The organism is Pseudomonas maioricensis (assembly GCF_022790535.1).
GTDB classification, from domain to species: domain Bacteria; phylum Pseudomonadota; class Gammaproteobacteria; order Pseudomonadales; family Pseudomonadaceae; genus Aquipseudomonas; species Aquipseudomonas maioricensis.
In genome coordinates this window covers 267,972-324,416 of sequence record NZ_LOHG01000005.1, presented here as the reverse complement: position 1 = coordinate 324,416, position 56,445 = coordinate 267,972, and the positions used below count along the sequence as shown (strand labels likewise).

The 56,445-nt window shown below is 57.8% G+C and carries 55 protein-coding genes; 22 read left to right on the top strand and 33 right to left on the bottom strand.

What is annotated here, in order from left to right:
• Nucleotides 1-273 precede the first annotated feature (273 nt).
• The 6 genes from AUC61_RS10900 (at nt 274) to AUC61_RS10875 (ending at nt 3,817) form a co-directional block, all read left to right on the top strand.
• Nucleotides 274-726: an HIT family protein gene (locus tag AUC61_RS10900; RefSeq protein WP_243245999.1), complete on the top strand. Its 453-nt coding sequence runs from the start codon at nt 274-276 to the stop codon at nt 724-726.
• A gap of 58 nt (nt 727-784) precedes the next feature.
• A complete protein-coding gene (locus tag AUC61_RS10895) occupies nt 785-1,087 on the top strand; it encodes a hypothetical protein (protein ID WP_243245998.1) in 303 nt (100 codons plus the stop codon).
• Between the two features lie 196 nt (nt 1,088-1,283).
• Nucleotides 1,284-1,526 (top strand): hypothetical protein, encoded by a 243-nt coding sequence (locus AUC61_RS10890; protein ID WP_243246059.1) that lies wholly within the window; start codon nt 1,284-1,286, stop codon nt 1,524-1,526.
• A gap of 119 nt (nt 1,527-1,645) precedes the next feature.
• Entirely contained in the window at nt 1,646-2,572 is a 927-nt protein-coding gene (locus AUC61_RS10885) for a Gfo/Idh/MocA family protein (RefSeq protein ID WP_243245996.1), read from the top strand.
• A gap of 231 nt (nt 2,573-2,803) precedes the next feature.
• Entirely contained in the window at nt 2,804-3,262 is a 459-nt protein-coding gene (locus AUC61_RS10880; protein ID WP_243245995.1) for a GNAT family N-acetyltransferase, read from the top strand.
• Between the two features lie 69 nt (nt 3,263-3,331).
• A complete protein-coding gene (locus tag AUC61_RS10875; protein ID WP_243245993.1) occupies nt 3,332-3,817 on the top strand; it encodes a P-loop nucleotide/nucleoside kinase family protein in 486 nt (161 codons plus the stop codon).
• A gap of 91 nt (nt 3,818-3,908) precedes the next feature.
• Here the strand turns inward: AUC61_RS10875 and AUC61_RS10870 are convergent, their stop codons facing one another.
• Nucleotides 3,909-4,370 (bottom strand): GNAT family N-acetyltransferase, encoded by a 462-nt coding sequence (locus AUC61_RS10870; RefSeq protein WP_243245991.1) that lies wholly within the window; start codon nt 4,368-4,370, stop codon nt 3,909-3,911.
• A gap of 469 nt (nt 4,371-4,839) precedes the next feature.
• Here AUC61_RS10870 and AUC61_RS10865 point away from each other — a divergent pair, with 469 nt between their 5' ends.
• Nucleotides 4,840-5,628: an SDR family NAD(P)-dependent oxidoreductase gene (locus tag AUC61_RS10865; RefSeq protein WP_243245989.1), complete on the top strand. Its 789-nt coding sequence runs from the start codon at nt 4,840-4,842 to the stop codon at nt 5,626-5,628.
• A gap of 294 nt (nt 5,629-5,922) precedes the next feature.
• Entirely contained in the window at nt 5,923-6,423 is a 501-nt protein-coding gene (locus AUC61_RS10860) for a GNAT family N-acetyltransferase (RefSeq protein ID WP_243245987.1), read from the top strand.
• Nucleotides 6,424-6,473: 50 nt separating this feature from the next.
• Here AUC61_RS10860 and AUC61_RS10855 read toward each other — a convergent pair whose 3' ends face one another.
• The 3 genes from AUC61_RS10855 to AUC61_RS10845 form a co-directional block, all read right to left on the bottom strand.
• Nucleotides 6,474-6,962 (bottom strand): cyclophilin-like fold protein, encoded by a 489-nt coding sequence (locus AUC61_RS10855; RefSeq protein ID WP_243245985.1) that lies wholly within the window; start codon nt 6,960-6,962, stop codon nt 6,474-6,476.
• Nucleotides 6,963-7,011: 49 nt separating this feature from the next.
• Nucleotides 7,012-8,160 (bottom strand): MFS transporter, encoded by a 1,149-nt coding sequence (locus tag AUC61_RS10850; RefSeq protein ID WP_243246058.1) that lies wholly within the window; start codon nt 8,158-8,160, stop codon nt 7,012-7,014.
• Nucleotides 8,161-8,312: 152 nt separating this feature from the next.
• Entirely contained in the window at nt 8,313-9,335 is a 1,023-nt protein-coding gene (locus AUC61_RS10845) for an alpha/beta hydrolase (RefSeq protein WP_243245984.1), read from the bottom strand.
• A 229-nt stretch (nt 9,336-9,564) separates the two neighbouring features.
• On the opposite strand from AUC61_RS10845, the gene AUC61_RS10840 reads away from it, so the two are divergent.
• Nucleotides 9,565-10,512: an AraC family transcriptional regulator gene (locus AUC61_RS10840; RefSeq protein WP_243245982.1), complete on the top strand. Its 948-nt coding sequence runs from the start codon at nt 9,565-9,567 to the stop codon at nt 10,510-10,512.
• Between the two features lie 91 nt (nt 10,513-10,603).
• Here AUC61_RS10840 and AUC61_RS10835 read toward each other — a convergent pair whose 3' ends face one another.
• Nucleotides 10,604-11,107, bottom strand: a complete 504-nt coding sequence (locus AUC61_RS10835) for an SPOR domain-containing protein (RefSeq protein ID WP_243245980.1) — start codon at nt 11,105-11,107, stop codon at nt 10,604-10,606.
• A 297-nt stretch (nt 11,108-11,404) separates the two neighbouring features.
• On the opposite strand from AUC61_RS10835, the gene AUC61_RS10830 reads away from it, so the two are divergent.
• On the top strand, nt 11,405-12,112 hold the full coding sequence (locus AUC61_RS10830) for a tRNA (adenine(22)-N(1))-methyltransferase (RefSeq protein ID WP_279290981.1): 708 nt from the start codon (nt 11,405-11,407) through the stop codon (nt 12,110-12,112).
• A gap of 454 nt (nt 12,113-12,566) precedes the next feature.
• Here AUC61_RS10830 and AUC61_RS10825 read toward each other — a convergent pair whose 3' ends face one another.
• Nucleotides 12,567-13,118 (bottom strand): hypothetical protein, encoded by a 552-nt coding sequence (locus AUC61_RS10825; protein WP_243245979.1) that lies wholly within the window; start codon nt 13,116-13,118, stop codon nt 12,567-12,569.
• Between the two features lie 291 nt (nt 13,119-13,409).
• Here AUC61_RS10825 and AUC61_RS10820 point away from each other — a divergent pair, with 291 nt between their 5' ends.
• From AUC61_RS10820 to AUC61_RS10810, 3 genes are all read left to right on the top strand, one after another.
• The gene (locus AUC61_RS10820) at nt 13,410-15,101 is read left to right on the top strand and encodes an Hsp70 family protein (RefSeq protein ID WP_243245977.1); all 1,692 of its coding nucleotides are present in this window, start codon (nt 13,410-13,412) and stop codon (nt 15,099-15,101) included.
• Between the two features lie 6 nt (nt 15,102-15,107).
• Nucleotides 15,108-16,499: a J domain-containing protein gene (locus AUC61_RS10815; protein ID WP_243245975.1), complete on the top strand. Its 1,392-nt coding sequence runs from the start codon at nt 15,108-15,110 to the stop codon at nt 16,497-16,499.
• A 101-nt stretch (nt 16,500-16,600) separates the two neighbouring features.
• Nucleotides 16,601-17,227, top strand: coding sequence for a glutathione S-transferase family protein (locus AUC61_RS10810; RefSeq protein WP_243245973.1), 627 nt, complete (start codon nt 16,601-16,603; stop codon nt 17,225-17,227).
• Nucleotides 17,228-17,323: 96 nt separating this feature from the next.
• Here AUC61_RS10810 and AUC61_RS10805 read toward each other — a convergent pair whose 3' ends face one another.
• The 4 genes from AUC61_RS10805 to AUC61_RS10790 form a co-directional block, all read right to left on the bottom strand.
• Complete coding sequence (locus AUC61_RS10805; RefSeq protein WP_243245972.1) at nt 17,324-17,482, bottom strand: DUF2986 domain-containing protein; 159 nt, start codon at nt 17,480-17,482, stop codon at nt 17,324-17,326.
• 148 nt (nt 17,483-17,630) lie between these two features.
• Nucleotides 17,631-18,632, bottom strand: coding sequence for an NAD(P)H-quinone oxidoreductase (locus tag AUC61_RS10800; RefSeq protein WP_243245971.1), 1,002 nt, complete (start codon nt 18,630-18,632; stop codon nt 17,631-17,633).
• Nucleotides 18,629-18,967 (bottom strand): carboxymuconolactone decarboxylase family protein, encoded by a 339-nt coding sequence (locus AUC61_RS10795; protein WP_243245969.1) that lies wholly within the window; start codon nt 18,965-18,967, stop codon nt 18,629-18,631. Before AUC61_RS10795 ends, AUC61_RS10800 begins: the two co-directional genes overlap by 4 nt.
• 11 nt (nt 18,968-18,978) lie before the next feature.
• Nucleotides 18,979-20,415, bottom strand: a complete 1,437-nt coding sequence (locus tag AUC61_RS10790; protein WP_243245967.1) for an NAD-dependent succinate-semialdehyde dehydrogenase — start codon at nt 20,413-20,415, stop codon at nt 18,979-18,981.
• A gap of 262 nt (nt 20,416-20,677) precedes the next feature.
• Between AUC61_RS10790 and AUC61_RS10785 the strand changes: the two genes are divergently transcribed.
• Entirely contained in the window at nt 20,678-21,607 is a 930-nt protein-coding gene (locus tag AUC61_RS10785) for a LysR family transcriptional regulator (protein WP_243245966.1), read from the top strand.
• A 210-nt stretch (nt 21,608-21,817) separates the two neighbouring features.
• On the opposite strand, the gene AUC61_RS10780 is transcribed toward AUC61_RS10785, so the two are convergent.
• From AUC61_RS10780 to AUC61_RS10735, 10 genes are all read right to left on the bottom strand, one after another.
• Nucleotides 21,818-22,255: an SRPBCC family protein gene (locus AUC61_RS10780; RefSeq protein WP_243245965.1), complete on the bottom strand. Its 438-nt coding sequence runs from the start codon at nt 22,253-22,255 to the stop codon at nt 21,818-21,820.
• Between the two features lie 29 nt (nt 22,256-22,284).
• Entirely contained in the window at nt 22,285-22,932 is a 648-nt protein-coding gene (locus AUC61_RS10775) for an SDR family oxidoreductase (protein WP_243245963.1), read from the bottom strand.
• A 60-nt stretch (nt 22,933-22,992) separates the two neighbouring features.
• Complete coding sequence (locus AUC61_RS10770; RefSeq protein ID WP_243245961.1) at nt 22,993-23,379, bottom strand: nuclear transport factor 2 family protein; 387 nt, start codon at nt 23,377-23,379, stop codon at nt 22,993-22,995.
• A 63-nt stretch (nt 23,380-23,442) separates the two neighbouring features.
• Nucleotides 23,443-24,186, bottom strand: coding sequence for an SDR family oxidoreductase (locus tag AUC61_RS10765; RefSeq protein WP_243245959.1), 744 nt, complete (start codon nt 24,184-24,186; stop codon nt 23,443-23,445).
• Nucleotides 24,187-24,275: 89 nt separating this feature from the next.
• Nucleotides 24,276-25,379 carry an alkene reductase gene (locus AUC61_RS10760; RefSeq protein WP_243245957.1) on the bottom strand — a complete coding sequence of 368 codons (1,104 nt, stop codon included), beginning with the start codon at nt 25,377-25,379 and terminating at the stop codon, nt 24,276-24,278.
• Between the two features lie 73 nt (nt 25,380-25,452).
• The gene (locus tag AUC61_RS10755; RefSeq protein ID WP_243245956.1) at nt 25,453-26,034 is read right to left on the bottom strand and encodes a TetR/AcrR family transcriptional regulator; all 582 of its coding nucleotides are present in this window, start codon (nt 26,032-26,034) and stop codon (nt 25,453-25,455) included.
• A 165-nt stretch (nt 26,035-26,199) separates the two neighbouring features.
• Nucleotides 26,200-27,633, bottom strand: coding sequence for an aldehyde dehydrogenase (gene aldA / locus AUC61_RS10750; protein ID WP_243245954.1), 1,434 nt, complete (start codon nt 27,631-27,633; stop codon nt 26,200-26,202).
• Between the two features lie 17 nt (nt 27,634-27,650).
• The gene (locus AUC61_RS10745; protein ID WP_243245952.1) at nt 27,651-28,451 is read right to left on the bottom strand and encodes an HpcH/HpaI aldolase family protein; all 801 of its coding nucleotides are present in this window, start codon (nt 28,449-28,451) and stop codon (nt 27,651-27,653) included.
• A 44-nt stretch (nt 28,452-28,495) separates the two neighbouring features.
• Nucleotides 28,496-29,680 carry an L-rhamnonate dehydratase gene (gene rhmD, locus AUC61_RS10740; RefSeq protein WP_122664796.1) on the bottom strand — a complete coding sequence of 395 codons (1,185 nt, stop codon included), beginning with the start codon at nt 29,678-29,680 and terminating at the stop codon, nt 28,496-28,498.
• A gap of 17 nt (nt 29,681-29,697) precedes the next feature.
• A complete protein-coding gene (locus AUC61_RS10735) occupies nt 29,698-30,996 on the bottom strand; it encodes an MFS transporter (protein ID WP_243245950.1) in 1,299 nt (432 codons plus the stop codon).
• Nucleotides 30,997-31,277: 281 nt separating this feature from the next.
• Between AUC61_RS10735 and AUC61_RS10730 the strand changes: the two genes are divergently transcribed.
• Together AUC61_RS10730 and yfcF are read left to right on the top strand one after the other, a co-directional pair.
• The gene (locus tag AUC61_RS10730) at nt 31,278-32,222 is read left to right on the top strand and encodes a LysR family transcriptional regulator (RefSeq protein WP_122664795.1); all 945 of its coding nucleotides are present in this window, start codon (nt 31,278-31,280) and stop codon (nt 32,220-32,222) included.
• A 298-nt stretch (nt 32,223-32,520) separates the two neighbouring features.
• The gene (yfcF, locus tag AUC61_RS10725; RefSeq protein WP_243245948.1) at nt 32,521-33,147 is read left to right on the top strand and encodes a glutathione transferase; all 627 of its coding nucleotides are present in this window, start codon (nt 32,521-32,523) and stop codon (nt 33,145-33,147) included.
• Between the two features lie 112 nt (nt 33,148-33,259).
• On the opposite strand, the gene AUC61_RS10720 is transcribed toward yfcF, so the two are convergent.
• The 4 genes from AUC61_RS10720 to AUC61_RS10705 form a co-directional block, all read right to left on the bottom strand.
• On the bottom strand, nt 33,260-35,440 hold the full coding sequence (locus AUC61_RS10720) for a TonB-dependent siderophore receptor (protein ID WP_243245947.1): 2,181 nt from the start codon (nt 35,438-35,440) through the stop codon (nt 33,260-33,262).
• 220 nt (nt 35,441-35,660) lie between these two features.
• A complete protein-coding gene (locus tag AUC61_RS10715) occupies nt 35,661-36,209 on the bottom strand; it encodes a GNAT family N-acetyltransferase (RefSeq protein ID WP_243245945.1) in 549 nt (182 codons plus the stop codon).
• A gap of 113 nt (nt 36,210-36,322) precedes the next feature.
• Nucleotides 36,323-37,228 carry a hypothetical protein gene (locus AUC61_RS10710; protein ID WP_243246056.1) on the bottom strand — a complete coding sequence of 302 codons (906 nt, stop codon included), beginning with the start codon at nt 37,226-37,228 and terminating at the stop codon, nt 36,323-36,325.
• The gene (locus tag AUC61_RS10705; protein ID WP_243245943.1) at nt 37,228-37,920 is read right to left on the bottom strand and encodes a hypothetical protein; all 693 of its coding nucleotides are present in this window, start codon (nt 37,918-37,920) and stop codon (nt 37,228-37,230) included. Before AUC61_RS10705 ends, AUC61_RS10710 begins: the two co-directional genes overlap by 1 nt.
• Nucleotides 37,921-38,306: 386 nt before the next feature.
• On the opposite strand from AUC61_RS10705, the gene AUC61_RS10700 reads away from it, so the two are divergent.
• On the top strand, nt 38,307-38,735 hold the full coding sequence (locus tag AUC61_RS10700; protein WP_243245940.1) for a DUF2231 domain-containing protein: 429 nt from the start codon (nt 38,307-38,309) through the stop codon (nt 38,733-38,735).
• The gene (locus tag AUC61_RS10695; RefSeq protein ID WP_243245938.1) at nt 38,732-40,024 is read left to right on the top strand and encodes a PQQ-dependent sugar dehydrogenase; all 1,293 of its coding nucleotides are present in this window, start codon (nt 38,732-38,734) and stop codon (nt 40,022-40,024) included. Before AUC61_RS10700 ends, AUC61_RS10695 begins: the two co-directional genes overlap by 4 nt.
• Before the next feature lie 262 nt (nt 40,025-40,286).
• Here the strand turns inward: AUC61_RS10695 and AUC61_RS10690 are convergent, their stop codons facing one another.
• From AUC61_RS10690 to AUC61_RS10665, 6 genes are all read right to left on the bottom strand, one after another.
• Complete coding sequence (locus AUC61_RS10690; protein ID WP_243245937.1) at nt 40,287-42,707, bottom strand: TonB-dependent siderophore receptor; 2,421 nt, start codon at nt 42,705-42,707, stop codon at nt 40,287-40,289.
• 241 nt (nt 42,708-42,948) lie between these two features.
• Nucleotides 42,949-43,914: a FecR family protein gene (locus AUC61_RS10685; RefSeq protein ID WP_243245935.1), complete on the bottom strand. Its 966-nt coding sequence runs from the start codon at nt 43,912-43,914 to the stop codon at nt 42,949-42,951.
• A 112-nt stretch (nt 43,915-44,026) separates the two neighbouring features.
• A complete protein-coding gene (locus tag AUC61_RS10680) occupies nt 44,027-44,524 on the bottom strand; it encodes an RNA polymerase sigma factor (protein ID WP_122664786.1) in 498 nt (165 codons plus the stop codon).
• Between the two features lie 100 nt (nt 44,525-44,624).
• Complete coding sequence (locus AUC61_RS10675) at nt 44,625-47,600, bottom strand: PAS domain-containing hybrid sensor histidine kinase/response regulator (RefSeq protein ID WP_243245934.1); 2,976 nt, start codon at nt 47,598-47,600, stop codon at nt 44,625-44,627.
• A gap of 360 nt (nt 47,601-47,960) precedes the next feature.
• Nucleotides 47,961-48,296: a hypothetical protein gene (locus AUC61_RS10670; protein ID WP_122664785.1), complete on the bottom strand. Its 336-nt coding sequence runs from the start codon at nt 48,294-48,296 to the stop codon at nt 47,961-47,963.
• Nucleotides 48,297-48,453: 157 nt separating this feature from the next.
• Entirely contained in the window at nt 48,454-49,632 is a 1,179-nt protein-coding gene (locus tag AUC61_RS10665; RefSeq protein ID WP_243245932.1) for a GGDEF domain-containing protein, read from the bottom strand.
• A gap of 221 nt (nt 49,633-49,853) precedes the next feature.
• Between AUC61_RS10665 and AUC61_RS10660 the strand changes: the two genes are divergently transcribed.
• Entirely contained in the window at nt 49,854-50,063 is a 210-nt protein-coding gene (locus AUC61_RS10660; RefSeq protein WP_243245930.1) for a hypervirulence associated TUDOR domain-containing protein, read from the top strand.
• A 299-nt stretch (nt 50,064-50,362) separates the two neighbouring features.
• Here AUC61_RS10660 and AUC61_RS10655 read toward each other — a convergent pair whose 3' ends face one another.
• From AUC61_RS10655 to AUC61_RS10645, 3 genes are all read right to left on the bottom strand, one after another.
• A complete protein-coding gene (locus tag AUC61_RS10655; protein WP_243245929.1) occupies nt 50,363-51,037 on the bottom strand; it encodes an NADPH-dependent F420 reductase in 675 nt (224 codons plus the stop codon).
• Between the two features lie 98 nt (nt 51,038-51,135).
• A complete protein-coding gene (locus tag AUC61_RS10650; RefSeq protein WP_243245927.1) occupies nt 51,136-52,314 on the bottom strand; it encodes an MFS transporter in 1,179 nt (392 codons plus the stop codon).
• A gap of 113 nt (nt 52,315-52,427) precedes the next feature.
• A complete protein-coding gene (locus AUC61_RS10645) occupies nt 52,428-53,306 on the bottom strand; it encodes an EthD domain-containing protein (protein ID WP_243245925.1) in 879 nt (292 codons plus the stop codon).
• Between the two features lie 199 nt (nt 53,307-53,505).
• Between AUC61_RS10645 and AUC61_RS10640 the strand changes: the two genes are divergently transcribed.
• The 3 genes from AUC61_RS10640 (at nt 53,506) to AUC61_RS10630 (ending at nt 56,219) form a co-directional block, all read left to right on the top strand.
• Nucleotides 53,506-54,042 carry a DinB family protein gene (locus AUC61_RS10640; protein ID WP_243245924.1) on the top strand — a complete coding sequence of 179 codons (537 nt, stop codon included), beginning with the start codon at nt 53,506-53,508 and terminating at the stop codon, nt 54,040-54,042.
• 133 nt (nt 54,043-54,175) lie between these two features.
• Nucleotides 54,176-54,793: a hypothetical protein gene (locus AUC61_RS10635; protein ID WP_243245922.1), complete on the top strand. Its 618-nt coding sequence runs from the start codon at nt 54,176-54,178 to the stop codon at nt 54,791-54,793.
• 379 nt (nt 54,794-55,172) lie between these two features.
• Nucleotides 55,173-56,219 (top strand): GGDEF domain-containing protein, encoded by a 1,047-nt coding sequence (locus AUC61_RS10630; RefSeq protein WP_243245920.1) that lies wholly within the window; start codon nt 55,173-55,175, stop codon nt 56,217-56,219.
• The last annotated feature ends 226 nt before the right edge of the window (nt 56,220-56,445 follow it).

Below are 56,445 nucleotides of genomic sequence, written 5' to 3'. Positions count from 1 at the left end.
CATAGTCATTTCACGATCTCCAATTTACAGGCAATAAAAAAGGCGCCATGGGCGCCTTGGTTCGGTTCATTGAATCTTCAGAACAAGCAGGTTGAATTCTGATGAATCGATGAGCATGAGCAACCGCGGCACCTTGAGCGAGGTCCGTGATGGTGATGTCGGTTGCATGCAATAAACTTGGTCATGGCCAATCCTTGCACAGAAACGGGAGTGCCGACAAGGCAGTGCATTGATGGCAAACCTAAGACCAGAACTAAGGGAATATTGGTACAGATGACTGAGTGGGACATTTTCGAAACCGGGCACTGGCGGATCAGCCATCGGCGTGATGCTCGTTATAGCGGCTACCTGATGGTCAGTTCGGTGGCTCCTGCCACGGACTTCATGGACCTCAGCGATCAGGCGCTGACTTCGCTCGGGGGTGTATTGCGCGAGACCGAGCAACTTCTTTTTCGTGCCTACAAGCCCTGGAAAGTCATCGTTTACAAGCTGGGTTTATCTGCGGGTTTCAACCTGCATTTTCATGTTGTTCCCGTTACACAGGCGTTGTTGGCGCAAGTCGCGAGCCATGCGGATTATGCAGATGAGCCTGACGGCAACGATGCGATTCTTTTTTTGAGTCGCATGTATTGCGAGCGACCATTGAATGAAGAAGAGCGCGAAACTCAGCAAAAGGCGGTGATGAATCTCCGAGAGCTGCTGGCCACAAACAGTAGCCAGGCATAGGCACTTAAGTGCGCTTGAAAGCCACCGATAATCATCACCTGCACAGTGAGTAAACGGAGTGTCTGTGATCCCGGGATATCGCGTCCGCATCTATTGTTTCATCGCTGCCTTGTTCTGCCTGAGCGGCGCCTGGTGGGCAGGGGAGCGCCTGTATGACGCCCTGACGCTCTGGCAGTTCGATGCACTTACAGGGCCGCGTCGGCAATCGGTTAAAGAACACCTGGTGTTCGATGATCATCCGGCACGTTTCCTGTGGTATCTGTTGGAAACCCTAGCAGGCTTCATCTTCTTCAGCGGCGCGGGACTTGCGATGACCTGGGGCGTATTAAGAGGGCGCAAGGCTTTCAAACGGTGGCATTAGAAGTTTTAGTCAGGTACTGCTGAGCCTGTTCGGCAGTATTTCGCGGTCTGCATTCACCGCTATCCTGGTATTCCAGATGATCCGGGTCATCGTTCTTCGCGGGCAAGCCTCGCTCCTGCAAAAATATCTGCGCGCCGAGAAAATGAAGCGACGCGATACTTCATATAAGCTGCGTTATTACCAAAGAGGTCATTTGATGTCTGACGATCCGCTATGCCTTGTATTCGTACCCGCTCTTGTGGCGGTCCTGCGCGCAGCAGAGACTCACAAAGGTTCGCCGCTCACAGAGGCGGAGGTGTTCGACATTCGCGACCGTGCAACGTGCATTGCCCTTTCTCTCAGCAGCGCATTTGAGATGGAAACAGCACGTGGCTATCCCGACATCGTCGCGGAGGATTGTTGGAACCAATGGCAGGCGATACGGCTGGAATTGGACTGAATGCTCACGCTTTCATAAACCACTGATTAGTCAGGTAAGCGTCGACGTCTGACCAGAACTGCGGCCATAATCGAGTCATTACGCTTCCCAGAATAAATACAAAAACTCAGGAGTCATCGATGCAACCAATCCGTCTCGGTCTGGTGGGTTACGGCAAGATCGCCCAGGATCAACACGTGCCAGCCATTAATGCCAACCCGGCTTTTCAACTGGTGGCGGTGGCTACGCAAGGACAGCCCTGTGCCGGGGTCGAGAATTTCAAATCCCTTGATGAACTGCTCGAAAAGGGCCCGCAGGTCGACGCCATTGCATTCTGTACGCCACCGCAAGGGCGATTCGCGCTGGTGCAACAAGCGCTCGCAGCGGGTAAGCATGTGTTGGTCGAGAAGCCGCCGTGTGCCACGTTGGGTGAGGCCATGGCCTTGGTGAGTCAGGTTGAGCAGCAAGGCGTCAGCGGCCTGTTCGCCTGGCATTCGCGTTACGCGCCGGGTATCGAAGCAGCTCGTGACTGGCTGGCTACCCGCACCCTGCAAAGCGTACAGATCGACTGGAAGGAAGACGTGCGCAAATGGCACCCCGGCCAGGCGTGGATCTGGCAGCCAGGTGGATTAGGTGTTTTCGATCCGGGCATCAATGCGCTGTCGATCGCGACCCATTTGTTGCCGTTGCCGCTGTTCGTTGCGTCGGCTGACTTGCGGGTCCCGAGTAATTGCCAGTCGCCTATCGCCGCCTCGATCAAAATGTCTGATGCGCGCCATCTTGATGTTTGCGCGGAGTTTGATTTCGATCACGGCCATGATGAGCTCTGGAGCATCGAAATTCGCTGCGCTGAAGGTGTTTTGCGGCTCGACAATGGCGGCGCACTGTTGAGTATTGATGGCGTGCCCCAGACAGTTTCCGAAGAGGGTGAATACGCTGCGGTCTATCGACACTTTCAGCAGTTGATTGCGAGCAAAACCAGCGACCTTGACCTGCAACCGCTGAGGCTGGTTGCGGACAGTTTCTTCGTCGGCAGCCGGGCATTGGTTGAGCCGTTTTATGATTGAGCGTGACGTTATCTGAAGGGCCAAAACCTTCGGCTCACTGCATCTCCCGATTGAACCCTGTCCTGGAGCTCACCGAGGTTACGAGGCCAGCGATTGCGGTTTGTCTGACACACCGCGATCGCTAGCCTCGTAACCTCGGTGAACTCCTACAGGTCCGATACCCGTAGATCAATGACGTCCCTATGACTGGCTCGCCAAGCGTCATGGAAAACCAGCCAAAAGGAATTCAACATGCATCGCCTGATCTGGCTGCGTGATGAGATGCAACACAGCAATACCTTCGCACAGTGGCTGCATCAACAGTTCGCATACGAATATATCGGTCAGTCCCTGGCCGACTGGCAGCATGAGTTTGCCGAAGGACAGTCGAGCGGTGACTGGCAATGCCTGATCGCTGTCGAGGATGAGCAGTTATTGGGTGGCGCAGCACTTGCCACAAACGACCTCGCCGAGCGCCCGGAGTTGGGACCGTGGCTCGCGTGCGTTTTCATTGCCCCGCATGCGCGGCAGCGAGGCTTGGCAGAGCAACTGATCGAAGGCATCTGCATTGAAGCGAAGAGGGGTGGCACCTCACGCATTTACCTGCACACCCATGATCGCCATGAGTATTACGCGAAGCGCGGGTGGCAGGTGTTGGAATGCTTTGAGGCCTGGGGTAAGGCGCAATGGCTGATGACGCGGGATCTTTGATCGCTGCCGGCCATTGCCCGTTCGGTCTTCGGCGGGCAGTATCACGGTTTGACAAAAGGACGCGTCGCCATGCACACACCCAAACTTCACCTCATGTGCGGCAAGATCGCATCCGGCAAATCAACGCTCGCCAAAGCATTGGCCGTCGAGCATTCGGCGATTTTGCTCAGTGAGGATCACTGGCTCTCAAAGCTCTACCCCGGCGAGATCAACTCAGTCGCCGACTACGTGCGATCTGCACACCGGATACGCGATGTATTAGGCCCACTGGTCATCAATCTGCTGAAGTCAGACGTTGATGTGGTTCTGGACTTTCCGGGCAATACCCGCGCTGATCGTGAGTGGCTACTCAGCCTGTCGGAGGGCGCGAAGGTCAGGCACTGTTTGCACTATCTGGAACTGGACGATGATGTTTGCCGTGCCAGACTTCACGCCCGAAACGAGCGCGCCCAGCACGACTTTGCAGCCACTGACGCCGAGTTTGATTTGATCACCCGTTATTTCCAGGCTCCCACAATAGAAGAAGGCCTGGATATTCTGGTCCACCGTCCTTAGTTCGGGGGGCTGCGTAATCTGTTTTTACCGCAGACGAAAAGCACATTCAGCATTTAATAAAACTCGTCAGGTTTAACGACTCATGGGGCTGTTATAGGTCTGCGCCGTTGGCATTTCGAAGAAGCTGCACATGCGTGGCGTGATCGTCGTCCAATGGCTGAAAACCACAGCGCAGGTAAAATGCAGCCGCATCCGGGTGATCGGTGGACAGGCGCACCATGCGGAAATGCTCAGTCGCGTATACCACAAGCTGATTGACCAACCGCTTTCCGATGTTCTGATTTCTTGCTTCACGGGCGATGTACACCCTGCGTAGCCTACCGATGTCCTCACCAGCAAACGGGTCCCGCGTCAGGCCACCAATGCCCACAAGACGGTCTTCCAGATACGCCGCCATCAGGCATTCACCCTGCACCTCAAACCGGTTCGCACCGGTTTGCCACTCCTCAATCAAGCGGGTGAGAAACCTGAAACCCTCTGCGGTCGCTTGTTTTTCCAGTGCCTGAATCTGTGGAGGCAGTGCGGTGATCAGCTGAATGTCCACGTGGTTCACTCGATGTTCTCGTTTTGACAGAGGCTCCGCCTTGCCAGAAATACCAGTACAGGTTGCAAGCGGCAATGGTCGGGGAATTTGCCGACGGGGCACCCATTTTACGGAAATCGAAGCTAGTCATCCTTCAATTGATCCGCAAGAAACTCGACCATAGCCCTCACTCGACGACTGGGGCTGCTGGTTGCCGTTACCGCGTGCCAGCCAATAGCCGGGCGTCGCGCAGATGATTCGCTGGCTTCTGGTCAGCGCACGGGAGACTAGACTGGAATCGGGCAAAGGACCGTTGCGCAGGGCGACAGCGAGGCGCAGTAGGTCAAAACTATCCAATGGCTGCACGTCTCAAAAAAAACAGGTGAGCACAGGACGTTAATTCGAGTTTCTCGAAAGGTCATCTTGAGTTTGACCTGATTATCGGTAGCGGAAAAAGGGTTCAGCGTAGATCTCATTCACTTGAAGAGGAGTTTCAGCAATGAAAATCGACTTTACTGGCCGCAATGTCCTGGTAACCGGATCAACCAGTGGCATCGGCTTTGCTGCCGCTAAAGGTTTCCTTGAAGCCGGGGCGCGGGTGGTTATCAATGGCCGAAGTGAGGCCAGTGTGCAGGCGGCTTTGCAGCGGTTGGGACCTCTGGCTGCCAATGCTGTGGGGTTTGCGGCTGACCTGAGTCTCGATGAAGCCTGTCAGCAGCTGGTGGCTGAACATCCGGACTTCGATGTTGTGGTCAACAATCTGGGTATTTTCAATCCGCAGGATTTCTTCGAAACCCCCGACAGTGAGTGGCAGCGTTTCTTCGAGACCAATGTCATGTCAGGGGTGCGTGTCTCCAGGGCCTATGCGCCCGGTATGGTGGCGCGCAAGTGGGGCCGTATCGTGTTCGTCTCTTCGGAGTCGGCCCTGAACATCCCCGCTGACATGATTCACTACGGCTTCAGTAAAACTGCGCAGCTCGCGGTATCGCGGGGTCTGGCCAAACGTCTGGCGGGCACTGGCGTAACGGTCAACTCCGTGTTGCCAGGCCCGACGCTTTCGGAAGGCGTAGCTGAAATGCTCAAAGCGACGGTCGAGAGCTCGGGCGAAAGTCTGGAGAAGGTCGCGGCAGATTTTGTCGTCGCCCATCGTGGCTCCTCGATCCTGCGGCGTGCTTCCAGTGTGGAAGAAGTGGCCAACATGATCATCTACGTCAGTTCCGAACAGGCCTCGGCAACCACCGGCGCAGCATTGCGCGTGGACGGTGGGGTCGTCGACAGCATTGCCTGACGGCTGACGCAGGTCGTGGATGTAACGCCCTCTCGCGAACAAGTTCGCTCCTACCGGCAGTGCGCATACGCTCTTGCCGCAAAAGCCGGTAGGACCGAATTTATTCGGGAGGTTGGTGTTTCAGTCAGTCCATAAGCCATGGATCTACCGCCCTTCAGGTGTCAGGTGCTGGTTCGGCTGCTAGCAGCTGGATCACCGTAGCTATCGGCTATTCTTAGTGACGACAGGCACCTGTGTGCATCACGGCTTGCCGGATAATCCCGGCGTCGGTGCACCACTAGCGGAATAGTTAAAATGACAACCCATGAACCCTCTATAGGCAGGGCCGACGAGTCTGATCTGGACGGCATTCTGGAGCTTCAGGCTGCGAATCAGATCACCCGGGGTGGTTCGCTTTCGGCCAGCCTGCCACGCTCGCGAGTGCAGGCGATGATGAATGAAATGCCACTGATCGTTGCGCGCCGTGACGGGCACATTACCGGCTTTCTGATGACCACCACCCGAGCGATGAATGCTGATCTGCCGATAGTGAAGGCCATGTTCGCCGCCTATCAGGGCACACCTGACGCCTATGTCTATGGCCCGATCTGCGTCGGAGAGCAAGAGCGTGGCAAGGGGCTGGCGCAGAAGATGTTTACCGATCTCCGGCGCCTTGAGGCAGGGCGCGAGGGCATTCTTTTCATACGTCAGGACAATGAACCTTCATTGCGGGCGCATTTGAAAATGGGCATGAAGGAGGTTGCTCGGTTTTCATTCAACGGGTTTGAGTACGCTGTCTTTTCTTATATTGGCTAGCCTTTGCCCATGACAGGAAGACCCCGGCTTGCAGTGCCGAGCGGTGATGCTTATTGCCTCGAGAACACCACCCTGACATTGCTTCGACCAAGCACTTTAGCCAGATCCTCAACCCCCTCAACCCGGCCAATACGAGTGTACGAGTAGGGCGAGTCAAACGTCAGGTAGAAGAGCACCAGAGTGTCCGAACCGTACAGCATGAGATCGCCGTTATGGATCACGCCAGGGCGGAACGGCACGGTGGGCAGTTTTTGTGCGAGGGTGACGTGTTTCTCGTTGCCATTCAGGTCCGGCATGTTCAGGGTGAGCGGCAATCTGGCGGCCAGCGCGCGGGCGGTGTCGTTGTCAGCCAGGGTGACAGCGAACTGGCGATCGCCAACAGTCATCCCTATGCGTAGCCCAGTTGCGGGTGTGGCTGTGGTCTTTGTATCCGCGATGGCTGAGACAGGGGTTGCCTCGGCGCTGAGCATCAGAAGACCCAGTACCAGGCGCGCAGCGCGCTGACGTAAATGCAGTAAATAGCCATGTGACCTGATCATGAATGTCTCCGTGTCGGGACGTGCCCGGAAGATCGACTGAGTTTGCGAGTCAGCTCGCGGTATCGGCCGTAGCAAGCGATTGACCGGTCGCGGCCCGCGCCGCCAGCAGCGCAAGTACGGCTGCAATCACCAGCAACGCCGCGCTTAATTCAAAGGTTGCCCGGTAGCCACTGAAGTCGAATACAAAGCCGCCGACAGTCGCGCCCAATGCGATTGCCAGCTGGATGATGGCGACCATCAGTCCGCCGCCGGCTTCTGCGTCTTCGGGCAGGGTTTTTGCCAGCCATGTCCACCAACCAACGGGGGCCGCAGTTGCGACCAATCCCCAGAGGCCGAGCAGTACCGCAGTTGTCAGTGCTGAGCTACCGAACGAAACGAGGGCCAGTGCAATCGCCGCCATCAACACGGGAATGACAATCAGTGTTCGATGCAGGCCGGTTTTCAGGAATATCTCGATCAGGAAAGTACCTGCCAAACCGGCCAGGCCCAGAATAAGCAGCATCAGTGAAAGCATGGAAACGCTGACATGCGTGACGGCCTCAAGAAACGGACGCAGGTACGTGAACAGCATGAACTGGCCCATGAAAAACACGCTGACGGCCACCATGCCGAGTGCGACGGGCGTGTTTTTCATCAGATGAAAGACGTTGCTGCTGCCCGCGCGGCCCGTGGGCTTCATCGTCGGCAAGCTGAACAACAGCCATGCAGAGGCGAGCAGAGCAACCGGAACCACACAGAAAAAAGCCCCGCGCCAGCCGATCAACGCACCGAGGTAGCTCCCGAGAGGTGCTGCTATGACCGTGGCTAGAGCATTGCCGCCATTGACGATTGCCATCGCACGCGTCACCTGGTCTTCCGGCACCAGACGCATGGCCGTTGCTGCTGACAGGGACCAGAAGCCACCGATGGCGACGCCGATCAACGCCCGTCCAGCCATGAACAGGGTGTAGTTGGGCGCGAACGCCACTACGGTACCGGAGACGATCATCAGCAGCGTGAGCGAGAGCAATAACAGCTTTCGGTCAACCCGTGCCGCCACGGCTGGAATCAGCAGGCTGGTGAACAGGGCGAACAGTCCGGAGACGGAGATGCCCTGACCAGCTTGCCCTTCGGTAATGTGCAAATCGGCAGCTATTGGCGTCAGCAGACTGACCGGCATGAATTCCGAGGCGACCAGTGCAAAGGCGGCGAGTGACATCGCGAGCACAGCGCTCCACGAGTGCTGGTTGCTCTGAGTGGGGAAGTGAGATTTATCGGTCATTGAATGATGTGTCCTGTAGAGCCTGAAGCGTCGCGGCATCGGCATCAATACCGCGAAAGAAGCTGGTGCCAGTCACGGCACCAACCGGGCTACTTCAGGTTGTTTTGGAAGAACGTGGTCAGCTTGGCAAACGGGATAAGGTTGACCCGATCGTAGAGGTCAACGTGTCCTGCACCTGGAATGATGACCAGTTCTTTAGGCTCAGCCGCACGCTTGAAGGCGTCTTCACTGAACTCACGTGAGTGCGCCTCGGAGCCAGTGATGAACAGCATGGGGCGTGGCGAGATGGTCTCGATATCGTTGAACGGGTAGAAGTTCATGAACTTCACGTTGCTGGTCAGCGTTGGCATGGTTGTGGTTTGTGGCGACGCAACGGCTGGAGTGACCTCGCCACGCTGCGTACGGTAGAAGTCATAAAACTCATCGCCGATGGCATTGCCGGTCAGTTTGAGTGGGGTGCCTCCGGTGTAGCGAACCGCGCCTTCCTGAAACTCTGCGACACGTTGATCGGCAGCCTCGCGAATGATCTGTTGACGTTGCTCTGCAGTGACGGAGTGTCTGAGGCCGTTACGGTTGGCCGCTCCCATGTCGTACATGCTGACGGTGGCGATGGCCTTGAGGCGCGGATCAATCTTCGCTGCGCTGATAACAAAGCTGCCACTGCCGCAAATACCAATAACGCCGATGCGCTCCCGGTCAACAATCGGCCGGGTGGAGAGGAAATCCACAGCTGCACTGAAGTCTTCCGCATAGATCTCTGGCGCTACCGCATTGCGAGGCATGCCTTCACTTTCGCCCCAGAACGATAGATCCAGCGAGAGCGTGACAAAGCCTTGCTCCGCCATTCTGGTGGCATACAGGTTTGCACTCTGTTCCTTCACCGCGCCCATGGGGTGACCCACGATGATTGCGGAGTGTTTGGCTTTTGCATCAAGGCCTTTGGGGGTGAACAGATTTCCTGCGACTTTCATTCCGTACTGATTCTTGAAAATGACCTTTTCGGTGGTCACTTTTTCGCTTGTGTAAAAGTTATCCGCGCCGTTGGTCATATTGGCTCCTATCGAGGAAAACGAGGCAACAGCCAGCCCTAACGCAAGCAAGATACGTTTCACTTGGTATTCCCTTCTTGATGAGTGGCTAATTGCGGGCGCTATCAATGCTTGCGCCAGGCAATCGGAGTGGGGCAGTACTACCTATTGTCGGGGATCATTTTCCCGGTATGACCGGACGCTCTGTAGCGCATTCCAATGACTTACTTGCCTGATCCTCTGAGTCTTGCTCTTTAGGCAGGACGCCCGGACGACAGCGGGGTAGAGTTCAGTGAAGAGGCGCGAGACGAACATGGCGATCAAACAAAACACTGCCGCTCAACATTCATCGGCACAAGAAAGGCTGGCGCAGGTCATTGGCGAGCGGATTTCCACTCCGGGTGATTTCGGCATGCCCATCGAAGGTCTTGGCTTTTTCAGGCGCGAACATCCTTCGTCGCCCGTGGTGTGCATGGTCGAGCCGAGCATCATTCTGGTTGCCAGTGGCGAAAAGCAGTTGTGGGTAGGCGGCCAGGGCTATCCCTATGACACGACCCGCTTTCTGATTACCTCACTGGACTTGCCTGCCAACTCTGAAGTGTTGGCGGCAAGCCCTGAACAGCCGTGTCTCGGGCTGACGTTGAAGCTGGATGTGCGCATGCTGGCTGAGTTAGCCACGCAGAGCGGTCTGTCGCCGGTTCGTGATCGATCCGTCGGGGCGGGCGTCGGTATCGGCTCTGTCACCGACGCATTATTAGCGTCGTTCGAACGCCTGCTGGCATTGCTTGAGGAACCCCAAGCCATTCCGGTTCTTGCACCGCTGATCAAGCGCGAAATCCACTATCGGCTATTGATGAGCGACCAGGCGAACAGGCTGCGACAAATCACTGCTGTCGACGGTCAGGGTTATCGAATAGCCAAAGCCATCGACTGGCTGAAGCTGAATTACGCCAGCGCGTTGCGGGTCGACGAACTGGCTGCCCGTGTGCAAATGAGTGCAGCCACTTTTCATCACCATTTCCGGCAGCTCACAGCGATGAGTCCTTTGCAGTATCAGAAGTGGCTGCGATTGAATGAGGCGCGACGTTTGATGCTCAACGAACACAAGGACGTCTCCAGCGCCGCATTCAAGGTCGGCTACGAAAGCCCGTCCCAGTTCAGTCGCGAATACAGCCGCCTGTTCGGCGTACCGCCCAAGCGGGATATTTCCGGGTTGAGAGGGCAGGGTGGGGGTGTTGATTTGCGGGAGAGCGGGACTTGAGGGCAGCTTTTTCCTGCTTTGACAGGCGTGCTGCAGTTTTGCATCAAGCCCATGCATACAAACGAGTTGATGCATGAGGTAGGGCGAGGGTTCACCTGTTTACCGATCGCCATGTAACGAGCCCGTCCAGACCGTGGCTGGACTTGAGATATTTGAGCATGTTCTGCGCCTCGGCTTTTTCTTCAAAAGGACCCGCGAAAACGTGCGGAGCTTCATCAAGGATTGTGGGTATGTCGACCAACCTCATCCTGGCAACCAAACGTTCAAACTCCTCATCGGTATCAGCGGTGATGCGTGCTACCCAGCCACTGCGGTCTTTCAAGGCAATAGGCTCCACTTGCGCTTTACAGTGCTTGCACCGTGCTGCTGCTGCTTTGATTGCCTGGCGGCAGGCAGGGCAGGGGCGCAGGTCTTCATGAACCAGAGCATCAACACCTGTTTTTGCCAGGCGAGGCATCAACAACAGGGCAATCAGAGCTGCAACGGGGAAGAAAAGCCCGATCACAAACCATCTTGGCCCTGAGCGCCCGCGAATACTCGCCACGTAAGCGGTCACGACTGTGATGATGAGCCAGAGAGGGAGTGGTACGCCCATCGCGAATTCCTTATTTGAATGTTGTAGCGCTGGCGCTGCTGAAGGGCTTATCGCCGGATTCTACACGCCGTTCTCCATCAAGCGCTGGATCTGTAGGAGCTGCCGAAGGCTGCGATCGCGATGTGTCAGGGGTAACTGATCGCAGCCTTCGGCAGCTCCTACAGAAAATGCATCAGGCCGACGTGCATGACAATCTGCGCCATGCTCGCTTTAAAGTTGATCTGCACAACATTGCTCGCCAGAATCGCGCCCCTGTCCGACCAAGCGTGTCGGGTGTGCAGTGAATAGGGGCGGCGGTTGAACGAACAGACATTGTCCATGCGCCTTGAGCGCGTGGCAGCGCAGGTACCGGCCGGTGCACGGCTGGCCGATATCGGCTCGGACCACGGCTACCTGCCAGTGGCATTGTTGCGCCGAGGATTGATTGCAGCGGCGGTGGCGGGCGAAGTGGCTGATACGCCGTTTAGTGCGGCCCAACGCACCGTGCGCGAAAACGATTTCGATCAGCAGATCACCGTGCGTCTGGCCGATGGGCTGGCAGCAATCAAGCCAGAGGACCTGGTCACAGCAATCAGCATCTGTGGCATGGGCGGAGAAACCATCCGCGACATCCTCGAAAGTGGTCAGTCGCATTTGAGTGGCCGGGAGCGCTTGATCCTGCAGCCCAACGGCGGGGAGCAACCGTTGCGCCTATGGCTGATGGAGCATGACTACCGGATCCTCTATGAAGAGGTCCTGCGAGAAAATCGTTTCGATTACGAAATCATCGTTGCCGAGCGCCTCGGGCCGGTGATCTACACCGCTGAGGAGCTGTACTTTGGTCCGTTACAGATGCAGGAGCGCAGTCCGGCATTCCTGCTCAAGTGGCATCGGTTGTTGCGTTACAAGCAGAAGACGTTGAAGCACTTCGAACGCGCTCGTCAGGCGTTGCCGGAGGAGAAGCTGGAAGACGCCACCCGGCAGGTTCGGTGGATTGCTGAATTGCTGGCTGCTACTGGAGCATGACGCGGTGAATATTCGGGCGACTGGTTTTATCTGGGAATACGCGTCGTAGGACCGGCTTCAGCCGGGAAGAGGCCGGTACAGACACTTGATGTCTCCCTGTCGGAAGACCGTCTTCCCGGCTAAAGCCGGTCCCACTACAACGCGCCAGTATCGGGCCCGCATCAAAACCTGTGAGAGCTGAGCTTGCTCGTGAGGAGGCTGTCGAGTCATCACCGCCTCACGTCATATCCTCCTAGGTCTTCAGGCGTTTCGCTTTAGTTTTGCGACCGAACTCGAAGACATCACCAGACGCTTCTGGCACAAGGGGCACGCTGGGGGAAGCGGGCTTGGTCTGGCCATCGTCGATGCCATTGTCATCAGCAGTCAGGGGGAGTTGTCGTTCGCCAATCTGGTGGATGGGTTTGAGGCGGTCTTGAAACTTCCTCTGGCCGAGACGTCAGCGGACAGTTTTCAATCAGTGCCCACCCTCTAAAGATCTCCGGGCAATTGCCTGAAGCATGCGGCGACGAATCATGCCGCTCACTGGCCGTATCGCGTACCAATAAGGCGTGAAACGTCTGAGCGCCTGACGATCAACACAATGCACCCGCGTGTGTGTCGTCATCCGGGTTAGCCCTGACTCCAGGCGCTGACAAGTAAAGTTGATCGCGAGCTTGACGCTGCCCGGTTCACAAAAGTGTTGAAAGGCTTCTCCATCAGCCAAATAGGCCTGGCCGTAGTCAGCCTGCCAGAACTTTCCTGCCAGTCCGTAGACGACTTCTGTGTCGCCATCGCGATGCAGCAGGGTGAAGTTGTCCATGCCAAAATTCGCCTTGTCGTTTGCTGCCGAGCGCTGGAATAACCGCATGGGCAGCTCGCGTAACTGAATGGCGTAATGAAAGAACCGGTCATCTTCAGGTCGGTATTGAACGGCTTCAGTCATCAGCCGGGCCGGGCAGGCTGCGGTTTCCAGCCAGTGGGTTTCACTGAACTGGTAGTCAGGCAGGTAACGATCAATAAGATGCATCCGTACTCCTTATTGCAGGATTGTTCCGGTCGGCGGGGCGATAGATCAGGCCATTCTTCCAGATGTGCGTCTGGATCATCCTGCCTTGCCGACGTGTTGTGCAATCACGATCTGCTTCAGGGATCTCATGTTGATCCCGATACTCTGAACGCTTCATTCGTGAGTCTAAAGCTACTGCCCTCGCTGCCGATAACACCGGCCATATACGTGCGCCGTCGCTATAACGGCAATGACTGAATTTGCGACCAAAGCGTTGTGCTTGAAGGTCGCGTCATTTAAGGAAGAGTGACTGTGATCATTGGTATCGACCTGGGCACCACCAATAGCCTCGTGGCCGCTTGGGATGGCGAGCAGGCCCGGATACTTCCCAATGCCCTGGGCAACTTCCTGACCCCCAGCGTGGTTGGCCTCGACGACCATGGTCAGCTGGTGGTCGGTGATATCGCTCGTGAGCGTTTGCATACCCATCCCAAGCTGACCGCGTCGCTGTTCAAGCGCTACATGGGCAGTGCCCGTGAAACCAGTCTCGGCGGTCGCGCCTATCGCGCGGAAGAGCTTTCTGCAATGTTGCTGCGCAGCCTCAAGGCTGACGCCGAACGTGCTCTGGGTGAGCCAGTCCACGAAGCGGTCATCAGCGTGCCCGCGTATTTCAGCGATGCTCAGCGCAAGGCCACGCGGATCGCTGGCGAACTGGCGGGGCTGAAGATTGAAAAGCTGGTCAACGAACCCACCGCCGCAGCGTTGGCTTATGGCCTTCAGCAGCGAAATGAAGCGACCTTTCTGGTATTCGACCTTGGCGGGGGCACCTTTGACGTGTCCATCCTTGAGCTGTTCGAAGGCGTCATGGAGGTTCGTGCCAGTGCGGGGGACAACTTCCTCGGCGGCGAAGATTTCGATGATCTGCTCGTGCAGCACTTCATCGCCAAAATCGGCGCCTCTGACCTGCCAGACACAACCCTGCCGGCGATAGCCCAGCGGTTGCGGCGCGAGGCACAGCGTATTCGTCACTCGTTGGGGCAAGCGCAGGTTGCGCATTTTACCCTGCGTGAGCAGACACGCGAGTGGAGCCTTGAGCTGACGCAGAGCGACCTCGCTGAGATTGTCCGTCCATTACTGGATCGTTTACGCGCCCCGATCGAGCGCGCGTTGCGCGATGCCCGAATCAAGGTCGCGGACCTCGACGAAATATTGCTGGTGGGTGGCACAACGCGAATGCCGTTGGTGCGCAAACTGGTCGCGGCACTGTTCGGACGAATCCCGGCGATGCAGCTCAACCCGGACGAGGTGGTCGCGCAGGGCGCGGCGATTCAGGCTGCGCTGGTGGCACGCCATGAATCTCTGGAAGAAGTGGTGCTGACCGATGTATGCCCCTATACGTTGGGGATCGAGACTTCGGTGCAGGTCGGTGCCGGTTATCAAAGCGGTCACTACCTGCCAATCATCGAGCGCAATACCGTGGTGCCGGTCAGCCGTTCCCGCTCGGTGTCCACCCTCAGTGATAATCAGAAAGTGGTCAATCTGTTGATCTACCAGGGCGAAAGCCGCCTGGTGAGCAACAATATTTTCCTTGGCGAGCTGGAAATTCCGGTGCCGCCGCGCAAGGCCGGTGAAGTCAGCCTGGACGTACGTTTTACCTACGACAACAATGGCTTGCTCGAAGCGCAGGTCCATTTGCCAATCAATGGCGAAACCCTGCGTCTGGTGATCGAGAACAACCCTGGCGTATTGGCTCCTGAAGAAATCGCCCGGCGTCTGACGGCTCTTGAGGCGCTGAAAGTGCATCCGCGTGATCAGCAGGTCAATACCCTGCTGCTCGCCCGACTGGATCGCTTGTATCAGGAAAGCCTCGGTGACGGTCGTCTGCACATTGCCGCCCTGGCGAACCATTTCCAGCAAATGCTCGACACACAAGACGAACGCCAGATACGCGAAGCTCGTAGCGATATTACCCAGCGCCTGGTCCATTTCGAGCGAGAGGTTTAAGCCGTCATGAGCCACTGGCAATTGCTCGATCTGACTCCGGATGCAGACGAACGCAGCATCAAGCGCGCCTATGCGCGGCTGCTCAAAACCCATCGGCCAGATGAAGATCCCGAAGCGTTCCAGCGCCTGCGTGAAGCCTATGAAAGCTCCCTGGCTGAAGCTCGCTGGCGTGCGCAGGCCGATGACGAGGTTATCGAAGAGCCTGCGCTGGTAACGATTGAAGACACGGCTGCGCAGTCGACGCTGCAAGCTGACGTCCCTGCGTTAGTAATGACTTTTGAGCGTGTTGAGGTACTCGACGACGTCAGCCCGCCAGACCCTTCTCTGGAGCAGATACAGCAGTGGCTGGACGAGGGTAAAGAGCGGCAGGTCCTGGATGCGCTGCGCATCTGGCTGGCGAGCGACTGGCTATTGCCTTTCGAGCGCCGCCAGCAGTTCGAGCAGCGCGTACTGGATTGGCTTGAGTCCGCCCCTGAATGGTCGCCAGCCTTCTTCGATGCCGTGTGTCAGGCAATGCACTGGGACGAAGCCCAAGGCAGTATCCCTTGCGATTACTGGCGCTGGGACCGACTGATTTACAGATGTGAGTCGCGGGCGATGGAAGAAACCATACGCAGCGAACTGGCCAGATATGACGCCGACAAACTCCATGGGCAGGCCGCTGCCTTGCTGCTCAAACCCATGAGCGATCATCGCCGACGTAGCATGGCCGACTATTTCACCAGCCTCGACTGGCAACGCTTTACTCAGCTTGCGCAGAGCATCGAGTATCAGAACCCTGATATACCTCGCAGGCTGGGGCTGCAACCGCTTGAGAATTGGCGGGACTGGTTGCCACCCTCCAGCTATCGAAGCATTTACATTTTCTTGTGGTTGGCGCTTTCTGCTGTCCTCATAGCTTCGGCGCTGCTTGGGCCAGGTAAGACTGGTCAACTGGGCTCGATCATTTTTCTGCCAGTGTTTGTGCCGGTGGTGATGTGGATCGGCATGAAGGCGTATCACGTGTGGGCCATGGTGGCCGTGGCATTGGGGAAGGTGGATGTAATCATCAGCCGGGAACTCATCCCGCATCGCTGGTACCGACAAGGTGCCGGACTGTTGTTGTTCCGGCATATTGTGCCCTGTCTGGCGCCTGCGGCGCTGGCCTGGGTATGGTCTGCCAGTACTACGGCGTTAATACCGATGGGCCCGATGTTGGTGTTATTAGGCACGCTTTACTTCACCGATGAAGCGCTGAGCGGTGGCCAGGTTTCGCTTGGGGCTCGGGCCTTGGCGGCAATCAAACGCAAAGCTGGACGGCTGCCGTGGCATCTGCTGCAGCGCGAAAGCCTGATCGCCATCTTTGCTGTCTTAGGGACGGCTGGCTTCGTCTATTTCCGCATGAAGAACCTGCTTTAACAGGCCGGCCCGTTCTCAGTGCGTATTCCTGCGCAAAGCCACAACTATCTCAGCCGGGCGTAGTCTGTTCATAGACCTTACTCTCGCCCGGCGGAGCTTTCATGATCATTGTTCATCACCTCAACAACTCGCGCTCCCAGCGCATTCTCTGGCTGCTTGAAGAACTCGGCCTGCCTTATGAGATCAAGCGCTACGAGCGCGACCCAAAAACCAATCTGGCGCCCCCAGAGCTCAAGGCGATCAATGCGCTGGGCAAGTCCCCGGTCATTGAAGATGGCCCGCACGTGGTGATCGAGTCCGGCGCGATTGTCGATTACCTGATTCGTCGCCATGGCGATGGTCGCCTGCAACCGGACCCTGCCACGGCCACCTACGATGAATATGTGCAATGGCTGCACTTTGCCGAAGGCTCGGCCATGCTGCCGCTGATGCTCAACCTGTACGTTGGGCGGCTGGGGGAGGCGGGTGCGCCGTTGCATCCTCGTATCGAATCCGAGCTGGCGAATTATCTGGGCTATCTGAATGAGGCCTTGGTGCTGACGCCGTTTCTGGTGGGCGACGAGCTAACTGGCGCGGATGTCCAGATGAGTTTCATCGGCGAGTTCGCCAAGGCTCAGGGCATGTTGCAGCCTTACCCGAATGTTGCCGCGTGGGTGCAACGCTTTCAGGACAGACCCGCGTATCGCAAGGCGCTGGAGCAGGGTGGGGAGTATGCGTTTGCCAAGTGACCGCCGGACAAATTCGGCGATTGCTTAGCGTAGAGGCTCGCTGGCGCTACGTTGCTTGATCGCGTAGCGTTCAGGGCCGATTGAAGCGAGCCAGGATCAGCTCTCGGAAGGCGTAGTAGAGTCCTGAGCGGTCTCGGCGTCCATTTTCAACCGGTCAGCTTTACTGATGTATTTAGGCTTTTTCGGGGCCAGCTTGGCGTTGGCCTTTTTGGCTTTGGCCTTGAATAGCTGCTGTAGTTTTTTCTGGCGGTTCATGTTTTCTGCTCGGCGAGTCAATGCTGGGTGGTGCGGGTTCGAAATTCTAAACCAGATCCCGGTCGAGCGCTTTGAGTCGATTGCTTTGTCGATGACAGGCATAGTCGGATGCCCCGGATTTTGCGGGCATCCGAATCAGTTTCCTGACTTAGAGCAAGTCTTCAGGCTGCATCGTCAGGATGATCTTGCCCACGTTTTCGGCTGACTCCATCCGGCGATGTGCATCCGCCGCACGTGACAGCGCGAAGGTGCTGTCCACCACCGGCTCCAGGCTGCCAGCGCCTTCAAACCGCTCAAGCCAGTGCTCGCGAAAGCGTTTGATCATGTCGTGCTTCTCCGGTTGGGTGCGGGATTTCATCACCGTGCCGATGATTTGCAGGTGGCGGTAAAGGATGTGCTCCAGCGCTATCGACACTTGGCCGCCGCCGCCAAGAATGCCCACCTGAATAAGCCTGCCGCCGTTGGCGAGCGAAGCAATGTTGCGTGCGAAGTAAGGTTCGCCGACAAAGTCGATGACCACATCCACACCGCGACCACCGGTCTTTTCGGCAATGACTTCGGCGAAATCAGTGGTTTTGTAATCAATGGCAACATCGGCGCCCAGGTGCTCGACACGCGCCAGTTTGCTGCCTTCGGTTGTCGCGTAAACGGTGGCCCCTGTGGCATAGGCCAGTTGGACGGCCGCTGAACCGACGCCTCCCGCCGCCGCGTGAATCAGCACCGAGTCGCCAGACTTGAGTCGAGCCAGATGCATCATCGCTTCATGGGCGGTGACAAATACTTCGGGAATGGCGGCAGCATGCACATAGTCCAGTTGGGCGGGAATGTGCATCGCCATGCGGTAGTCAATGCGCGCTTGCTCGGCATAAGCACCGCCACCCACCACGCCCATTACTCTATCGCCGACTTTGAAGCCCGACACGTCGCTGCCTGTTTGGATGACTTCACCGGCTATCTCAAGCCCGATGATCGGTGAGTCGCCGAAGTCTGGTCGACCATAGCCGCCGGTGCGATGGGTCAGGTCCGCCCGATTGACTCCGGCAGCATAGACGCGCACCAACAGGTCGGTCGGGCGTACTTCGGGACTTGGCGCGTCTTGCAGTTTCAGTACATCGGCATCGCCGAAGGTATCAATGATGATGGCTTTCATGGCTGGGTTGTCCCCGATTCAGTGAAGGTCGCATTGGCAATGGCGGATGCGGTAATGGCCGCAGGAAAACCGGCATAGAACGCCAGGTGAGTGATTGCCGCAGCGATTTCGCTGTGGCTGACTCCATTGCTGACTGCACGCTTGAGGTGGGCAGGCAGTTCTTCAGAGTGACCACCGGCAATCAGGGCAGCCACGGTGACCAGGCTGCGGTCGCGTGGCGACAGTGCCGGATCGCTCCAGATCTGCGGGTACAAGGTCGAGTCAACGAACTGCGACAGTTTTGGGGTGAAGGCTCGGGCGGCTTCGCGCGGGCTACTGAAATTGATGTTCGACATGGGAGACGTCCTCAGATCTGGCTGATGAATTTGTGAGTCAGGTAGTGCTCGATACCCTCAATGCCGCCTTCGGAGCCGTGACCGCTTTCTTTCATGCCACCGAAGGGCAGTTCAGTGGCCACGATCCGGTACTGATTGATGCCGATCATGCCGGCCTCAAGGCCGTCAGCAACATCGATTGCGGTGCGGGCACTTGAAGTGAACGCGTAGGCAGACAGGCCGTAAGGCAGTCGGTTTGCTTCTGCCAGACCGTCTTCCAGTTCATCAAATGGCATTAATATCGCGATGGGTCCGAAGGGTTCTTCGTGCATGACCCGAGCGCTCATGGGCACATCGGCCAGAACAGTAGGCTCGAAGAAATAACCGTCACTCGGCAGACGCTTGCCGCCTGCGAGCAGTCGCGCACCCTGAGCAACGGCGTCGGCCACCAACTCTTTCATCTTGGCCAGTTGCCTTGGGTTGGCGAGCGGGCCGACCTGAGTGTCTGGCTGCAAACCATTGCCGATTTTCAGGGCGCGGGTGGCCGTCACAAAGTGATCAACGAACGTTTGATACACCGCTTTCTGAATCAGAAAGCGTGTGGACGAAATGCACACCTGTCCGGTGCCGCGAAACCGGTTTGCAACGCCTTCCACCGCGGCTTTTTCAACCTCCGCATCTGCAAACACCAATACCGGTCCGTGACCACCCAGCTCAAGGGTGATGGGCTTGACACCTTCTGCGGCGCGAGCAGACAGCAGGCGGCCAATCGGCACCGATCCGGTGAACGTCACTTTACGAATGATCGGTGAGGCAATCAGGTGGCTGGAGACTTGATCAGGGATGCCGAAAACGATTTGCAGCACGCCTTTGGGCAAACCTGCATCGTCCAGCGCACGGGCCAGGGCCAGGGCTGTGGACGGGCTTTCTTCGCCCGGCTTGAGGATCACGCTGCAACCGGCTGCCAGCGCTGCCGAGAGCTTGCGTGCAGGGGTGATCGCCGGGAAGTTCCACGGGGTAAAGGCGGCTACCGGACCAATCGCCTGACGCTTCACCAGTTGCAGAACACCCGGACGGTTGGCAGGTACAACACGACCGTCAATACGGCGTGCGCTTTCAGCGAACCATTCGAAGTACTCCGCTGCGCGCTTTACTTCATCCAGGCTTTCGGTCAGCGGCTTGCCTTCTTCCAGCGTCATCTGGGCAGCGATATGCGGTGCACGTTCAAGGATCAGATCGGCTGCGCGTTTGAGAACTTTCGCACGCTGGTCAGGCACCGTTTTGCGCCAGGTGTCGAAGCTGATTTGGGCGACTTCCAGAGCGTGCTGAAGGTCAGATTGCGTGGCCAGTGGTACGCGTCCGATTTCGTGCCCGGTTGCCGGATTGACGACAGCAGCGGTATCGCGCCCTTGAGCGTCGATCCACTCACCACCGATGAAAAGATAAAGCGGGTCGTAAGAAGTGTTCATGGCGTTGGCCTTCATGGTTGTCAGGATTCGGGTTGAAGCTAGTTGCGTATCTCGACGCTTCAATGGCTTGCCGCAGTGCCGTTACAGGCGGCCTGTGCAACCAAGTCTATGGAGGGCAACGCATTTGATTTAGCCGGCAAGAAGGGAATCATTGTTGTGTCAAAAGGAAATATCAGCTCCGCCAGAGCGGGTTGCACTGCCAATAATCAGCAGCCATCATGCGGCTTCACCGGTGTGTAACAGGCATTAAGGGACGCAACAGATGGACAAGTTTTCTAATATGTCTGTGTACGTGAAGGTCGTTGAGATGGGCAGTTTTACCGCTGTGGCCAACCATCTGGAGTCGACAGTGGGCAATGTGTCCCGAGCGGTCTCTGCCCTGGAAACGATGCTTGATGCCCGCCTGCTGCAACGCTCCACCCGACGTCTTTCGGTGACCGATGCGGGGCGGCGGTTTTACGAGCGATGCAAGACAATCCTCGCGGACCTTGAGAACGCAGAAGCCGAAGCGAGCAATGCACTGCTGGAGCCCAGAGGCATACTGCGAGTGCATTGCGTGCCGGGCCTTGCGCGGCATCTCGTCACGTGTGCGGCGCTGGAGTACCGCAGGAAATTCCCGGACGTCACCGTGGATTTGCTGCTCTCGCAGCGCATGCCCAACCTGCTGGAGGACCAGCTGGATGTCTCTATTCTGATTGCCCGAACGCTGCCGGATTCGGCCTATGTCAGCCAGAAAATCGGAGTCAGTCACTGCGTGCTGGTGGCGTCCCCCGACTATCTGTCACGACACGCAGCGCCACAGGAACCGCAGGACCTGCGCGACCATCAATGCCTGTTGCTGGGCACCGTCGACTACGCGAGAGATGAGTGGCAACTGAAGAGCAAAACCGACAACGCCACCTTCGTCCCCGCGGGGCCGAGCTTCAGCGTGAACGATATGGAGGCCATGGCTGTTGCGGTGCGCGACGGAGCAGGCATCGGCTTGCTGGCTGGCTTCTCGGCCATCGACGATTTGCGTTCGGGGAAACTGGTGCGGGTCCTGCCGGAATACCATACCCACGAACGCAACGTTTACGCGGTCTATACCTCGCGGCAATTCGTCGATGCGAAGATCAGCCGCTTTATCGATACGCTGAAGGAGCGGGTGGGTGAGCAACTGGCGGCTACTGCTCTAGAGCTGGTTGGTCAATGACACCAATCCTGGCGAACCTGGTCGCTAGACGTCATGTCTGCGCACACAGATATGACGCCTCGCCTGTAGGACCGAATTTATTCGGGAGGAGGCCGGTACCTCCGCCACAGTGTATCGTCAGGAATGCCGACTTCCCGGATAAATGCAACGCCACCCCGGCCTCCTACGGTTCCGGTGTGTGTTATACGGCAGTGTGGTGAAGAGGGGACGCTACTGTTTGAGGAAAGCTGCCAGACTCTCATGCCCGCCTATGATCAGCTCGCGAATCAACCCTTCAAAATGAGCGGCAGTTTCAGGCTCTCGAACGTCAAACGTCGCTTTCCATTTCACGACACATTGCTGTGTGCCGATGACCTCATTCACGTTGACCTCAGCCTGATAATTATCCAGCGGCAGAGGCGACTCTTCGAATGCGTAGGCGAGGGCCATCTGGCGGTCATTGAGGGTTAAAAGACGTTCACGCAAAACGGCGCCATCGGCGAGGTCGAGCCTACGAATCGCACCCTCGAAGCTGTCTGGTTTATCGCCTTCAATCTTGCTTTGAGCAATTGCTGGATGCCATTTGGCGATGTCACCAAATTGCTTGAGCACCTGCCAGGCGGCGTCTGCATTTGTCTCTAGTACTGCGCTGTATTCCACGGATGCCATGCATCAATTCTCCTGGCGTTATGGATTGTTCAGAAGTTTCTCGCAGCCACATCGACCGGGGTCGTGCCCTGAGTGAGCTCGATGATGACTCGTGATGCCTGAGGGTTTTCGATCAGCTCAGCCAGAAAGGCGGCAACGTCGTCGCGGGAAATCTCGCCATACGGAATGGCCAGGCCTGCCCGAACGTTACCGGTGCCGGGGCGGTCGACGAGGGTGCCAGGCCTGAGGATGACCCAATCCAGTTCAGAAGATGCCAGGACGACATCGGCCTGCTTCTTGACCTTCATGTAGTTCTCGAATCCTTCAGAGGTTTCTCCACCTCGTAGCGCTTCCGGGAAAGCCGATACCAGCAAGAAGCGGCGTACGCCTGCTGTTTGTGCTGCATTGACCGCTGTTTCAAGTGCTTTGCCATCAATGGCATTGGTCAGTTCCATGCCCGCGCCGCCAGCTCCTGCGGTGAACACTACGGTGTCGCTGCCTGCCATTGCATCGCTTAGCTGCGCAGCGTTCAGTTCGATGAGGTTACCCAGCAGAGGCTTAGCGCCTTGCGCTTTGAGTGGCTCTGCCTGCTCTGGTTTGCGATGAAGTGCTACTACCTCATGACCGGCAGCACTGAGCCTGGGGATCAGCTGGTGTGCGACCTTACCGGCAGCGCCGATGACGAACACATTAGACATGGGATGCTCCTGATGGCGGACGTGCCGGTGCATGGTGTACCGGCACATCGCAGTATGTTTTTAACCTTCGAACTGGTGGTAGACCTTGGCGATCACCTTCCAGTTGCCGTCGATTTTGAGCAGCGTCAGGTAGTCGTTGTAATCAGCACCGATGGCATCTTTTTCCATGTCGACGCGCACCACCGCGGTGGTTGGAGTAATGGCGAGGACATCCAGACGCGTGGTGATGTCCGGGGCGGTGCCGTTACTTTCCACGAATTTATAGAGGTTGCTGATCGGCCCACCCAATAGTTGGCCATTGGTGAAGCCATACATGACCGCGTCCTTGTGGAAGGCTTCTTCGATGGTGGCGACGCTGCCAGTGCGCAGGCCTTCGACATATTTGCCCGCTGTTTCAATCACGGCGTTGTAGTCGCTGGTCGGTACTGCTTTGATGTTTTTGCTCATGAACAGGTCTTCCTTTTGTTGGTTGAATTGATCACCCGATGAAACGAGAGGCGACCGGACTGATCACCAGTCCTGACGGGTTGGGGAAATGATGAGGTCGTTGACGGTGACATTCGCCGGCTGGTTGAGCGCGTAGAGCACTGCGCGGCTGATGTCTTCAGGCGCGATGGCTATTTCATTGAGGGCTTTGGCGGCTTTACGGCCCGCTGGGTCCGTGACTTTGTCGGCCCAGCCGGTATTGATCACGCCTGGGCTTACGGTGTTGACGCGAATGCCGTGCTGTACGCCCAACTCTTTGCGCATCGACTCCGTCATGGCCTGCACGAAAAACTTGGTCGCGCTGTACACGCCCGCTGACGGGCCAACCTGATGGCCTGCAACGGAGTCCATGTTCAGAATCTGGCCCGACTGTTGCTCGACCATGAACGGCAGCACCGCTGCTATTGAGTTCAGGTAGCCCTTGATGTTGACGTCGATCATCGCGTTCCAGTCCTGAACGGCCACGTCGACCCAGTTGGAGAACAGCATCAAGCCAGCGTTGTTGATCAGAATGTCCACGGAGCCGTAGGTGTCGATTGCACATTGAGCAAGGGCGCGAGTGTCCTCAAGACGGGTCACGTCGGTGACGCAACTTGTCGCCTCGTAACCGGCAGCGCGCAGGTCATTGACCAACGCTGACAGGCCTTTCTCATCAAGGGCTGCGGCGACGACTTTCACACCTTCTGCAGCGAGGGCTCTGGCGGTCGCGGCACCGATGCCGGAGGAGGCGCCGGTGACAATGGCTGTTTTGTTGCTCAGGTAATTCATATCTCACCTTTTTTGAGTTGCAGTGATCCTGCGACGTCATCGTTGAGGGTGGCGAAGGGTGGGGTAGCGAATAAGTCGTGCTCTACGAATCAGTAGTGACCGAGAGGCCAGTCGGTGTAGCCCTTGGCGCCACCGCCGTAGTACGACTCGCGGGGCGCGATGGTCAGTTCGGCGCCGTAACGCAGGCGCTTGACCAGATCCGGGTTTGAGATAAACAGGCGTCCGAACGACACTGCGTCGATCTTGCCTTGCGCCCGGCGCTCGATTGCCATGTCCAGGTCGTAGTTGTTGTTGCCGATGAAGGTGCCGTTGAACTGCGCGCTCAGCGCGTCCATATCGACGCCTTCAGGAACTTCACGTGACGTGGCCGTGGCGCCTTCGACGAAATGCAGATACGCCAGATTGAATGCGTTGAGTTGCTGGATCAGGTAACCATGCAGGCCCATGACATTGCTGTCCGGCGGGGTGTTGCCCGCATCTGGCGTGACCGGCGAAAGACGAATGCCGACGCGATCATTGCCCCAGATATCGACGATGGCCTGGGTGACTTCCAGCGTCAGGCGGGCGCGGTTTTCAATCGAGCCTCCGTACTGATCGGTACGTTGATTAGTAGAGTCGCGCAGAAACTGGTCCAGCAAATAGCTGTTGGCTGAGTGGACTTCGACGCCATCAAAACCGGCACGTTTGGCGTTTTCGGCAGCCCGTTTGTACTGCTCGATGACGCCGGGGATTTCGTCGGTCTCCAGTGCGCGGGGTGTCGACACCGGAACGAACCCATCGACGGTATACGTGTTGCCTTCCGCTTTGATCGCGGAGGGCGCGACCGGTGCCTGACCGTCGGGTTGCAGGTCGACGCTGGAGAACCGACCGACATGCCACAACTGGCTGACGATCTTGCCGCCCGCTGCGTGTACTGCGTCTGTCACTTTGCGCCAGCCGGCGACTTGTGCGTCGTTCCAGATGCCGGGTGTTGCGGCATAGCCTCGGCCCTGGGCGGAAATGTTAGTGGCCTCGGCGACGATCAGGCCTGCGCTGGCGCGTTGTGCGTAATAAGTGGCGTGTAGATCGCCGGGAACGCCGTCTTCGCCATACCGGCTACGCGTGACGGGTGCCATGACGATACGGTTGGCCAGCTCGATGGAGCCCATACGAAGTGGCGAGAAAAGATCGGTGGTCGTGCTGATGTCGTTCATTGATTGATTTACCTGCAAAGTTGATGGTCATAACTGACCGGTCGTCTACTAAGATGCGCTAAAAAAAAGCGCACTACCTCAGTAGGCGCTTGCTCATGTTCAGAGCGGTGTCGAAGGAGTCTGTAGACTTGTTTACTTTCACTAACAGCGAAGCCCCGAGCCAGAGCTGGTAAAGGCCCTCGGCAAACGCGCGGCTGTCTTCTCCGGGGTGCAGGCTGTCATCGGCAATACCCAGATCAACGCACGTGGTGATGCGCTGAATGATCTTTGCCGTACCGCGCTCAAGGACCTTGCGCATGCCGTCAGAAAGGTCGCACACCTCAGGACCAAGCTTGACGACCAGGCACTTACCGTCGGGGAGGTCGGTGCCCTGTGTGTCCTTCCAGTAATTGAAGTAGGCCCACAGTCGTTCTGCGCCATTGCCTGGCTGCGCCATCAGTGTGTCGACACGGCCCAGATATTCGGAGAAGTACTCTTCAAGCAGCGCTTCGCCGAATTCTTCCTTGGATTTGAAATAGTAGTAAAACGAGCCTTTGGGCACGCCCGCAGCGCTCACCACCTCGGCGAGACCGACAGCGGTGTAGCCCTTGTTCGTCATGAGCGAGCGAGCCACATCAAGGATGTGCTGACGCATGTCGTGGTTAGGTTTCTTCATAATGACGGCGATGCTAAAACAAAACTGACCAGTCGTCTACAAGGTTTTATGACCTCTCGCTGAACGGTAAAACGCCCCGATTACATTGGCTGCATCCGGGGCGTGGCGAAAAAGCGGAGAAAAGTCGGGGCACACTCAGTCCAGCTAATGCGCCCCGACGGTGCGTCAAGCCTGAATGTAGACAACATGCGTATGGGTGTACTCATACAAGCCATGCTTGCCGTCCGCGCCGCCCACACCGGATTTTCTGACACCCGCGTGGAAGCCCTGCATGGCTTCGAAGTTCTCACGGTTGATGTACGTCTCGCCAAAGTCGATTTCGCGGATGGCGTACATGGCCTTGCTCAGATCCTTGGTGTAAAGCGACGACGTCAGCCCGTATTCACAGTCGTTGGCGAGGGCAATGGCTTCATCCAGGTCATCGACGATCTGGATAGGCAGCACCGGGCCAAATATTTCCTTGCGCATGATTTCCATGTCCGCGCTGCAACCCGTCAGCACGGTCGGCTGGAAGTGGAAGCCCTGGCCGAGGTCGGCGATGTTGCCGCCGGTGATCAGGCTGGCGCCCTGTGCCTGGGCTTTTTTGACTTTGGCTGCGACGCTTTCCAGGCCTTGCCGATTGATCAGCGGGCCCATCTCTACCGAGCTGTCAGCCAGTGGATCGCCATAGCGGGTCGCGGCCATGGCAGCGCTGATCCTGTCGATGAACTCGTCGGCGACGCCCCGTTCGACGTACACCCGCTCAGCGCAATTGCACACTTGGCCGGTGTTGATGATCCGCGAATCGCGAATGGCTTTGACGGCAAGGTCCAGGTCCGCATCGGCGAGCACAATGGCGGGCGCTTTGCCGCCCAGTTCAAGGTTGAGTTTGGTGATGTTGGGCGCTGCGGCGCTCATGATTCGCGCACCGGTTTCAACACTGCCGGTGAAGCTGATCATGTTCACTTGCTGATGTGAGGTCAGCGCTGCACCGACCCGGCCATCGCCGCAGACCACGTTGAACACGCCCGCAGGAAGGTCGGTTTCAGCGACCAGTCGGGCAAACTCGAAGCAGTTGTTGGGTGTCTCTTCGCTGGGCTTGATGACTATGGTGTTACCCGTAACCAGCGCCGGAGCCATCTTGCGGGCGATCAGGAAGAACGGGAAGTTCCACGGCAGGATCCCTGCCACTACTCCCAGCGGTTTGCGAAACATGAAGATGTTCTCGCCGGGACGATCACTGGTGATGATTTCACCTTCAATGCGCCGTGCCCACTCGGCCATATAGTCGAGGTAGTCCGCAGTAAAGTTGACCTCTACTTCGGCCAGCGCGTAGATCTTACCTTGTTCCAGAGTAATGGTACGGGCCAGGTGGGCAACGTTTTCGCGCAGCTTGCTGGCGATCTTGCGCAGATAACCTGCACGCTCGTTGGCCGGGCGCTTTGCCCAGGCCGACTGAGCCGAGCGGGCCGCAGCCAGCGCACGATCCACTTGATCGGCATCCGAGGCGGGGACTCTGGCAAGTACTGCGCCAGTCGCCGGGTTGAGCACGTCAAAGTGTTCGGCGCTGGGGACAAATTCGCCGTTGATGTAGTTTTCGTAAACCGGTACTGAAGACATGGTCGGGTTCCTTCCAGTCAATAGGTGCGTGAGGCCGGGCGTTGTTCGGTGGTGTCACGATAAAGCGCGAGGTTGTTGAGTGCCGCCTGGCGCATCAGGCTGATGTCGATGGCCACGGCGATGAACTGACAGCCCCAGCTTTGATAGCGACGAGCGTCCTCTTCAGCCGGAGCCAGAATCCCGCTGACCTTGCCCGCCGCGAGGGTGGCATCAATCGCATGGCGGATTTTTTCCTGTACTTCAGGATGTGACGGGTTGCCGATATGGCCCAGCCCCGTGGACAAGTCCGCCGGGCCGATGAAAATCGCGTCGACGCCTTCCACCGCAGCGATTTCCGCGACGTTATCCACGCCTGCGCGGGACTCGACCTGCACAATCAGGCAAAGCGCTTCATGGGCCGTGTTGATGTAGTCCGGCACGCCATCCCAGCGGGTGGCGCGGGTCAAACCGCCGCCGACGCCGCGAATGCCGTGTGGCGGATAGCGGGTGGCTTGCACCAGCGCGCGAGCCTGCGCGGCGGTCTCGACCATCGGGATCATCAACGTCTGAGTGCCGATGTCCAGCAACTGCTTGATCAGCACCGGATCGTGACTGACCGCGCGCACGATCGGCGCTGTGGAGTAGGGCGCTACTGCCTGTAATTGGGCGAGGATCGAAGGCACTGTATTGGGCGCGTGTTCGCCATCAATCAGCATCCAGTCGTAGCCGAAGCTGGCGGTGATTTCCGCGCCATAGCCTGTGGCAAATCCTGCCCAGATACCGTATTGCGGCTCGCCTTTGGCCAAGGCGGCCTTGAAGCCGTTGCGTGGCATTTTCATAGGGACTCCTGTCGAGTCGGACCCGACATCCAGGGTTGGCTGACTCAGTGCTGGTAAGGACGATGCAGTTGGCACTCAGGGTTCAACGTCACGCCAAAACCTGGTTGATCGAGCTTCGAAAGACGCATGCGGCCGTTCTCCGGCACCGGTTCGCCGAGCAGTTGAGGGTGGAACATCGGCACGACTTCATCGGCCTTGGGCGCCATCATCAGGAACTCAGCAAACGGACTGTTGGTGCGCGTGGCCACAAAGTGATAGCTGTAAACGGAGGAACCGTGAGGCACGACCATTGCGCTGTGAGCGTCGGCCAGCGCCGAGATCTTGATCAGTTCGGTGATACCGCCACACCAGCCGACATCCGGCTGGATGATGTCGCAGCAGCCCATTTCCAGCAGCATCCGGAAACCCCAGCGTGTTGCTTCATGCTCGCCAGTGGTGACCAGCATGCCGGTGGGCACGGCTTTTTTAAGCGCGGCGTAACCCCAGTAATCGTCAGGTGACAGCGCTTCTTCGATCCACTTCAAACCAAACTCGTGGGCACCTTGGGCCAGGCGGGTGGCGTAGTTGAGGTCAAGGCTCATCCAGCAGTCGAGCATCAGCCAGAAGTCCTTGCCGACGCGCTCGCGCATCACCGCCAACTCTTCGAGGTTCTTGCGCAGGCCTTCTTCGCCTTCTGCCGGGCCATGGTGCAGCGGCAGCTTGCCGCCGATAAAACCCATTTTCTGCGCCAGGTCCGGACGAGCACCGGTGGCATAAAATTGCAGTTCGTCACGTACCGCGCCGCCGAGCAACTGGTGCACCGGCTCCTTGCGTACCTTGCCGAGCAGATCCCAGAGCGCCAGGTCGATACCGGAGATCGTGTTGATCACCAGCCCTTTACGGCCGTAGTACTGCGATGAGAAATACATCTGATCCCAGATGCGCTCAATGTCGGTGACCTTCGCGCCTTCGACAAAGCGCGCCAGGTGTTTCTCGACGATATAGGCCGCCGGTTCGCCGCCCGTGGTGACGGCAAAGCCGATATTGCCTTCCGAGTCCTCGACCTCAACAACCAGCGTGCCGAGCACGTTGATACCAAAACTGCGACGGCTCTGGCGGTACTCCGGGTATTTGCTCATGGGTGTGGCGATGTGGTCGTCGATCCAGTGGCCGTCGCCCTGATCGTGATAGTCGGCGCCACCTCCGCGCAGGACAAAGGCGCGAACATGTTTGATGGTTGGAATGGCCATGATGTGATTCCTCCTGGTCAGACTTGAAAGGTCGGTTGCTTACGAGGGACAGCCTGACTCGGCGGGCGAATGCCCATGATCAGGGCTGCGGCAATGAGTGTTGTGACGGCCAGCACGTACAGGCCTGCTGCCGGAGAGTGGAAGGAGGCTTCCGCCCAGTTCTTCAGGATCGGCGCGATGAACCCGCCCAATGCGCCGAAAGAGTTGATCAGCGCGATGGCTCCGGCTGCGGCGGCACCGGCCAGGAAACTGCCGGGGAACGTCCAGAACACCGGTTGCACCGCGATGAAACCTGAGGCGGCGAAGCACAGGGCGAGGATGCCCAGCAGTGGGCTGGAGAAGGTCACCGATGCGGCGATCCCCAACCCCGACACCACCAGAGTCAACGCGGCAACGGTGCGGCGTTGGCCGGTACGATCAGCGATACCGGGGATTTTCCATGCGGCCAGTAACGCGCATATCCACGGGATGGCGCTGACCAGACCGACCATCAAGCCGACCTTGGTGCCCAGCAGCCCTGCGACCTGGCTTGGCAGGTAGAAAACCACACCGTAAACACTGGCCTGAATCAGCATATAAATCAGGCACAAGTACAAAACCGCAGGCTGACACAGGATTTTCAGCAGGCTGCCGTGGGATTGCTTTTGGCTGTCCTCAGCATCCAGTACCGCTTGTAGTTGACTGCGCTCTTCTGGCGTAAGCCATTTGGCGTCGGCAGGGCGATTGTCCAGATAGAAATAGGCCCAGACACCGACCACGCTGGCCATCAACCCTTCGACGGCGAACAGCCACTGCCAGCCGTGGGTGCCCATGAAACCGTCCAGTTCAAGCAGCAAGCCTGACAACGGGCTGCCGAAAATAAAGGCCAGCGGTGCGCCGAAATAGAAGAAGCCCATGGCCTTGCCGCGTGATGCGCTGGGGAACCAGTAAGTGAGGTACAGGATCACGCCCGGGAAGAAGCCCGCTTCTGCGACACCCAGCAAGAATCTCAGGATGTAGAAGGTGGTTTCGTTGTGCGCAAACATCATGGCAGCGGAGACGAGGCCCCAGGTCACCATGATCCGGCACATCCACAGGCGAGCGCCGACCTTGTGCATGATCAGGTTGCTGGGTACTTCGAGCAGCGCGTAACCGGCGAAGAACACGCCAGCACCAAACGCGAAAGCGGCATCGCTGATTCCGGTATCGGCCTGAAACGCCTGCTTGGCAAAGCCGACGTTGGCACGATCAAGGAACGCCATGATGTACATCAGCAGGAGAAACGGCAGCAGCCGCCAGGAGACCTTGCGCAGTAAAGTCGCGGGTAGAGTGTTCACGTCAGTTTCCTTTTTGGAATTATTGAACTGCGTAACGGCTTGGGTTCAGCGTTGAGTTTTTTAGGCGCAGAGCCTCGACAGCCATTCAGACGTCGGGGTGTGCGGCATTGCGGGACGGGTTGGAGCGCGGGGCGAAGAGGGGGCAGTAACGTGTTTCATTGGATTCACCTCATTGGGTGTTGTTTTCTTGTGCCGAGGACTCTACTGCTTACCTGGGATGCGTGACTAATCGAATTAAGCTTATAGTCGATACCTTAAAGTTATCGATGGCAGAGGGCAGCATGAGTATCGAGCGATCTCCCCACCACCTGTTTGGCCGGCTGCGTTACAAGCACCTGCAGATGCTGGTGGTGCTTGGCTCAAGCCTCAACCTGCACCGCGCTTCGCTGAGCATGAGTATGTCCCAGCCCGCCGCGACCCGGATGCTCCAGGAAATCGAAGACATGTTCGGTTGCGAACTGTTCGAGCGGCTGCCACGTGGCATGCGCCCGACCGCGCTGGGCCGCGAGTTGTTGCGCTTCGCCGAAGCGGCGCTGAGCGGGCTGGACCGTTGCGCTGCCGACATTGCCGTGCGCAAGCAGGGCGGTTACGGGTATTTGTCGATCGGTACGATTATGGGCGCGGCACCTGATCTGGTGATGAATGCCGTGGCTGAAATCAAAGGGCTCAACCCGCAATTGCGCATCCGCATCATGGGCGACACCAGTGATCAGGTGGTCCAGTTGCTGGAGCAGGGACGTGTCGATATTGCGGTCACACGGCGTAACCTCATCACGGACCGCGAGCAGTATGAATTCGAGCCGCTGGGCAACGAGCGGCTGATTGCCGTAGTACACAGCGGTCACCCGTTGGCCCGCCGTCGCAAGCTGCAATGGGCCGAACTGGTCAGGGACTGGCCGTGGATTCTGCAACCCGAAACCAGCCCGGCGCGCATTGCCATCGAACAGGCCCTGCAAAAACTTGAACTGCCGATACCGGCGGACATCATCGAATGCAGTTCGGTGTATTCCATGCAGCAGCTGGTGCAACTGACCGATGCGCTGATGGTGCTCTCCGAGTCGGCGATGCGCGATTACCTGAAGATGGGCCTGGTCAAGGCGCTACCGGTCACCCTCGACGCACAGATGGCTCCATTCGGCTTGCTACGCCGCAAAGGCGAGCCGGTCAGCCGTGAGTTGCAGCACTTCATTGATTTGCTGCGCAAGCGGGCTCGTGAGACGGCGTGAAGGCCTGCTCCTTGTAGGAGCTGCCAAAGGCTGCGATGGCGGTGTGTCAGGAATAACGCTTTCGCAGCCTTCGGCAGCTCCTACAGGATTGATTCAGCCAGGGTTTGAGGTTACGACGCCGTTCGAGGCCTGCCTGATGCACCGCTATCGCTGGCCTCGTAAAACCTCGGTGAGCTCCTACAGGTGCTGCGTAATTCTATGGGCGTATTCCGCTCTGGAATACGCCCATGAAAATCATGAATTTTATTTATCTTCATGGATCTCGTAGCGTGCGTTCTCTACATAAGGAGATGACGCTATGAACAACCTGCGCTTGTATGTTGATGCCCAATTCACCAGCCCGTATGCCATGTCGGCTTTCGTGGTGCTGCGCGAGAAGGGCCTAGATTTCGAGATGAGTACTGTGGATCTGGACGCCTCTGAAAATCAGTCAGCTGATTACGCCAGCCTTTCGTTGACTCAGCGGGTCCCGACACTGATACATGGAGACTTTGCACTGTCCGAGTCCTCTGCGATCACCGAGTACCTGGAAGAGGTTTTCCCACAGTCTCCGGTTTATCCACAAAATTCCAGGCAGCGTGCAAAAGCCCGGCAAGTTCAGGCATGGATCCGCAGTGATCTGCTGCCGATTCGTCAGGAGCTATCCACGCTGGTTGTTTTCTATGGCGACAAAGCCGGTCCGCTGTCGAGACAGGCCGAGTCAGCAACACGCAAGCTGTTCAGTGCTGCACAAGCACTGCTTGGCGACAGCCCCGAGTACTTGTTCGGCGAGTGGTCAATCGCTGACGTGGATCTGGCCGTGATGCTTAACCGGCTGATACTCAATGGCGATCTGGTGCCCCCTGCGCTAGTGGATTATGCGCAGCGCCAATGGCAAAGGCCGAGTGTGCAGGAGTGGGTGAACCTTCAGCGTCCGCCGCTTTAGGTGCTGGCGTATGGATTGACCGCCGGGCCTTCTGGCGGTCAATTCAGACTTTATGCAAAGCAAAAAAATCAAAACCGGCGCGTATTTATTCCGGTCCGCATGCTGCGATCAATCAGAAGCTGTATTTAGCCGTCAGCATCATGTTACGTGGCGTGCCATAGCTGTCGCCGCCGTAGTCTGAGGAGTTGGCGATGGTCGAGTAGTACTTGCGGTCGAAGACGTTGTTGGCGTTGAGCTGCAGGTCCAGGTGCTTGTTGACCTGGTAGCCCGCCATCAGGTCGGTGATGGCGTAGCCGCCCTGTTCCAGTCGATAGCTACCGCCATCGGCCAGGGCGATGTCGTTGTACATGCGGCTCTGCCAGGAGACGTTGCCGCCGACGCGCAGTTTCTCCAGCGGGCCCTGGAAGTGATAACTGGTGGTCAGCTTGAACAGGTGCTCAGGCAGGTCGGTGTCAAATTGCTTGTTGACCTTGCTCGGGTCTGCCGCATCCTTGACGGTGTGCGTACGAGCATAGGTGTAGCCACCGCCAACCTGCCAGTTTTCGGTCAGCGCGCCTTGCAGTTCGAAGTCGACACCCTGGCTGCGAATTTCGCCGGAGGCTTCAGAGCAAGAGGATTGCGGACAATCTGGCGTCACCACGGTGACCGCGCGGTTTTCCTGATCTACACGAAACAGCGCCATGCTCGCGTTAAGGGCACCGTCGAAGTATTCGCCTTTGATGCCGATCTCGTAGTTTTTGCCCACGATCGGTTTTAGTGGTGTACCTGAAGTGTCTTTGGCGCTCTGTGGCGTGAAGATATCGCTGTAGCTGACATAGACCGAGTGGTGATCATCGAGGTCGTAGATCAGACCGGCATAACGCGTAACGTTGCGGGTGACCTTGTAGTCGCCGTCGCCATCACGGTTGTCGTAGTCATACCAGTCCAGGCGGCCACCGAGGATCAGCTTCAGCGGATCGGCGAGGCTCAGGCGGGTGGTCATGTACACGCCATCCTGAGTCGTCACTTCGCGCCCGGTTGTGGTGTGGACGAAGTCGGGTTTGCCCGCACTGAGCGGCCAGTAGAAGTAGTTGAATGGGTCGTAGTCCTGGGTCGTCATGTCGTAAATGCGCTTGCTTGCACCCACTACCAGTTCATGTGTCCGCCCGAACGCTTCAAACGGACCACTGACGAAAGCGTCCAGACCGGCCTGATTCTCATCATTGGCGGCTTGGTAAACCGTGCGCTGCAGCGTTCTGTCGGCGGCCCAGCGTGACTGGTACGAGCCGGAGAACAGTGCGTTCTGTTCGGCGTAATTGGCGTTGATCTGAAGTTTCCAGTCATTGGCCAGACGCTGACGCAGCTCGGCAAAAACGGTGTTGATTTCCTGATCCTTGTTCTCCCAGTCGGTGCCGGGGTTGTACGAACGCGGCAGGTCCAGGTGATGGCCATTCTCGCCAATCATCGCTGAACCCCAGAAGTAGTTGGTCTTGTCCTTCTGATGAGAGAAGCCCAGGGTCAACGTAGTGTCATCGCTCAAGTCAGCTTCGGTAACGGCGTAGAACAGACCGTGGTCCTCTTCCACGCCATCAATGAAACTGTTGGCGTCGCGGTAAGAAGCGACGACACGACCGCGCAGGGTGCCGCTGTCGTTGAGCGGGCTGGAGGCATCCAGTTCACCGCGATAGTCATCCCAACTGCCAGCAGCGCCGGTCAGGGTGACTTTCTGCTCGGCCAATGGACGCTTGCGCACCAGGTTGATTGCCGCTGAAGGATTACCTGCGCCGGTGACCAGACCAGTAGCGCCGCGAACCACCTCAACCCTGTCGAACATCGCCAGGTTAGGCTGGGCGCCGACCGACACGCCGTTATAGCCGCTCGGGATGCCGTCGTACATGAGGTTGTCGATGTCGAAGCCGCGTGACGTATAGGACTGTCGACCTGGACCGTTGGAGTAATTGAGGAATAACCCCGGAGAGGCTCTGACCACGTCGTTGATGCTGGTCATGGACTGATCGTCCATGCGCTGACGGGTAATGACGGTGACAGCCTGAGGTGTTTCGCGCATGGTCAGCGGCAGCTTGGTGGCTGTCGACATTGCGCCGGTGGTGTACGAACTGGAGCCTTCGGTGGTGCTGCCCAATTGGCTTGAGGTGATTTCGCTGGCGCCCAGTTCTACCGTGGTCGGGCTGGATTGCGCCTGCACTTCGCTGCTGTCATCGGCCATCGCCGGAGTCAGGGTGGCCATGCAGATGGCCATTGCCAGAAGATTGCGTGACGGACTGAAACAGTGCAGCGGGGTAGAGCGGGACATGACTAACTTCCTGTTAAAACGATGAGATCAATGCTTATGAGAATTATTAGCATTAATTTTGTCAGGAATTTAAATCACGTAACAGCTTGATACGGAAAATATTTATCAATGGTAGCTGGCACATGGCCTATTCAGATGGAGTTGTAACAAAGCTAGCCAACAATTTGGCGCGGGACGCCTCGACCCTTTCAAGGTCAGAGGCGTATTGCAGGGACAGGGCTCAAGCTTTGTTTTGTAACCACTCGGCGCGGCTCATTTCCCAAATCTCCTTGAGCATAGGCCCGGAGACGAAATGCCCTTCCTGCGTGTCCACTAGCCGCATGCCTTCGCGTTGGGAAACTTTACGCGACGCCTGATTGCCCAGCGCTTTGGGTACCTGCATAACCGGGCGCGCCAGCGTCTCAAACCAATAGGCGTTAATGACCTGACACGCTTCGCGTATGTAGCCTTGCCCTTGCCATTGGGGCGCGAGCCAGAAGCCACGGTTGTTACCCGGCTGATCGTACAGGCTGATGCTGCCGATGCTCTGGGTCGGTTCCGCACTCAAGCGGATCATCCAGTGCCACTCACGCCCGGACGCGATCGCAGGAAGCACAACGTCACGTACATAGGTCAGCGCACCGTCAGCCGGATAAGGCCACGGCACACGGCTGTCGAGGTAACGGACCACTTCCCAGTGCGGGAACAACTGCTGGATTGCAGGCGCATCACTCAGTTGCAGAGGCGTGAGTATCAGGCGGGAGGTGTGAAGAGCAGGAGGGCATTCCATGGCGCGGGGTCCTTAGCGATCGGTATCAGGTATCTCCTGAACACTTTCGCAGAACCTCAGCGCGCCTGTCGAATCTCAGTTTCTTACGCCTGCATAGATAGCAAAGACGTGTGCTAGTGCCCGTACACCGTCTTCAACTGGGCCGCAGTCAACGCATCTTCAAACGGTACGGGCACTGATTTTACCGAACCGTAAAGGTTGCGATAACGCCAGTAACTGCCGTTGTTGGCCAGTTGATAACCGCGCTCGACCACACGCTGGCCATCCAGCACATAACGCAAGGTTTCTTGAGCGGCTTCAGGTGGTGCTGGCAGCATCAGGTCGGCGTTCAGCACACGCATCGATTCATCGATGCATTCGTCGAGGACCGCAGTGACTTGCGCCAGATCCAGAGAACCATCATCAACGCAGCGTTTGCCGCAGCGTCGAATGGGCTGGCTGGTGACTTCGATACGCATGCGGTACAACGCCGAACCGGCAATGTCTTGCACCTGCACCTGATTGATCAGCACAAAACTGCCGCGATCAGGTGTGAGCATCAGTTTCGGCTCGATTACCAAACGTGCGCTGACATTGCCTGCCCCTTGTTTGAGACCGGCGTCCAGCGACGCTTTTTGAAAACGCTGCTGCAACCGCTCCTGCAACGGTATGCCGGCGAGTAGCTCGGCCAGAGGCCGCGACTCATTGGCTGCGGCCTTTTCTGCTTCCCGCTGCAGGCTACCGCTGCCCATCTGAGTGTTGATCAGACTGGCAACGAGCAAGCCCGGCAACCCGACAGCGCCCGAACCTGCGACCAGGTTATGGCTGGAGGACGCGGCTTTTTTCGCGGCTTCGGCGTCGACCACGGTGCTGGCACCGACAAATGCCTGCGGCAGTTGCATGTCGACTTTGACGCCGTGTGTCTGCACGTAGGACGCCGCGCTCTGAGACTTGAAGCCAGTCTCAGGCGCCGGTTTCTGCGCACAACCGCCGAGCATCAGCAGGGCCAGTGCGGTGGCCGCGATCAGTAAACCTTTCATCATTCGAACGGGGTGATCATGTGCTGACGGCTCGTGTCCATCGCCTGATAGAACGCGTTGGTCAGATTGGTATACGTGGGCTCGTCCCACTCGCCCTGAGCGGCCTGTACAACGGCAAACGGCTTGAACCACAGCAGTTTATTGTCAGCCAGGTCGACCACCATGCCTTGGCCGCCCACCTGAGCCATCGGTACGCTGGTAGGCACGATGCTGTAATAGCTTCGGGTGGCTCCAGTGCCCTGGATGTTGATCAATAGCAAACGATCTACGCCATAAGCTGCCTTGATCGGGCTCAGGTCGCGGATGGTATAGCCCTCGCGGAAACTGATTTCCTTGTAGGTCTTCAGGTCCACTGGTTCGTTGATGCGCTTGGCTTTGTAGCCCTTGGCCTGCAACTTGGCAACGATGGCATCTGGCAGTGTATTGAGGTCACGCACCTGCCATTTTTCGACATTCCCGCTGAGCTTGCTGTTCATGCCGGTGTTAATGGCCAAATCCAGAAGCCCCTGATTGCCGGTCAAGACCAGAGCAGGCTCAGGCACTACGTTGATCGCCACGCCGATAACCGGCTCTTTGGCATCCCAGAATTGCTTATCAAGCGCTACCGGTGGTTGAACGTGGGCGCAACCGGTGAGTGTCAGGCAGGCAAGTAACGTCAGGGCTGCCCAGGTGCGAAGCGTGTAAAAAGACATGAATCAAGTCCCTATGATTAAAAACGATGCTGTCTGTGTCGGCAGTAGTGTTGATAACAATAGTGGCACTTTGATATTTTTTTGCGTGGTGGTGATTCCTGACCCTCTCAGTTCCCACGGGTAAGGTGTGACCCGCGATTGTGGCGATGTCGTGGGTCCGGCCGGGCGACGTTCCGCTTTAGCGGGAAAACGGTATCCCTGACAGTCTCGACGTGAAAGCGGGAGAAGCTTTCTTTCAATTACTTTTTCAAAATATTTCGTCACCAACTTCAGTGAACTAACGCTCTTGCAAGACGATCCTTTTCTTTGCGCAGTCAGCGCGACCCTGTCTGCCAGTGCATCTGCACTGAGTTTCAGGTCGGGTCGTTCAACGATAAGGAGCCGCCGTGACCGTTACCACTCAACCCTTATACCGGACCACTCCAAGCCCGCTTCATGCGATCTTGCTGGGCGGTACCGTCCCGCTGTTTCTCGGTGCTTTGCTGAGTGACATTGCTTACGCCCAGACCTACCAGATTCAATGGGCCAACTTTGCCTCGTGGCTGATCGCCGGGGGCCTGCTGTTCTGTGGCCTGGCGTTGTTGTTTGCGCTGGTCAATCTGATCCGTGCGGACCATAAGGCAGGGCGTCCTGTTGCGTATTTCCTGCTACTGCTCGCCACTTGGGCGTTGGGTCTGCTGAACGCGTTTGAGCATGCGAAAGACGCTTGGGCGATGATGCCCACGGGTCTGATTTTGTCGGTCGTCGTGACACTGTTGTCCGTTATTGCTGCATGGACCGGCCTCACCAATCTGCGTTCAGGAGGTGCGGAATGAAGCATTCAGGCGCACTGACTCTTATCAGCGTGGCATTGTTGTTGAGTGCTTGTGGTGGCGACGGAGAAAGCACTCAGGCACGTGGTCCGGATCCGAAGTTGCCCGAGCCGCAACGCACGCTTTTGCCCAGCATGAAGATCGCTGAGCCTGTGGCATGGGGTGATCAGAAGCCCACCGTTCCTGAGGGCTTCAGCATTAGCGCAATTGCGACTGACCTGAGGATTCCGCGGCAGACGCTGGTCCTGCCCAACGGCGATATTCTGGTTGCAGAAGGGCGTGGCGGCAGTGCAGCCAAGCTCAAGCCCAAGGATGTGATCGCCAGCGTGATCAAGGCAAAGGGCAACACGCAGGTTAAAGGCGGCAACCGTCTGACCTTGTTGCGGGATGCCGATGGCGACGGCGCTTATGAGTTGAAGACGGTCTTTGCTGAAAACCTCAACGCCCCCTACGGCCTGGCGTTTGCCGATGGCAAGCTATACGTGGCCAATCAGGATGCGCTGGTCCGCTTCGATTATCAGGACGGCCAGACCAAAGCCAGTGGCGCGCCGACCACGATCACTGAGCTGCCTTCGCAGATCAACCATCACTGGACCAAAGCACTGACGGTCAGCGAGGACGGGCGCACCCTGTATGTGGGCATCGGCTCGAACAGCAACGTCACCGAGCGTGGCATGGAAGTCGAGATTGATCGCGCCATGGTCTGGCAGATCGATGCCGAGACAGGCGCGCACAAGCCATATGCAACGGGCCTGCGTAACCCGACAGCGTTGACTATTCAGCCCGAAACCGGGCAGTTGTGGACGGTGGTCAATGAGCGTGACGAGTTGGGGCCTGATCTGGTTCCGGATTATCTGACTTCGGTGAAGGAGGGCGGTTTTTACGGCTGGCCTTACAGCTATTGGGGCCAGAATGTTGACTCTCGCGCGCAGCCGCAGAATCCGGACAAGGTCGCCTCGGCGATCAAACCTGATTACAGCCTGGGTTCGCACGTGGCCGCACTGGGTGTCGACTTTTCTATCCCGGCCATGGGTGAGAAATTCGCCAACGGCGTATTTGTTGGCGAGCATGGCAGCTGGAACCGTCCAAATCCGGTGGGCTACAAGGTGATCTTCGTGCCGTTCAACGACGGTCGTCCTGCAGGTGAGCCGGTTGATTTCGCGACGGGCTTCCGTGGCGCTGACGGCAAAACCCGCGGTCGACCTGTTGGGGTCACGGTGGACCCGAAAGGTGCGCTGATCATTGCCGACGACCTGGCCAATACGGTCTGGCGAGTGACGCGTAACCGTTGAGCCTGGTGCCCCGAGGTGAGGGATCGCTTCGGGGCGTTTCTGCACGGTCACCCGCAAATAATTGATCTGTAGGAGTGAGCTTGCTCGCGATGGCGTCAGGTCAGACGATGTCTTCTTAACCTATCTATCGCTATCGCGAGCAAGCTCACTCCTACAGAAAAAATTATTTAATTCAGATAGTTATTTTATGTTTGATGAGAGCCGCCGATTCGAGTTTGCTGCGCGACACTGCTATGCAATTCTCGAAGAAGTCGCCATTAACTCAATACTTCCAGGTCACCGAAGCCGTCAGGTTCCTTGGTGCACCGTAGTTAGTGGAGCCCGCCGATTGATACAGCGAAAGCAGGTACTTCTGATCGGTGACGTTATTCAGGTTCAATGACGTGCTCCAGTGTTCATCGAAGTCGTAGCTGCCCATCAGGTCGACCAGCGCGTAGGCCTCCTGTTCAACCCTGCGATTCGTATCGACTTCTGTCCCGCTTTGCCACTGGATGCGAGTCCCGACCCTGGCCTGGGGCATGCCGGGTAGACGGTAGGTCAGGCTGCCGCGCAAGACGTGGTCAGGGATGTACTTGCGTGCTTCATCGCCATCCGCGTCCTCGATCCGCACAAAGGTATAGCCCGCAGCGAGTTCCAGGCCTGGCAATGCCTCGCCGGAAGCTTCCAGCTCGACACCACGGCTTTTGAAGTCCGCACCTCGATAAACGTATTGGCCACCCACGATCTGACCGGTGAGTTCAGCAACGTTTTGCTGATCGGTTTTGAACACCGCTGCGGTGACGGTCAGTCGCTCTTCGAGCAGGCGTCCTTTCACGCCGACTTCAGTGCTTTTACCCTCTAGAGGCTCGATCACTCCGCCACTGGTGCTGCGCACGTATTGTGGCTTGAAGATCTCGGTCCAGCTGGTATAGAGACTCCATTGAGGGGTGAGGTCATACACCAGACCGGTGTAAGGCGTCACTTTACCGTGCACCCGGGTATCGTGCGGCGCTCCATAGCCCGCACCTTCGCCATCGGCACTGAGCATGCGGGCTCCGGCAATCCAGTGCAGATCATCGGCGAGGCTGAACCGTGCACCGGCGAACAGACTTTTCTGACGGTCGCTGAAGAGCTGGGTGTTCAGGTCGTTGGTAAAGTCAAAGGCCGGTTGCACCACGGTGCCCGCCAGGGCGTCCGCAAGGCTGGCGTTGATAAAGCCAGCTGCATCCCGATAGTGGCCGCGCTCCTTATGACGAGTGCGGCCGTAGTTGGCACCGACCGTCAACTCATGTTCGCGCCCCAGAAAATTGAATGGCCCGGACAACTGAGCTTCGCCGATAACCTGGTGTTCGGTACTGGTGGTGCGGTTGACGTAGGCAAAAACGTCAGTCGCCGTTGCCGGGATGGCGTACAGCATCTTTGTGTCCTGATGCTGGCTAACGCCGGTCAGGGTGATCTTGCTGTGCCAGCCGTTATCGAATTCGTGGGTCAGCTCGGCGAAGGCGCGTTTGGTGTGGATGTCCCAGTAGGTCCAGGGTTGACCGATGCTGGAGCTGCGGCTGCTGTAATGAATGCGATTGCCCGCGAAATCGGCGATGGGCAGGGCGCCCCAGGTGCTGCCGTTCGAATAGCTGTCTTGCTGGGAAAAGCCTACGGTCAGCGTGTCGGCGTCGGACAGGTCGAATGCCAGCAGACCTGCCGCTACATTGACCTCGTGGCTGTATTGGTCGAGATAGGAATTACCTTTGTCGTGTGCGGTGATGAAACGACCGCGCACGTTACCGCTATCTGTCAGCGGGCCGGAGACATCCAGGCCCAGGCGACGGTTGTCCCATGAACCGGCACTGGCGTCGATTTTCGCCTGAAACGTATCGGTAGGGCGCTTGCGGACGAAATTCACTGTTGCCGACGGGTTGCCTGCACCACTCATGAGCCCGTTGGCACCGTGCAATACATCGATCTGTTCGAACTCGGTCATGTCCTGATCGCCGAGCAGAACGCCGCCGGAGAACGGCATGCCCATGCCGTCGTATTCGAAGTTATCGATTGTGAAGCCGCGAGAGGTAAAGGCTGTGCGGTCAGTCTCGAATTGTTCGACGGTGACTGACGGTGCGCTGCGCAAGGCTTCTTTGACGCTGTTGAGCTGGAAGTCGTCCATTTGCTCGCGGGTCACAACGGTCACCGCTTGCGGCGTTTCCTTGTCGCTCAGGTCCAGACGTGTGGTGCTGGAAACCGGCTTGCCCTGATAGCCCACACTCTGGAGAGAGTCTTGTGTGCTGCGCGACTGAATCTGCGTGGCGGGCAGGTTCATTTCGTTGGCGACCTCAGGCCGGGCAACGGGCACCAGGTATACCGTTACCGCGTCGGTACGGGCGAAACTATAACCGCTGCCTTGCAGCAGGCCCGCCAATCCCTCTTCGGCCGAGTAGCTGCCAACAACTGCACTGCTGCGCAAACTGGCATCAAGGTTGCCATCGAGCAGGACGTTTTGCCCGGTTTGCTGGCTAAACACCAACAGCGCCTGACGCAACTGTTGCGCCGGAATGTTGAGTGACAGCTTGTCCATGGTGCTGCCAGCGCTGTTGCCTGGCGCGGCATGCGCCTGAACGGCCCCTACGAGCAGCGTGCAGGCGAGTACTGCGCCATGGGCGCCCAGTCGCCACTGCGCGCCGTTTTTGCGTCCAGGATTGTGGTGCTTTGCCATTCAGGTTGTTCCCTATGAGATGCGCACGGATATGCGAACAGCTATCAGTCACATCTAAGACGGATGACCTTTGGCAATACCTGAAGGTGTTTTGAAAAATTTATCGCAGGTTGCTGCCGGGGGCAGAGATTGCCGATTGGAAAAGTATTTTGGGGACCGGCTGCCACCGTGAGGGCGGTATTTCTACCGACCTGTTTTCGGTGACTGTGCCGACCTCTTCCCGGCTGAAGCCGGTCCCTCGTCAGGCCGCATGAATGACGGTCACCAGATCGGTGTACGTCGTCATTCGTACTGAGAGGGCCTTGGAAAGAACATCGAGCATTTGCTCAGGCCGATTCAGATTGAGGATCAGGCTGACTCGTCGTGCTGCAAGCTGCTGGTCAGCGATGAATATTTTGCCTTCGCGCCATCGTTGAAGCTCACTGACGACCGCGCTTAACGGCTTGTCGAAGAACACCAGTCGACCGCTACGCCAGGCGAGGACCTGGTCCAGTTCCGCGCGCTGAATAGCGCCCGTTTGATGGGTGCTGAACCGTAATGACAGGCCCTCTCCCAGATCTGTTTGCTGGCTCGATGTGACCACGCGTACCGTATGCCGACTCACCGTCAGCATCGTTGTTGTGCTGTCGCATGACACGCAGAAATCGCTGTCGTTAGTCAGAATCTGGCCCGCATCGGTTCTGATCGAGAGTTCACCCGCAGGACTGGGCACGACGTTGAAAAATGCCTCGCCCTGCAGCAATTCCACGGCACGCTGTGTTGGGGAAATGTTCAGATTCAGCGCGGTGTTGCCCGCGAGCTCAACGGTGGACCCATCAGCCAGACGCACCGTCCGCCGCTCACCTACTGCGGTTCGCACGTCTGCAAAAGGTGATGCTGCGCCTTTGAGCCAGAACGTCGTTGCGCTCGTGGTGACCGCCGCCGCACAGGCCGCGACGCCCAAACCGACAAAGCGGCGCCGTGATAACCGGGCGCTGACTGCAGGCGGATTCGGTTGGGTGAGAAGGGCAGAGGCGGCCCATAAATTTTCCAGTTGCGCATACGCCTGCGCATGCCGGGGATCAGCCTCAAGCCACTTTGCCAACGCCTCTCGCTCGGCGGCTGTGGGTGATCCGCCATGCATCAACGCAAACCACGTGCTGGCCTGATGGCTGACGTCATCAGGCTGCGCAGCAGATCGGTGAAGAATCGGAGGTTCAACGCTCATAGGTCAATCAATTCAATGCAGGACGGTGCTGGCGCCAGATTGTAATCCAGCATGAGGGCGTAAGTCCGCTGCCCGGTCGTCTGCTCACTCGGGTTCAAGCTATTGAAGGCCATCACTCGGACATCCCTGACTTCAGCAAGTCCAGGGCTCTGACCATGCGGCTGAAAGCGGTTTTCGAAGAAATCCCGAGGCGTTCACCGATCTCGACGTAGGTCAGGCCTTCAACCCGCACCATCAGAAACACCTCACGACAAGGCTCAGGCATGTTCTGAATCACGTCGTTCAAGGCTGACAGTTGCTGATTTGCAATGGCGGCTTGCTCAAGTGTCGGCGTTTGCGGTTCGGCGTCGCTCATCTCCTGCTGTTCGAGCGGCTCGACCTTTCGATGCTCCTGGCGTCGGGTGTGGTCAATAAACAGATTGCGAGCACTGGAGAACAGGTAGGCACGAAAGTTTTCTATGCGCGTACGGCTCATCTGTTCGGACAGCCGGATGAAGGTGTCCTGGGTAAGGTCGGCAGCAGTCTCTTTGCAGCGCAAGCGACGATCCAGGTAAGCCTGAATTTCCCCGCGATGGGCGAGATATAACGCCTTGAGATCTGAGCCGGACATGAAGCCACCTTAACTGGCATGGGAGCAAGCGCGGCAAAATATCACAAATGAGAATCATTTGCTCTAGTTGGTGGGCAGCGTCAGATTCAGGGGTGAGTACTCAGGAATTGATGAGCTCCCGCACGCGGAAGGTGAGGGTGTCAATCGCAAAGGGTTTGGTCAGCACCTGCATGCCGGGGCCCAGCTGCTCATCTCCAATGGCCGCGTTTTCTGCGTAACCGGTGATGAACAAGGTTTTTAGCGCGGGCCTGACCTCGCGTCCGGCGTCGGCCATTTGCCTGCCGTTCATGCCCCCCGGTAGCCCTACGTCCGTTATCAGCAGATCGATGTGGACATCGGAGCGCAGCACCTTGAGCCCGGCGACGCTGTCAGCTGCTTCAATGACTCGATAGTTGAGTTCGCTCAACACGTCCATGAGCAGCATACGAACGGTTGGCTCGTCATCGACGATCAGAATGGTCTCGCCAAAGTCTGCGGGCTGCGCCGATGTTGTGTCCGCTTCCCGGGCATCCTCGGTTGCTTCTCCGTCGTAACGGGGCAGGTAAATGCCAATCATTGTGCCCACACCCACTTGCGAGTGGATGCGTACCTGGCCCCCTGACTGCTTGGCAAAACCATAGATCATTGACAGACCCAGGCCTGTGCCCTGACCAATAGGTTTGGTGGTGAAGAAAGGATCAAACGCTTTGGCGATGATTTCTGGTGTCATGCCGGTCCCGGTGTCCGTGACCGTCAGCGCCAGATACTGACCCTCGGGAATTTCGTGCGTGCGGGCCGCCTCGCTGTCCATCGTGATATTGGCGGTCTCGATCCTGATGCATCCGCCGTCCGGCATCGCATCACGGGCGTTAATGCACAGATTGAGAAGGGCATTTTCAAGCTGACTGGCATCAACCAGCGTGGGCCATACGCTCGGTGCACCGACGATCTCCAGGGCGATGCCCGGTCCGACGGTACGTTTGATGAGCTCACCCATACCCTCCATCAGTTTGTTCACATCGGTGGGGCGGGGATCGAGGGTTTGCCGACGGGAAAACGCCAGCAGGCGATGAGTCAGCGCAGCCGCACGTTTTGCTGCACCCTGCGCCGTCGTAATGTACTTCTCGGTTTCCGCCCAGCGACCCTGAGCGATTCGAGCGCCCATCAACTCCAGAGCTCCGGAGATACCGGCCAACAAGTTGTTGAAATCGTGCGCCAGACCGCCGGTCAACTGGCCGACAGCTTCCATCTTCTGCGACTGCCGCAGTTTCTCTTCCGCCTGCATCAGTTCGACGGTGCGCTCTGCGACACGTTGTTCCAGGGTTTCATTGAGCGCGCGCAGGGCTGCTGTTGCGCGGTCGCGTTCGGCTTCGATGGAACGTCGTCCTTCCACGTCGATCACCACGCCGGGCAGGCTGAGCGGGCTGCCGTCCTCGGCCAGATCAACACGCCCATTCGCTTCGATCCAGTAGTACCGACCATCAGCGCGACGCACACGGTACTGGTGCGCGTAAGCACCGCCTCTGAGGGTGGCTTCATTGATCGCTTGCTCCACCCCTTCCTTGTCTTCAGGGTGAACCGAGGCAATGATCTGTTGCATGCTCAAGCCTTCAAGGCCCAGTACAGGATCAATACCGAACGCTCGGGAGAAAGCTTCGTCGATGGTGAAACGGTCGTTGGGAATATCCCAGTGCCACGTACCGATAATTGCACCGGCGGCGAGTGCCATTTGCACACGCTCCACGTTTTGCCGGGCAACGGCCTCGCTGATGCGTAAACGCTCCTGTGCATTGCGTCGTTCGGTGACGTCACTGAAGATGATTGCGATCTGCCTGTCGGCCAGCTCACCCACGCTGACGGCGCGGACGTCAAACCAGCGCTTGAACGCTTCGGCATAGTTTTCGAACGTAGCGGGTTCGCCGGTTTTAGCGACATGCCCATAGGTTTCGAACCAGAAACTTTCGAGGTCCGGGGCAAACTCGGTGACCCATTTGCCACGCAGATTGACCCCGGCCTGGCGTTCGAAAGCAGGGTTTGCCTCGACAAACCGGTAATCGATCGGCTTATCGTCGGCATCGAACTTCACCTGAACGATGGCAAAGGCAGACTCGATCGTCTCTAGAATCTTGCGGAAACGTTCCTCGCTTTGGCGCAATGCGGTTTCCGCAGTGCGCATCCGTGACAGGTCGAGCATGGCGCCGATCATGCGCACTGCCTGACCGTCAGCATTGCGGATCACGTGCCCACGGTCCAGAACATCGGCGTAGGAGCCGTCCCGACGCTGAAAACGATACTCCTCTGTCCAGCCGCTGCCAGTGCTGTCGATCAGGGCATGGATCGAGTTATAAATCCGTGGTCGGTCGTCGGGATGAATCTGGGCAATCCACCACGCACCCGAGGTGTCGATTGACGTTAGCGAATGTCCGTAGGCCTCCTCCAGCGCTTCATTCCAAAGCACCTGGTTGGCTTGCAAGTCCCAGTCCCATATGGCGTCGTTGGTGGCTTTCGCTGCCAGGCGATAGCGCTCCTGGGTTTCTTCGATGGCGACGCCTGCGAGGTGCTCGCTGGTGCGATCGCGCAGTATTTTGACGAAGCCAAGGTGGACGTTGTCATCGTCATAAAGCGGCATCATCTCGCCGGAGGCCCAGAAGCGCTGATTGCCTTTGCGCAGATGCCAGCGCTCGTCCAGAGCGCGACCTTCCTGAAGCGCGCGGCGCATCTCTCGTTCAATCTGGCCGCTGACCCGGTCCGCTTCGGTGAAGAAACGTTCGGCGGTCTGGCCGAGCATTTCTTCGCTGGTCCAGCCCAGTACCAACTCGGCGCCGGGATTCCAGTCGGTGATAAAACCGGCAGGATTGGTCACGATCATGGCGATATCGATAGCGCTTTCGAAGATTGCTTGCTGGCGCGTTTCGTTGTTGGCAACGGTCGCCTGATCGGCCTCTGGCTCAGCGGATGAATTGCCTGATGCGGCATGCGCGGTGCCCGGTTCAGCCTGCTGCGGTGGGTCGATGCCTGCGTCTTCAAGGGCTTTGCGCAAGCGCACGACTTCAGCCTCAAGCTGTTCTCGAGTCAGGTCTTTCAACGGTTTATCCACTTTCGCATTGTTGTTCCCTGGTCACCGCATCAGATCAGAAGCATTGGGCGTTTGCACGGTCAAACCCGCAGCGCTGCCACTCTCGGCAGTGCGCCTGCGTTCACTGGAAGGACTGCATGGAAGGGCCGCGAATCCGTTTATGACCGGTACACCCTTCGGTCGGTTCCTGGCCTGCCATGAATGACTGAAACCTGTGATATCGGGCCCGCAATAAAGTGCGTGTTAGGCGCGATCCGGGAGAGGGACCGCAGAACGAAAAAACGCCGCTTTCTCTGTATCGAGAAAAGCGGCGTTTTCTTTAGACGAATAAGCAGTGCGGCATGATTCGTCTACTCAATGCTGAACAAACCTGCGCACTTGTTATTGTGCGTTTTTCAGCTTGATCACGTCACCGGAGATAGTGGTGGTGTAACCGCTCAGGATCCAGGCCCAGAACCAGTTTTCCTGGACTTGGGTGTTGATCATCGCATCGCCGCCTTTAGCGTTGATGGCGGAAGTCTGGGCGCGTACGAAGCGGCTGTTCTGGCGGATGGGGATAATGCCGAACAACATCAGGCCGGTGGCGCTTGCCTCACTGTGACCCAGCACGGTGTATTGGTTGCTGTCATAGTGCGGGGATTTGATGGCGGTACCGGTGCAACCTGCCAGGGCGAGACCGAGAACGGCAGATGCGGCAACTTTACTGATGTACTTCATTGAAAACTCCATAGCCTAGAATCCCGGGATCCAATTTCGCGGGGGCGACACTCTAACCGCACCTCTCACAGATTGGAACGATCCTTCCTACAGAGAGCGAGGCCATATAAACATTTACAGCTCTTCATGGGGGCGACCTGGTCGCCCCGGGCTGCCGCTAATTTGCCTGGAGGGACTCGCGAATCGCTGCGGTTTGATCGACCAGCCGAACACTGTCGCGCCCTTCACGTTTTGAGGTGTACAGCGCAGCATCGCCTTGTTCGATCAACGCCGCGAGGCTGACGGGCGGTTGGTCAAACAGGTTCGCGCCGATGCTCAACGTCACCGCCTGGGGCGTGTTGAACGTTTGTGAAGTAGCGTTGTGAAACTGGCTGCGCAGCGCATTGCCCAGTTCAAGAATGCGGTCACGAGAAGCGTTATTGAGCAGAATGACGAACTCGTCACCGCCCAGTCGTGCTGCCAGGGAGCCTTGTGGCAGGTTTGAACGGATCATCTCACTCAGCGTAATGAGCAAGCGGTCGCCAGCGGTGTGGCCGAACAGGTCGTTAACCAGTTTGAAGTTATCGATATCGATCAGCAGCAAAGCGCCGGGTCGAGTGCTTGTGACTTGATCCAGCAGCCGCTGTGCCCGTACTTCAAGGGCGCGGCGGTTGTACAGGGCGGTCAAAGGGTCGCGGGCGGCCAGCCGGGCGATGCGCATTTCCCGGCGATAGCGCTCAGTCCCGGTCATGGAGAGTGCAATAAGCATGATCGCCATCGCCCCTTCAACCAGTGATATCTGAATGATCTCGCCGCGAAACGCCGCAAGGTCGATCAACGTGCCTGGTACCAGAGGCGGTATCGCCTTGGCCACGTAGAACAGGCCATGAATGAGCAGCACATAACGCAGTTGTACCGCCCCGACACTGAGTGATCTGCCGTGGGGGCGCAGGAGCAAGCTGGCTCTTAGTGTGAGCAGGGCCACCAGCAGCGAGTTGGCCACGAGCATGACTTTCGACCACGCCGGATCGCTTGGTAACAAAAGCAGGGCTAGCCAAGCGACTGGGATCAGAAGCCAGGCGCGCGACAGGCGCACTTCGGTAAAACGCGCCACACCCGCGAGGAAAAGCCAGTGTGCCGCCACCAGCAAGCCGTTGGCAAACCAGATGCCGATCAACAAAAAACCGCTCATGCGCAGCAGGGCGAGGGTGGAACCGATGCTGATCGTCGCAAAACCGGCGCTCCAGTAGAGCAGCGAGGATTCACGAACGCTGCGCCATTCGACCGCTAGGTACAAGGCAGCGGCCGCCGCAAGGGCGATGGTAAGGATGAGCAGCGTGGGTGGGTCGAGCGCCATGGACTGACTGGCCTTTCTGGTGAGCGATAAAGGGCGGGATTGTAAGCGTTCGGACGGATTTTTCAGAGCGCTACTGTCGGGTATTGGGCGGTTGCTGGACCAGTGGTGCCATCATCGTGAATTTCCGGGGCCTACAGGTCTCTACAGGAAAGGCGTCGGTAAGGCTGGACGCTGCCCCAATGGCCGGGCGCACCTTGTGGAATCAGAGCGGGAGAGCTTGAATGACCACCACTTTCAAGAGCGGCGATGCCGTTAGCTGGAACTCAGAGGCGGGTGAAATCCATGGCAAGGTGACCAAGGTCCACGTCAAGGATGTTGAATTCATGGGCAAACATCGGCCCGCGTCGAAAGAGCATCCGCAATATGAGGTCAAAAGCGACAAGACTGGTCATCTGGCAATGCATCACGGCAGCGCGCTTAGCCGCCGGTGAGGTGAGTTTCAGATCCGGTTTCTGCGGCCGGGTTCTACAGTGTCGGTACTAACGCTCGGGGCACGCCGTCATCAAGGACCTCCCCGTGGTCCAGACAGCCGCGCTGTCGCGTAGCAAACATGGACCCTGTACGAGTGAGTGGGGGTGCAATCCACATTGCTCGCGATAGCGGTGCATCAGACAGGACGCTATCGCTGCCTCGCGTTGCTCGTGAGCTCCTACAGAAACGCATTCCCAATCAGGTATTTTGTTTGATGAGTGTGGTTGATGCCGGGAATGAACTGACCTTGACGCTGCAACTAGAGGCCGAGCCTTTGCTTGAGTTCGGCCTCATTCCAGACGCCGCTGGCGGGTCCGCCGGGCAGACCTTCGTTGGCTCTGGCCAGCGGCAGCATCACTGGAATGAACCCTGCGTCGCGCACCAGCCTGGCGCCTACCTCGCGGGCCTTGTCGTCATCGGCAAAGGTCGGGATCGCTTTGTTTTTGCCCGACTGGCTTTCCATGGACGCGTAACCGATGGCGTTGAACGCCCGAACCAGATGCACGTCCGGCAGATACTCCCGGTCGGCTGATGCCACGCCTTGGTCAAGCGCTTTGCGTCCTGTGTCTCCATCACGACCGCTGAAGGGGTTGCTGGCGCTGAGCACCACTTTGCCGTTCAGTTTGTCCTTCAGTTGTTCTGAAAGCGTCGGCATTGCTCCATAAGGAACCGTCAAGACGATCACATCACCCCATGCGGCGGCATCACTGACCGAACCCGCTCGTGTGTTGGGGCCTGCGGTCTTCACCAGGTCGGTAAGTTCTGTGGGGTGCCGTGAGGAAAACATGACCGAATGGCCTGCTTTGGCCCACAGCGTGCCCAGCGTTCCACCGACGTTACCGGCACCGATAACGCTGATCTTGAGGGGCTCGGCCAGCACCTGGCTACTGAACAGGACAAGACCTGCGAACGCTGACAAAAGGTGTCTGAACATATTCTCTACTCCGGTTTGGAAAGTCATTTATCCACCCTAGTAGAGGCAACCGCGAAACGAAAGCTGACATGGGGCCAGCGCCGTCGCGCAGTCGGGCTTTAAGCGCAGGGCCTTGCCACTTCACGTGCAGCCATTGGCCGCGCCAGGCTCAGCAACCCCAGTAATGCCAGTCCCGCGCCTACCCACAATGGGGCTCGCAGGCCATAACCGGCGTCGATGGCGGTGCCGCCGCCCCAACTGCCCAACGCCAAGCCAGCCGTGATCACCGACGTGTGCAGGGTGTTCACCAATGCACCGGGCTCTGCGGCTTTCATCACTCGCGCGACCATTGCCGGGTTGAGCGCCACGCCCGTCAGGCCCAGTGTGATAAAGCAGGTCAGGTTCAACCAGAGGTGATCGCCCGCCAACGCAAAGCCGCTTAATGCCAGTACCAGCAAAAGCAGGCCCCAGCCCAGTGCGGGGAGGGTGTAGCGATCCGCAATGCGGCCCACAACCATGTTCCCCAGCAAGTTAGCGACGCCATACAGCGCCAGTAAAGGCGCCACGTGGCCTGGCGCGATGCCGACTTCTTCAATCAGGATCGGGGTGCAATAACTGAATGCGGCAAAGGTGGCACCGATAATCAGTCCGCTGGTGATATAGGCGCCCCACAGGCTGCGGTTTTTCAAGGCGTCCCATTGATGGCTCAGTGCCGGTTCGCTGCCAGCTTCACTGACGGGCAAGCGTGCTGCGGCAAGTACGCTGCAGATCAGTGCCAGCAACACGACCAGCCACGAACTGGCTCGCCAGCCAAAATGCTGCTCGACCCAAGCGGTCAATGGCACGCCGGCAACCGGCGAAAGCATCAACCCTGCCAGCACCACTGACACCGCTCTGCCGCGGAACTGCGGCGCAACCAATCCGGCACAGACGGTCATGCACAACCCGATACAGGCGGCGCTGGACACACCCATGAGAATTCGCGCCAGGGCCAGCACCGTGTAGCTCGGAGCCATGGCGGCCAGAATACCGGCAGCGACATAGACCGCCAGTAGCCCCACCAATGCGCGCTTGTTGCTGATGCCACGGCTCAGCAATAACACCGTGACCGGAGGCCCACCCAATGCCATGCCCAAGGCATAGAACGCAATCAGATTACCCACTTGCGCCAGGCTGACCGAAAAAGCATCGGCCAAGGCTGGCATCATCCCGGCAACCATGAATTCGGCAGTTACCAGAGAGAAAATCGTCAACCCCAGCAGGTAGACAGTGGAGGGCAGTTTGGCGTGGGCGGTCATGGGCGTCTCAGGTATTCACAAAGGCCGCTACCCTAGGGATTGTTGATCAAATGGTCAAATAACTGTTGGGCATAGGGTCATGCTTTGGCGTCCAGATGGAGCCGTGGCCTTTGCTAGACGTCTGCCAAAACTCCTTTCAACAACAAGTGCTCAACCTCTGGCGTGCGCTGGTTGATGGCTCCCAGGTAATCGATTAGTTCCGCTGCCCGGCTGCCGCGCAAGCCCGCCGTCGTGAGGTTGCCGTCACGTACATAGGTGTAGAGCCCTGACACGGCGAAGGCTTTCAGTTGGGCAATGTGTTTGCCTTGGGCTTCCTGTGTGGCCGTGAATAACGGGCTGTCGAAAAAACGGCGTCGGGCCAGCGGGCTTTCGAACGCTATCTCCATGATTGCAAGCTCCGCCCGCGCGGGCACGGCGTGATGAGCGACATTGGGTGCAGGTGGGTGCATGCCGTCGTTGTTGAACGGTTGGCACAGGTGCAAGGTTAATTTCAGCACCTCATCGGCATGGGCCAATGCCTTGGCCAGATCGTTACTCAGGTAGTCGTGCAATTGCGCGAGACTGGTGCGAGGACTGAAGTGCACATGGATGCGATCCAGGCGATCCGGGCCGTTGAACCTGTCATCGTTCAGGCGGTTAACCAAAGTCGTCGAACCTTTCGGCAAATCGTAGGCGAGGGTTTCCTCGAACATGTTCTGTTCGTCAGAGAAGAGTATCGAGCTGGCTTGCTGAAACTGCTTCTGGTCCTGGGCTGAAGCGAAGCCGATCTCGACTCCGCCATCCAGTTCGTAATCGGCTATTTCCTCAACGCCATCGGCCAACGGCCAAAGATGAGCGTCCTGATTTCGGGAAAAGTGGTGCTGGATATACAAACCGAGCCCGGGCAGCCGGGAGCAGAGCGGGCCATGCACATCGCGCCAGTAGGTGGCGAAGATTTCATGGGGCACGCGCTCGCGTCGTTTCACGGTGGTATAGCTGTTGATCTCGATCATGATTCACCTCAAGCAGGAAAATATTCGCATGAAGGTGAGAGTGGGCCTGTTTTCAGTCGTTCGGTTTATCTTCAGGTAAGTGACGCCCCGGTCTTCCCACCGATATGTCGCTTGGCAGACGTACTTGCAGGCGCTTACTGAATCTCGCAAAGTCCGCTTTTGCGCTTCCTTCTATGGCGTATTGCCAGGAAACCCTACCTTGAATCGTCTCGATCATATCCAGCTCATGGCCGCTTATAACCAGTGGATGAACGACAAGCTGTGTGTCGCTGCCGCCAGCCTGCCGGAAGAGGCCTTGAGCACGGACCGCAATGCATTCTTCGGTTCAATCATGGGCACGCTGAACCATCTGCTGGTGGGCGATACCCTCTGGCTCAAACGCTTCGCACGGCATCCGGCAGGGTTTCCGGCGCTGGATGTAGTGCGTGCCCTGCCTGATCCCGAAGCCTTGAATGAGCAGGTCTATAGCAGCCTGGCTGAACTGGCGGTGCAGCGCACACGGGTTGATCAGGCAATCATCGAGTGGGCCGCCGGGTTGCGGGAGGCCGATCTTGATGTGGTGCTGGGCTACACCAATACTGCGGGCATTCCGGCAGCACGTGATTTCTATGGATTGTTGATTCACTTCTTCAATCATCAGACCCACCACCGCGGGCAGGCGACGACGCTGCTGACGCAGGCGGGCGTTGATGTCGGTTCTACCGATCTGTTAGGGCTGATTCCGGATATTGGCTGACACGCTGGCTCGCCGAGTACGTTGTCGGTGGACGGCATAAGGCCATTCAGCTAATTTTGCGCGGTCGTCAATAAGGCACCGTTGTGGTGCGACGGATCCACGACCCTCATTATTAAAGGACTGAAACCTGCCAATGAAACTCTCTGCTTTGATTCTTCCTGCCATCGCGCTGTTTACAGCTGCCAATGCTTCAGCCGCCACAGACTCGCTGGCTGATTTCTTGAGCTGCGGCACCCAGTCGTTCCCGGTGGTTACGCAAGCACCGTTCAAGTCACTGGTTTCCAGCAAGCAGGAAAACGGCCATATCACCCTGCAGGGCGGCACCAAGAGTGAGATGGGCCAGCGCTGGGTCTTCGATAAGCCAGTGGTGGTTGGCGCTTTGTCTTTGACGGGTTTTTTCGCCGAGGATATGGATCTGATGGGCTCGCGCATCATCAATTGGGGGTTCTATGTTCAGCAGTCGCCTGAGCAGGTCGTAGCGTCGCTGAAGAAAGAGCACTCTCTGGCGCTGTTGTCGGCCAACGGCGTGTTTGCCCGGCCGGAAATCTGGTCCGAGAAGCAGTCGAAATGGCTGCCCGAGACCTCAGGTGATACCGCTGGCAAGCTCGTCACCGACACCTCCGAGCGGATCCTGATGGTCGAGCCTGCGCCTGCCGACCTGGCCGGGGGCAGCAAGGGCATGTTGACGTGTTCCATTCAGGGAAAGGTCAGCGAAGCGGCCTTGAAGTCGAGCCGTCCAGATCTGCTTTAAAACCTCCTGATGTCTGACAGGCCGTCATGCAGGTTCAGGTGGCGGCTTGATGATCAACCGAGTCATCTTGAGTTTCCGCTTCTGAGCGGTTGTTTGAACATCTCCACTACTCTTACCTTTCTTCAGCAGAGCATGAGCTCTGTAACGCTCAGCGCAGAATAAAAATAACGTACGGCGCACACTGCAGCAGCGCGAGCCGCATATGGCGCTCTGCAACAGGGAACTCGATGCCTCGACAGACGCTCGTAGTAACCGGATTTACCGGGACACGCCTTGTCACCGAGATCAAGGCCACTCGAAGTCAGTTGATAGCTTGGACATAAACCCAAATTTTATTCGCACTGCTCGCTTGGATGCATCGCACTAATGAGGCTGCTTGATGAACACCCTATCGGCGAGTGACCGTGCGCAACTGTTGCGTGAAACCACCGCGCAGTTCTGGCGGCACATTGTACCTATTGTGCAGATCGCCTTCTGTATTCACCTCGTATTGTTCGTACTGTTCTGCGCGCTGAAAGTAGTTTCGCTGGCTGTCGGTAACGGCCTGAGCATTCTGGCTTATGTGGCCTGCCTCACTGCCATCCGTATGGGGCGCTACAGCTTTGCCGGGATGGTGATGAGTGTGGAAATCATCCTCCACGCGCTGCTGGCGACCTGGGTGCTGGGTTGGAACAGCAATTTTTACTTCTACCTTTACTGCGTTATTCCCATTATCGCGTTCAGTTTTCAGAGTGCGCGGCGCCCACGGTTAATGCTTAATCTGGCCATTCTCGTCGTCTCGGTAGGCGGCTTCGCGTTGCGTGGGCAGATGGGCATCAATTCCGGTGTGGCGCCGCAGTTGCTCGAGGTGTTCGGTATCGTCAATGTCCTGACCGCCATTGGCGTGCTATTGCACGGCACTGCTTTGTCTGTGCGCTTTACGCGGTCTATGCAACTGAACCTGTTTCACACCGCCAATCGCGACAGCCTGACCAACCTCTATAACCGGCGCAGGGTGATGCTCGGGGTGCGGCAACTGGCCGACTCGGTACCGTCAGCAATCATCCTGCTGGACATCGACCACTTCAAACAGATCAACGACCGCCTGGGGCACGAGCAGGGCGACCTGATCCTTCAGCGAGTCGCAGAGGCCATCAACAGCAACGTACGCGCCACCGACGTTGCTTCCCGTTGGGGCGGCGAAGAATTTCTGGTGCTCATGCCCGACACCTCGGCGCAGGCTGCCCAGGCAGTGGCAGAGCGCATCCTGCGGCGTATTCGCGAATGGGTGGGACAAGTGGACCATGGGCCGCTGGTAGTCACTGCGACCCTGGCCGTCAGCGAAATCCGCCCGGCAGAAAGCTTCGAAAGCGCCCTTAACCGCGCCGATCAGGCCCTGTATCAAGGCAAGCAACAGGGGCGTAACCAACTGGTTGTGGCGGGTTGAGTGTGCTGAGAGCTGATCGGATCGGTTGAACCTGCGGCGACTCGTGAGCTTGAGGTGTAACCCGTTACTTTGCTTTGCTTTGCTTTGCTTTGGATTTTGATCTTGATCTTAAGCGCCCCGTTAAACCACGCTGGCCGTCCGCAGATTCTGAACCGTGGGCAGCCCGGCAAGGATGCCGGGTTAGCCGCACAGGGCCATGGATGGCCCATTGCGGCGGCCCACGGCT

What these genes read in the sequence shown, in the direction of transcription:
- AUC61_RS10900 (WP_243245999.1), top strand. Translation starts at nt 274, where the DNA reads ATGACTGAGTGGGACATTTTCGAAACCGGGCACTGGCGGATCAGCCAT.
- AUC61_RS10890 (WP_243246059.1), top strand. Translation starts at nt 1,284, where the DNA reads ATGTCTGACGATCCGCTATGCCTTGTATTCGTACCCGCTCTTGTGGCG.
- AUC61_RS10885 (WP_243245996.1), top strand. Translation starts at nt 1,646, where the DNA reads ATGCAACCAATCCGTCTCGGTCTGGTGGGTTACGGCAAGATCGCCCAG.
- AUC61_RS10880 (WP_243245995.1), top strand. Translation starts at nt 2,804, where the DNA reads ATGCATCGCCTGATCTGGCTGCGTGATGAGATGCAACACAGCAATACC.
- AUC61_RS10875 (WP_243245993.1), top strand. Translation starts at nt 3,332, where the DNA reads ATGCACACACCCAAACTTCACCTCATGTGCGGCAAGATCGCATCCGGC.
- AUC61_RS10865 (WP_243245989.1), top strand. Translation starts at nt 4,840, where the DNA reads ATGAAAATCGACTTTACTGGCCGCAATGTCCTGGTAACCGGATCAACC.
- AUC61_RS10860 (WP_243245987.1), top strand. Translation starts at nt 5,923, where the DNA reads ATGACAACCCATGAACCCTCTATAGGCAGGGCCGACGAGTCTGATCTG.
- AUC61_RS10855 (WP_243245985.1), bottom strand. Translation starts at nt 6,962, where the DNA reads ATGATCAGGTCACATGGCTATTTACTGCATTTACGTCAGCGCGCTGCG.
- AUC61_RS10850 (WP_243246058.1), bottom strand. Translation starts at nt 8,160, where the DNA reads ATGTCACTCGCCGCCTTTGCACTGGTCGCCTCGGAATTCATGCCGGTC.
- AUC61_RS10840 (WP_243245982.1), top strand. Translation starts at nt 9,565, where the DNA reads ATGGCGATCAAACAAAACACTGCCGCTCAACATTCATCGGCACAAGAA.
- AUC61_RS10835 (WP_243245980.1), bottom strand. Translation starts at nt 11,107, where the DNA reads ATGGGCGTACCACTCCCTCTCTGGCTCATCATCACAGTCGTGACCGCT.
- AUC61_RS10825 (WP_243245979.1), bottom strand. Translation starts at nt 13,118, where the DNA reads ATGCATCTTATTGATCGTTACCTGCCTGACTACCAGTTCAGTGAAACC.
- AUC61_RS10815 (WP_243245975.1), top strand. Translation starts at nt 15,108, where the DNA reads ATGAGCCACTGGCAATTGCTCGATCTGACTCCGGATGCAGACGAACGC.
- AUC61_RS10810 (WP_243245973.1), top strand. Translation starts at nt 16,601, where the DNA reads ATGATCATTGTTCATCACCTCAACAACTCGCGCTCCCAGCGCATTCTC.
- AUC61_RS10805 (WP_243245972.1), bottom strand. Translation starts at nt 17,482, where the DNA reads ATGAACCGCCAGAAAAAACTACAGCAGCTATTCAAGGCCAAAGCCAAA.
- AUC61_RS10800 (WP_243245971.1), bottom strand. Translation starts at nt 18,632, where the DNA reads ATGAAAGCCATCATCATTGATACCTTCGGCGATGCCGATGTACTGAAA.
- AUC61_RS10795 (WP_243245969.1), bottom strand. Translation starts at nt 18,967, where the DNA reads ATGTCGAACATCAATTTCAGTAGCCCGCGCGAAGCCGCCCGAGCCTTC.
- AUC61_RS10790 (WP_243245967.1), bottom strand. Translation starts at nt 20,415, where the DNA reads ATGAACACTTCTTACGACCCGCTTTATCTTTTCATCGGTGGTGAGTGG.
- AUC61_RS10785 (WP_243245966.1), top strand. Translation starts at nt 20,678, where the DNA reads ATGGACAAGTTTTCTAATATGTCTGTGTACGTGAAGGTCGTTGAGATG.
- AUC61_RS10780 (WP_243245965.1), bottom strand. Translation starts at nt 22,255, where the DNA reads ATGGCATCCGTGGAATACAGCGCAGTACTAGAGACAAATGCAGACGCC.
- AUC61_RS10775 (WP_243245963.1), bottom strand. Translation starts at nt 22,932, where the DNA reads ATGTCTAATGTGTTCGTCATCGGCGCTGCCGGTAAGGTCGCACACCAG.
- AUC61_RS10770 (WP_243245961.1), bottom strand. Translation starts at nt 23,379, where the DNA reads ATGAGCAAAAACATCAAAGCAGTACCGACCAGCGACTACAACGCCGTG.
- AUC61_RS10765 (WP_243245959.1), bottom strand. Translation starts at nt 24,186, where the DNA reads ATGAATTACCTGAGCAACAAAACAGCCATTGTCACCGGCGCCTCCTCC.
- AUC61_RS10760 (WP_243245957.1), bottom strand. Translation starts at nt 25,379, where the DNA reads ATGAACGACATCAGCACGACCACCGATCTTTTCTCGCCACTTCGTATG.
- AUC61_RS10755 (WP_243245956.1), bottom strand. Translation starts at nt 26,034, where the DNA reads ATGAAGAAACCTAACCACGACATGCGTCAGCACATCCTTGATGTGGCT.
- aldA (WP_243245954.1), bottom strand. Translation starts at nt 27,633, where the DNA reads ATGTCTTCAGTACCGGTTTACGAAAACTACATCAACGGCGAATTTGTC.
- AUC61_RS10745 (WP_243245952.1), bottom strand. Translation starts at nt 28,451, where the DNA reads ATGAAAATGCCACGCAACGGCTTCAAGGCCGCCTTGGCCAAAGGCGAG.
- rhmD (WP_122664796.1), bottom strand. Translation starts at nt 29,680, where the DNA reads ATGGCCATTCCAACCATCAAACATGTTCGCGCCTTTGTCCTGCGCGGA.
- AUC61_RS10730 (WP_122664795.1), top strand. Translation starts at nt 31,278, where the DNA reads ATGAGTATCGAGCGATCTCCCCACCACCTGTTTGGCCGGCTGCGTTAC.
- yfcF (WP_243245948.1), top strand. Translation starts at nt 32,521, where the DNA reads ATGAACAACCTGCGCTTGTATGTTGATGCCCAATTCACCAGCCCGTAT.
- AUC61_RS10720 (WP_243245947.1), bottom strand. Translation starts at nt 35,440, where the DNA reads ATGTCCCGCTCTACCCCGCTGCACTGTTTCAGTCCGTCACGCAATCTT.
- AUC61_RS10715 (WP_243245945.1), bottom strand. Translation starts at nt 36,209, where the DNA reads ATGGAATGCCCTCCTGCTCTTCACACCTCCCGCCTGATACTCACGCCT.
- AUC61_RS10710 (WP_243246056.1), bottom strand. Translation starts at nt 37,228, where the DNA reads ATGAAAGGTTTACTGATCGCGGCCACCGCACTGGCCCTGCTGATGCTC.
- AUC61_RS10705 (WP_243245943.1), bottom strand. Translation starts at nt 37,920, where the DNA reads ATGTCTTTTTACACGCTTCGCACCTGGGCAGCCCTGACGTTACTTGCC.
- AUC61_RS10695 (WP_243245938.1), top strand. Translation starts at nt 38,732, where the DNA reads ATGAAGCATTCAGGCGCACTGACTCTTATCAGCGTGGCATTGTTGTTG.
- AUC61_RS10690 (WP_243245937.1), bottom strand. Translation starts at nt 42,707, where the DNA reads ATGGCAAAGCACCACAATCCTGGACGCAAAAACGGCGCGCAGTGGCGA.
- AUC61_RS10685 (WP_243245935.1), bottom strand. Translation starts at nt 43,914, where the DNA reads ATGAGCGTTGAACCTCCGATTCTTCACCGATCTGCTGCGCAGCCTGAT.
- AUC61_RS10680 (WP_122664786.1), bottom strand. Translation starts at nt 44,524, where the DNA reads ATGTCCGGCTCAGATCTCAAGGCGTTATATCTCGCCCATCGCGGGGAA.
- AUC61_RS10670 (WP_122664785.1), bottom strand. Translation starts at nt 48,296, where the DNA reads ATGAAGTACATCAGTAAAGTTGCCGCATCTGCCGTTCTCGGTCTCGCC.
- AUC61_RS10665 (WP_243245932.1), bottom strand. Translation starts at nt 49,632, where the DNA reads ATGGCGCTCGACCCACCCACGCTGCTCATCCTTACCATCGCCCTTGCG.
- AUC61_RS10660 (WP_243245930.1), top strand. Translation starts at nt 49,854, where the DNA reads ATGACCACCACTTTCAAGAGCGGCGATGCCGTTAGCTGGAACTCAGAG.
- AUC61_RS10655 (WP_243245929.1), bottom strand. Translation starts at nt 51,037, where the DNA reads ATGTTCAGACACCTTTTGTCAGCGTTCGCAGGTCTTGTCCTGTTCAGT.
- AUC61_RS10650 (WP_243245927.1), bottom strand. Translation starts at nt 52,314, where the DNA reads ATGACCGCCCACGCCAAACTGCCCTCCACTGTCTACCTGCTGGGGTTG.
- AUC61_RS10645 (WP_243245925.1), bottom strand. Translation starts at nt 53,306, where the DNA reads ATGATCGAGATCAACAGCTATACCACCGTGAAACGACGCGAGCGCGTG.
- AUC61_RS10635 (WP_243245922.1), top strand. Translation starts at nt 54,176, where the DNA reads ATGAAACTCTCTGCTTTGATTCTTCCTGCCATCGCGCTGTTTACAGCT.
- AUC61_RS10630 (WP_243245920.1), top strand. Translation starts at nt 55,173, where the DNA reads ATGAACACCCTATCGGCGAGTGACCGTGCGCAACTGTTGCGTGAAACC.